Source organism: Streptomyces sp. MH60, from assembly GCF_002939385.1.
Taxonomy (GTDB): Bacteria; Actinomycetota; Actinomycetes; order Streptomycetales; family Streptomycetaceae; genus Streptomyces.
This window is the reverse complement of the sequence record NZ_MULI01000002.1, coordinates 57672-113363: the sequence shown is the minus strand read 5'-3', so window position 1 is coordinate 113363 and position 55692 is coordinate 57672. Positions and strand designations below refer to the sequence as shown.

The window sequence follows — 55692 nt, the reverse complement described above, 5'->3', positions numbered from 1 at the left end:
TCCCACGACGTCCCCGATCACCGCCACGCAGGCTCCGTCGGGCAGCAGCATGGCGTCGTACCAGTCGCCGCCCACGGCGGCCGGGGCGCTGGCCGGGCGGTAGGCGGCGCCGGCGGAAAAGGGCCGCAGGTCGGGCAGGTGCGGAAGCAGCAGCCGCTGAAACTGCTCGCTGCTGTTGCGGACCTGCTGGTAGAGGCGGGCGTTCTCGATCGCCACGCCGGCCGTACCGGCCAGGGCGCGGATGACGCCCTCGTCGTGCCGGTCGAAGGGCTGCCCGTCCTTGCGCTCGGAGAGGTACAGGTTGCCGTAGACCTGTCCGCGCACGCTGATCGCAACGCCGAGGAGGGAACGCATGGGCGGGTGCCCGGGCGGGAAGCCGGCCGACTCCGGATGGCTTGAGATGTCATTGAGCCGCAACGGCTCCGGATGGTGGATCAAGTGCCCCAGCAGGCCACGCCCCCGGGGCAGTTCCACCCCTTCCAGGTCGGCCAGCTCCTTGGCGGTGAGCCCCAGCGGGATGAACTCCTCCAGGAGCCTGCCCTCCTGGTCGAGTACACCCATGGCCCCGTAGCGGGCGCCCACCAGGTCCATCGCGGTGCGCACGATGCGGCGCAACACCATGGGCAGCTCCAGCTCACCGGTGATGTTCACCACTGCCTGAAGCAGCTCCTGCAAGGTGCTCTGGGCACGGGCCAGGGCGTGCAACTGCTCGCCGATACGGTTCAGGTCCGAGCTGAGGGGCAGGTCGAGCAGCGAGGTGTAGGACTCTTCGGGGGCTTCGTCGACCGAGTCGTCCTCCGATGGCTCCTGCCAGTCCGCCACCATCGCGCCTGCCTCTCTTCCACCGTCCGCTCCGGGCGTCCCGTGTGTCCGTCCCGCATCCCGCGCCTGCCGTACCGGATCCGCTGCTGATCGAACCGGCTCGTGTCACCATCACCCGGCAGCTGGACGCGTGCCGCCCAAGGGCAGCCGGTCGGCGTAACACCTCACCGCCTGGTGAGGATCGCTTCGGTCCGGGTGGATTCGGCCACACGAAGGAGGCGGGCGAGGAGGGACGGCATGGTGATGGCGATGAGGTGGAGGCGACGCGCACCTGTCCCAGCAGCTCGCCGTGCTGCCCGCCTCCGGCAGCGTCGGAGGGCCGGAGGGAGGAGGCCGCGTGCCCTTCGGCCGCGATCGGCTCGCCCATCCTCACTTGTGCGCGTGCTCAAGCAGCACGAACAGATCGTTCAGGCCATCGGGACCCCTCGTCCTCTCCTGCCAACACAGGCAGGCCGTGCCACTGCCTTCAGGGGATCATCACACAGTGGTTCTCGATGACCCGGCCACCGCGATCGAGGCCACCGCAGACGGCCAGCCTCGGGTACGCCCTGGTCTCCCGGTTGACGACGAACCGCCACTGCGAGACGTTCGCCTTGCTCCCCCGGTGGTCACCGACGAACGCACGCAGCGTCCCCGGCAGCCCGTCCCTGGTCGTGACGGTGATGTCATGGACGTAGTCGCGGCCCTGGTACGCGGTGGCGACGCAGATGTACCCACCGCAGGTGGACTTCACCTCGGCACTCGCAGGCGCCGCGGTCACCACCAGCAGCCCGACAGCGGTCGTGAGCGCGGCCGAGACCGTGGCGACCACCCGCCGTCGTGTCCTTCGCGCTGTACTCATGAGCCTCTCCCTGTTACCGGCTGGGTGGGCACCGGCATTCCAGCGCTTAAAGGCTTCCCGGCCATGATCCTCACGGGACTCGACCGCCACCGGCAGACGCGCGGTGGTCCCAGACAGCACAAGCGTCTCCGCCGCATGAGCGGGCATGCGGGCGGCGAGGGGCAGGACGACAGGGGGGCGGCAGTCAAGTGGCGCAGCACAGTTTTGTGCAGGCCCTGTTGATAGCCGCCTCGTTGAGGGCGCCAACAGGCGTTTTGGCGAGTGCGCCGCCCGTGTGGGTGTAATCGTCATACCGGCCGCCGGAGCCCGTCGAGAACGGCAGCGACCGGAGCGGCTCGGCTCATCTAGCCTTTGTCGACGACGAGTTCGCCGTTGAGGATCACCAGGCGGAGTGCGCGCAGGTTGCGGATGTCCGTGGTGGGATCGGCGTTGAGCACGAGCAGGTCGGCGCGCTTGCCGGGGGCCACTGTGCCGAGGTCGGATCGGACGCACTGCCGCGCCGCGCCGCTGGTGGCCGCCGTCAGCACCTGGGTGGGCGTCATCCCGGCCGCCACCATGAGTTCGGCCTCTTCGAGGGTGTTGGCTCCGAAGAGGCCCCGGCCGCTGAAGGTGTCGCTGCCGAGCGCGATGGGCACGCCGGCCGCGGCGGCCTTCCGGAGGTTGTCGCGGGCGTCGGGGTGGGCGTCGTCGATCCAGAGCGTGGGCGTGTAGGTGATGCCGCGCTCGACCATCAGGCCGATGAGCGAGTGGTCGGTGAGGGGCTCGGCGGTGACCCCGTGCTCCAGGCCGTCTGCCCCGGCTTCTATCGCCTCGCGTGCCGCGGTCTGCTGGGTGGTGTGGACGGTGACCCGAAGTCCCCGCTCGTGCCCGGCCTCGATGCCGGCCCGAAGGAGATCGAGGGGAAGCCGCTCCAGCTCGACACCATCCGGGAAGGCGGGGTTCTGCCAGAGGTAGCTCGGCCCGCCGGAATGTGCGCACGCGCCCTCTGACAGGAGCTTGATCGCGTCCACCTTGCGGTCGGCCAGGTGGTGCACCAGGTCGCGGATCTCCCGCACGCTGCCGACCTCGCCGGTGAAGCGTTTGCGTGCCCAGGGGTTGTCGCGGAAGACCGTGGCGGCGGGGTGACCATCGCGTCCGGTGATGCCGCACCCCGTCGCCAGCAGGCGCGGGCCCCTGAGCGCACCCGTGGCGATCCTGTCCCGTGTGTCCAGGATCCCGTCCGTCGGATCGCCCACCGACTTGATGGTGGTGATCCCGTGGTCCAGGAACAACCCGAGCCGTCCGGGAAGCTCGTTCTCCTCGAAGGCCCGCATCGCATCCGCGTCGGAGACCGCGCGCACGTCGTAGAAGTGGACGTGAGTGTCGATCAGCCCCGGCATGACCCACCCTCCGGCCGCGTCCACCTCCTGTCTGCCCCTGAGCGGTTCGGCCGACACGGAGGCGACCTGTGTGCCGTCGACGGCGATGTCATACAGACCGGTGAGCATCCGGCGGCCGTCGAAGACACGTGCGCGGCTGATCACGAGGTCGTGGATCTCGGGGCCACGAGCCTCCGCGCCCGTGAGCGCTGCCTCTGTCTCGTTCATCGCTCTCACTCCTGCGCGTCCTGACTGGGTGTTCGAGTCCGGGCGCGTGTAGAGGGGACTGGGCGGCTGCTGACACCGGGAGCGGGAAATCCGCCCTGGAGCACCGCATCCTGGGACATATCTGCAACCGAGTTAGTTACAGTTTGGGGATGTGTCATGACGCGGGACGCGTACGTGTCACGGCCGGATCAGCGGCCCTTCGCTTCGATGTCGGAGGCCAGGATCCGCTGCAGCAGGGCGGCGATCGTCGTCCGGCCGAGCCGCGCCTGAAGGGCTCGCTCCGCATCCTGGAACTCGACATCCAGCAAGGCGTCGATGTTGCGGCCGACCACACACGCCTCGCTGGGCGGATGGGAGTGCCCCGAGAAGATCCGCTCCCCCTCCACGGCGGCATACGCGTCGTAGAGCGTGATGTCCCGCGGGGCGCGGGCAAGGGACCAGCCACCTGCCCGGCCCTCGGTGGACCGCACGAGGTGAGCGTCCCGCAGGCGCCCGAGGACGCGCCGCACAAGAACAGGACTGCTCTCGAGACTGTCCGCGATCTCCGCGGAAGTCAGCATGCCGCCACGCCGGTGCGCCAGCATCGCAAGCGCGTGGACCGCCACCGCACTCCTGCTGCTCAGCCCCGCCATCTCCGACTCCTGCCATCGATTAACTGCCACCAAGCTAGTTGCAGTTTATCCGACGGTCAACCGACTGCCGCACTCGACGCAACCGGTCACGCCGGCGAGGACTTTGCACCCGCCCGCTCGAAGTCCCCCGGCGACACCCAGGAGCCGATCCCTCCAGCACTCCGACCGCCCAGCACGAACCGCACCACCCCTGTCCGGGACACACAGCCCTTCAGGACGAGCCCCCTTTCTTGAGCGGTCGATCCAGATAGGTTACGGTGAGGTCATGGCAAGGACCCGGGAGTTCGACACCGAGGCGGCGGTGAGCCGCGCCATGGAACTGTTCTGGACGCGTGGCTACGAGGCGACCTCGGTGCGAGACCTCACCCAGCACCTGGGGATCGGACAGGGGTCCCTGTACGCCGCGTTCGGCGACAAGGACGGCCTCTACCGGGCCGCGCTGGAGCACTACCGCACCACCCTCGCGGCGGCCGCCCTACGCAGTCTGGAGGAGGGCGCGGACGCCCGTGCGGCGATCCGCACGCTGCTGGCGGAGCGGATCCGCATCGCCACCGGGAACGACGGGCAGGGCTGCCTGGCCGTGAACGCCGCCTGCGAGCGACTGCCTCAGGACGCGGCGACCCGGCGCACCGTGCGCGAGATGCAGGAGGCGAGCCGGGAGGCATTGGTCGAGGTCCTGCGAGCCGCGACGGAGCGGGGTGAGATCGCGCCGCGACACGCCCCGGACACGGTCGCCGCGTTCCTGATCACCTTCCTCAACGGGCTACTGGTCTCCTCGAAGATCACGCCGGACGCGCGCACCCTCGAACCACTCGTAGAGGTCGCACTGACCGCTCTCGACTGAGGTTCCCGTAACCTGCCGGGCGTTCTCATGGCCCGAATATGGAACGCACGATACAGAAAATGAGTGTCCGCTCCGGCTACGACGACAGCGCCTCCGCTGTCGGTGCCGACAGGCCGGGCCGTCCGCGGACCCGCCCAACCCACCGCGCACATCCACGAAAGGAAGCACCACGTCATGATGTACGACCACACCACAACGCCCCTGCGCACCGGACGTGCCGCTGTCAACGGAACGAGCCTGCACTACCGGACGGCAGGCGACGGCCCCGCCGTGGTACTGCTGCACGGCGTACCCAAGACCGGCTACCACTGGCGCCGCCTGGTCCCGAAGCTCACCCCCCACCACACGGTCGTCGTGCCCGACCTGCGCGGTCTCGGCGACTCGTCCCGCCCCGCGGACGGCTACGACTCCGCGACGATGAGCGATGACATCGCCGAGCTGATGGCCCGCCTCGGCCACGAGACCTACGCCGTGATCGGCGAGGACTGGGGCGCCGTGATCGGCTACCAGCTCGCCGCCCGCCACCGCGATCACGCCACTGCCCTCGTCTTCGCCGAGGCATTGTTCCCCGGCTTCGGCTTCGAGGACCACACCGCCCTCACCCCTGGGAACGTCTCCAGTGGCATGCACCTGTGGCACCTGGGTTTCTACTTCCAGCCCGACGTCCCCGAGATGCTGATCGCCGGGCACGAACGCGAACTGGTCACCTACATGATCAAGAACGAACGCAGCCACCCCGACACCGCCACCCCCGACGCCGTCGAGGAGTACGTGCGCTGCTACTCCATGCCCGGCGGTATCCGCGCGATGCTCGCCGTCTACCGGGCCATGCTGACCGACGCGGAACAGAACCGGCTGGCGGCCCGGAAGAAGCTCGACATCCCGGTCCTGGCACTCGGCGGCTCCGCCTTCATCGGTGAGCGCAACGAGGAACAGGCGCGGCTCGTGGCCCACGACGTCACCGGACACGTCTTCGACGCGGGGCACGACCTCGCGGAGGAAGTACCCGACGAGATGGCCGACGTGGTCCTGCCCTTCCTGGCAACCCTCAAGTAGCCGCCCCCAGTCCACCACGGCCGCAAAGTCCGTGCGCCTTCTGCCGTTCGACGGCATCCACGGCCTGACCTCGGCGCTGATCGCGATCGCCGGCCTGCTGCCCCGCCGGAAGACCAATCTCGGTTGCGGTGGACCCAGTGGGCCCGGTGAGGTACCTCCATGGGCGGTGCCACGAAGCAGGAGCAACGGGCGAGGGCAGGAGGAGGCCGCACGATCACGGGGCACGCAGCTCCGTGGCGGAGACTGGCTGTACTCGTGGCCCTGATGCTGGCCGCTTTCACCTTCAACACCGCGGAGAACCTGCCGGTGGGTCTCCTGGAACTGATGTCCGAAAGCCTACGGGTGTCAGTGGCGGCGGTCGGTCTCCTGGTTACTGGTTATGGCGTGACGGTGGCCGTGGCGTCGGTGCCGCTCGCCCACGTCGTGCGGGCTGTGCCTCGTCGTCATGTGCTCACGGGACTGCTTGCCGCACTCGTCGTATCCAGTCTGGTCGCCGCACTGGCCACCTCCTACTGGTTGCTCCTGGTGGCGCGGCTGCTGACCGCGCTCGCCCAGGCACTGTTCTGGGCCGTGCTGGGGCCGGTGGCGGTGGGCCTGTTCCCGCCGGAGGTCAGAGGCCGTACGGTCGGGGCACTGTCCGTCGCCGGTTCACTCGCCCTGGTGGTCGGTGTTCCCGCTGGGACCTGGCTGGGCCGGCGGAGCGACTGGGAGGTGCCCGTCGCCATGCCGGCGGCTCTGGGTCTCTTCTCCTTGGTGACCATTGCCGTGCTGCTGCCGACCTCGCGCCCAGAGGAAGAGCCGGCCGCCTACGGAACACGTCCCGACACCCGTCGGTTCAGGACGGTGCTGGCGGCCGGGGCCCTGTCCGCCACCGGAGCGTTCGCGGGATACACCTACATCGCGAAGTTTCTGGGCGACGTGAGTGGGTTCTCCCCAAGCACGGTCAGCGCCCTGTTCGTGGTGTTCGGGCTTGCCTGTCTGGCCGGAGTGAGCATCACCGGGGTGCTGCTGGACCGCTTCCCCCAGTCCGCGTCGGCCACGGCCGTGGCCACGCAGGCGGTCGGCATGCTCGGCCTGTACGCGGCCGGCACCGATCCGGTGTCGGCGGTGGTCTTCCTGGTGCTGATGGGCGGTGCGCTCGGGCCGGTCTTCATGACCACCCAGAACGAGATGCTGCACTGCGCACCGGGGCGCACGGATCTCGCACTCGCGGCGAACTCCGGTGCGTACAACGCCGGCATCGCTGCGGGCGCCGCGCTGGGGGGACTTGTCGTGTCGGCCGCCGACGTACGGGGCGCCTTCCTCACCGGTGGACTGCTGACTCTCGGGTCCTGCGCGGTACTGCTAGGCGGTCGGACTCCCCACCGGCCGTGACAGAGGGCTCTGCGCACCGTGCTGCCCGCCGCACCGGCGAAGCCGTCCAAGCGGTTCCGAGCACAGCCCGGTCAGTGGCGGACCGTGCCCCGACGCCGGCTGGAACCAGCTTGCGCAGCCACGGCGATGCGGTGGTTGGGCGCCGTGGCCCACGTGGTGGGTCGGGGGCGGACGGTGGGCTCAGTCACGGGTGGTCACCGCCGTCGCGTCGGTGGTGACCAGGACCTTGCCGCGGGTGCCGCCGGCGAGAACCTCGGCGAGAGCCCGCGGGGTCTGGTCGAAGGGGAGAACCCGGTCGACGACCGGGCGCAGCACCCCGTCGTCGACCAGCCCGGCGACCTGACGCAGCGCGGCGCTGTCGGGTGTGATGAACAGGAACCGGTAGCTGGCCCCGAGCGCGCGTGCGCGGCGTCGGGTCCGGGCGCTCAGGGCCCGGATGGCGAGCCGGACGACCGGGTTGACGCCGACACGCCGTGCGAAGTCCGGGTCGGGCGGGCCGGTGATGCCGATGACGGTGCCACCGGGGCGCACTACACCGAGGGAAGCCTGCAGTGTGGCTCCGCCCTGGGTGTCGAGAACCAGGTCGACGGGCGTGCCGGAGAGGCGTTGCGCGAGGCCGTCGCGGCGGTAGTCGATGACGATGTCGGCACCGAGCTCCCGGGCAGCCGCGATGTTCGCCGTCGAGACGGTGGTGGCGACGGTGCAGCCCAGGTGCCGGGCGAGCTGGATCGCGTGCGATCCCACTCCCCCGGTGCCGCCGTGGATGAGGACGGTCTGGCCCTTCTTCACCCGGCCCATCTCGACGAGGGCCTGCCAGGCCGTGAGCGCGACGACTGGAAGTCCAGCCGCCTCGACCAGGCTCACCGACCGGGGCACGGGTGCCATCGAGGCGGCGTCGACCGCGACGTACTCGGAGAAGGTGCCCGTGGCCTCCAGGTCGACATAGCCGTACAGGTGGTCGCCGACGGCGATGTCGCGTACCGCGGAGCCTGCCTCGACGACCTCGCCGGACAGCTCGCCGCCCATGACCTTGGGCAGCCGGAACGGGAAGATCGCCTTGAACTCACCGGAGCGGACCCGTTCGTCGGCGTGGTTGACGCCCGACGCGACCATGCGCACCAGCACCTCGTGAGGGGCGGGCAGCGGTACCGGCATCTCGACCCGCCGCAGGGGGGAGCCGTACTTCTCGAGGACGAAGGCCTTCACGGAGCGCTCCTGACAAAAGCGTTTCTGGAGGTCGGGTATCTCGGCGGCGCGCGTCCGGGCTCGGCCGCCGTACTTCTCGAAGCAGTGTGTGCCGGCTTCCCGGCAGCGGCGCGGGCGCACCACAGCCGCAGCCGCTGCCGCTCGCACCCGTCAGGCCACGGGTTGGGCCGGGGCGATGACACGGTCGGCGACGCCTCCCTGGAGGCGGTCCAGGGAGGCGGCGATCGCCTCGTGGGGCGCGCCGAGTGGCACCGCGCTGACCTCGGCCAGGCGGGTGTAGTGCGCGTCGGTCAGCCGGACGCCGAGGGCGCCGAGGTAGCTGTCGAGCTGGTCGAGGCTGCGCGGGCCGATGATCGGGACGAGGGTGGCCCTGGAGCGGGCGGCGCGCTCGCACACCCAGGCCACCGCTACCTGGGCGGGTGTCACGCCGGTCTCCCGTGCGATGGCCAGGAGGGTGTCGACGACAGCGGTCTTCTGGCCGGTGCTCTCGGTGTGGATGACCGAGCCCAGGTCGCTCAGGCGCCCCTCGGTGGAGCTGCGGTACTTGCCGGTGAGCAGTCCGCCGCCGAGCGGGGACCACAGAGCGGCGCCGAGTCCGAGGCTCTCGGCCATGGGCAGGAGTTCGCGGTCGGCGGTGCGTTCGACGAGGCTGTACTCGTGCTGGATGCCGATGATCGGTGTCTGGTTCCTGAGGTCCGCGAGGGTCACGGCGCGCGAGACGCGCCAGGCGGGGAAGTTGGACAGCGCGGCATGGTGGATCTTGCCGGCGCGCACCAGGTCGTCGAGTCCGCGCAGGAGTTCCTCCATCGGAGTGAGCCCGTCGGGGAAGTGCACCCACAGCAGGTCGATGTAGTCGGTGCCCAGGCGCTTCAGGCTGGCCTCCACGGAGGCGACCATGTTCTTGCGGCCGTTTCCGGTCTGGGAGACGTCCGGCTGCGGGGCGGCGCCGAGGGTGTACTTCGTGGCCAGGACGAAATGGTCACGGTCGGCGCGGACCAGTTGTCCGGTCAGTTCCTCCGACTCGCCGAACTGGTAGCCGTCCGCGCTGTCGAGGAAGGTGCCGCCGGCCTCGGCGAACCGGTCGAAGATCCGGCGTGCCTCGTCCGGCTCGGCTCCGGCGCCCCAGCCGGTGCCGAAGTTCGCGGTGCCGAGCGCGTACTCGCAGACGCGCAGTCCGGTCCGGCGGCCGAAGGTCGTGTAACGCATGGGATGTCCTTGCTGGATGGGCGGTAAGACCGTCGCGCGGGGGTGCGAGGGGTGAGCGTCAGTCCGTGTTCGGCCGGGGTGCCGCGGCCAGGTTCTGCTTGACGTGCCGGCTGGTCTCGTCGGCGAGGATCTCGAGCAGGCCGGTCTCGATGCCGTGGAGGGCCTGGGCTGCGACGTCGGCGGCGGCGACTTTCTGGTCGGCGGGCACGGCGGCGGCCATGTCGGTGTCCATGTAGCCGACGTGCAGTGCCGAGACGGTGATCCCGCGCGGTGCCAGCTCGTCGCGGGTCGCGCCGGTCAGCGCCCAGGCGGCGGCCTTGGACGCGGCGTAGGAGCCGAGTCCTGCCGGGTGGAACCAGGACAGGGCGGACAGGACGTTGAGTACGGCGCCGCCGCCGTTGCCCTCGATGACGGGGGCGAAGGCGCGGGTCGCGGCGAGCGGGCCGAAGAAGTTGGTCTCCATCTCCCGGCGCACCTCAGCCGCGTCACCTCCGATCAGCGTCGCGCCTGTGGAGATGCCCGCGTTGTTGATCAGCAGTGTCGTGTCGGACGCCACGCGCGCGGCCTGTCGTATCGACGCCTCGTCCGTGACGTCGAGCCGCAGCGGGACAGCGCCCGGCACGTCGACCGTTTCGGGGTGTCGGGCCGCGCCGTACACCTTGGCGCCCCGCTCGACGAGCTGGGCGGCCAGGTGCCGGCCGAAACCCCGGTTGGCGCCGGTGACGACCGCGACCGCGTTCTTCAGTTCCATGTCTGCTCCTGGTCCTGGCAGGGGCCGTCGGGCCACCACTTCAATTAGATTATGTGTCCAATCTAAACACGGGGCTACGATAGATGCCAGTCGACATCCAAACGGGAGCTGATCATGGGCCGCGTATCGCAGGCGCAGGCGGAGGAGAACCGCAGGCGGGTGGTGGACACCGCGTCCCGGCTGTTCCGGGAACAGGGCACCCAGGTCAGCGTCGCCGACCTGATGAAGGCGGCCGGTCTGACCCACGGCGCCTTCTACAAGCAGTTCGCCTCCAAGGAGGCGCTCGTCGACGAGGCCACCGCCCATGCCTTCGCCGAGCTCGCCCAGCGCTACGGCGCCGGGCTCGAGCGGCACGAGGGGCAGCGTGCCGACGCCCAGCGGGCGCTGATCGACGCCTACCTCTCCGTCGAGCACCGCGACGCCCCGGCGGACGGCTGCCCGGTCGCCGCGCTCGCCACCGACATCGCGCGCGAGGGCGGGGGGCGCGAGGCCCGTCGCGTCTACGCCGAGGGGGTGGCCGACTTCGCCGTGTTCCTGGCCGGTGACGACCAGGACGGCATCGTCCGCCTCTGCACCCTGTTCGGCGCGCTGGTCCTGGCCCGGGCCACCAAGGACTCCCCGCTCTCCGAGGAGATCCTCACCGCCGCGCGCGCAGCCTTGACGGAAACAGGCTGATCAAGGGCGCGGTGGGGGAACACGTCGACCGCACGCGTGGGCGACGAGGCGGCGGCTGAAGACTGCCACGCCTGGCGCACCGGCCTCACCCCGCGCCGGGCATCGGCCGTTTCCGGACCGCATGCGGGGGGCGGGCACCGCGCAGCCGACGTCAACCTGCCAGCAGGACTGCGCTCTGCTCGCGGATGTCGCGCAGGATCTCGTCGACGCTCGCGGCGACGTTCACACTCGCCGCCATCGCCGGGACCTGTGGCCCGTCCTGATGGCGCTCGGCCAGTAGGGCGAGGCATACGCCCTCGGCTCCGATGGCCCCGTGACGTCTCCACCCGGCTGAAGACAGACGCCCGCCCACAGTCGCAAGCCGTCGACGCCACGGTCGGGGCCGGACAGCGGTAACACACCAGATGAGTGCCGCCCGCTGCCCAGCGTCGCCCTCAGCGCACGCGACCGGCACCGGCGCGCCGCCGAAGCGACTCGACGGGCTCTCCAGTCGCAGGGTTCAACCGTGACGGGCGGCGACGCCCGCGACGGCCCACCGGCCTGGCGGGTGGGCCGGGGAGCCCCACAGCGTGCTTCGCAACCCGGCGGTGACGAGCGGCACCAGGACGCAGGCCGTACGCTCCCCGGCGCGTCGTACAGGTTGCCGCTCCTCACCACACGCAGGGCGGCCCCTGACTTGCCGACCAAAGAGACACGCGCTGGACTCCCGTAGGTCCGTCCATGGCTTCTGACCGGTGGCTGGTCTGTCGGCAGGTTGGCGTGCGCTCGGCCGTCCAGGACCTGCGCCCCAGCTCTGCCTCCGTCATGCCAGAGCCGGCAGAGCCCGTGTTCCTGGGTCTGGCGTGTGGGGACTACTCGGCGGCATCGCTCCCAGGCGCGGGACGGGCGAGGATCTTGGTGACAGCCTCGTCCAGTGTGGTGGGCAGACGCCCGAGGATGCGAGGGAGGTCATTGGTCTGCCGTTCCAGGGCCCCTCTTCGGACTTGCTCCTCCAGCCAGCCCTGGGCACCGGGAGCGGGCCTGTCCCGCACGCGGTGGACGACGGTCCTTCCGCACCTGCGGGTGAGGACCTGGGCGAGCTGGGGATAGGTCCACAAGGTGCCGGTGAAGTCGTAGGCGCGGCCCAGGTGAGCGTCCTCGGTCAGGACACGTGCCGCTGCTTCGGCGAGGTCGGAGCGGGAAGCGGTGTTGATGCCGCGGCCGCCGGTCGCGTCGTCCAGTGCGCCCGAAAGGACGGCGGCGTGCAGACCGGGGTTGAGGAAAGCTTCGCTGTAGAAGGGGTGACGCACCAGCGTATGGGGCAGGCCGCTGGCCCGCAGCGCGCGCTCGGTGGCGTGGTGTGCCTCGGTGACGCCCTCGGCCCGGATGTCGGCATCCAGAAAACTCGTGTAGACGACGGCGTCGACACCGGCGTCGCGGGCCGCCTCGATGGCGCTCCGGTGCTGGCGAATACGGCGAGCGGGATCCAATTCCGGGGACGAGATCAGTAGGAGCCGGTCGGCGTTCTCGAAGGCCGTGCGCAGCGTGTCCGGGGCGTCGTAGTCGCCGTGGCGCACCTGGACTCCTCGGGCGGCGAGATCCGCGACACGATCGGGAGCACGCACCGCAACCACCACGTCTTCGGCAGGGCACCGGGTCAGCAGATGATCCACGACGAGCCGGCCAAAGGTCCCTGAAGCGGCAGACACAGCAAGCATGCGGAACTCCCTCGCCGTGCGAGAGCCGACGGCACCGCAGGACTGGCTCGTGACCGAAGCAACCCGCACACCATCGGACGACAACCGCCAATCCGTCAAAGGTTTTTCGGCATGCCGACTTGAGCGTGTCTGTTTGTGGATCGATCCGTCCGACCGCGCGTACTCCTCACGTACCATCCGCAACCACCCGCGGCGCCGGGGCATCCGCGCGGTCATCCCGCAGCCGTCCGACCAAGTCGGCCACTGCCTGCGGCGAGGCCGATTCGGTGACCGGCCGCCGCCCCGCGTCGACACCCAGGCATACAAGCAGCGCAACACCGTGGAGCGCTGCACCAACCGCCTCAAGCAGTGGCGCGGCCTGACCACACGAACCGACAAGCTCGCGATCGCCTCCCAGGCCGCACTGCACCTCGCAGGCATCCTCATCTGGAGCCGACGCTGACCACAAAGGCAAAATCTAACGGTGAACAACGGGACTTGGCGGAACGGATGGCCCCCAGCCCGGCGGCAAGAGTGCCCAGGAACCGTAGTCCAACCACTGCCCGAATTGCACGGGCTGGGCGCCGCCGACGTGATCCAAGGACAGCGGGACGATCAGGTCGCAGGTAGCCCGTCCATCCCACCAAACCGTGCCAGCCAGAAAGCCGGTCAGAGCCAACAAGGTGGAGAAGCCGCAGCCATGCTCCTGGATGACGACCGCCCCGGCCGTCTTCAGTTCCTCGGACCTGTCGGCCTCGTCGTCCCAAGCACACCGAGCCTCCAGGTACGCGGCATCGTCCCCGAACGCCTCAGGCTGTGGCTCACGCGCCATCAGCTCGTCGTCCGCCCCGACGTAGGAGTCGGGATGCGGAAAGGACGTAGCCAGCAGGTCGCGCCGCCCCTCATCGTTCCCGGCCCACCACCACCCACGTCCGGTCCTCTCAAGCCGGAAGAGGGCCCCGCCGGCGCTCACCTCGCGCAGATACACCCGGTACTCCTCGGGAAAGGAAACACCGAGTTCCCGTTCGGCCTCGACGATCTCAGCTTCGGTGAGGGGCGCCTCAGTCACGGGACGAGCTTAAGGGGTTCTTCGCGGGACGGTTGCGGCCGGAGGGACGGCAAGGTCAGGTGCCACCAGTCGGTCAGACGGTCGTTGAGGACGGTCGTACCCTCAAGGACCTCGGTGAGGGTGCACAGGCCGAAGAACGCGGGCACGAGGGCGCGGGCCGTGCGGGCGGGGCGGACGTGCTCGTCGACCTGCCCTGCCAGCCGGGCCTGCGCGAGCAGTCGCGTGGCGGCGGCGGTCCACAACGCGAAGGGGTGGGGTACGGGAGCTCTGATGACGGTGCGCTCGGCCCACAGACGAGCACCGGCACGCGTCACGGAATCCCGGGTGAGGGCGTGCGCGATGTCGTAGCTGAGGGCGACGAGCCGTTCGAGCGGGGGGAGCGTCTCGTCTCCGTAGCGTGCGGCGAGCTGAGACCAGGTGGCGAACCGGTCCTCAACGACGGCGACGGCGATTCCCTCCTTGCCGGTGTAGTGGAAGTAGACCGCGCCGCTGGTCCGCCCCGACCTCGCGCTTATGTCATTGACGCTGGTGGCCGCGTATCCCTGCTCAGCGAACAGTTGGGCAGCCGCTTCGAGCAGTGACCTGCGGGTTGCCTTCGCCCGTTCCTGCAATGTTCCATCCGCCCTCGCTCTGTTTTTACACCGCTCAAGAATTTAGTGCGCCAGCGCACGCCTGGCGTTCAAAGGGGGCACTTTCGTGCGCAGATTACATAGTTCTTTCGAACGCGAACGCCTGCGAGTGGTATGGGAAGCAAGGCACTCCGGGCCCCGCGCGATCCGGCAAGTCCGTCAACCGGCCTGCCCGGGCTTGGGGTTGATGGTCTCGGTGGCCGCGTCACGGATGTCGCCGCCCACAGCCATACACCTGCATCCGGCGGACATCGAGTCACCAAAAAGGGTTATTGCCCGATTTGCCTGGACGGAAATAACGTAGTCGTCACTATCTTTCCGTTTCCTCCGGATACGGGAATGCCCCATACATGCGAAGGCATGGGAGACCCCAGTGACCCCCAACCACGATCTGCTCGACTGGTCACCCGAAGCCGTCGTCTTCGACTGCGACGGCACCCTGATGGACAGCGAACGCCACTGGCAGGAGGCCCGCAGCCAGGCGTTCCGGGAGCACGGACTCCAGCCACCGCCCGGGTTCGCCGAGCAGGCCCTTGGCCTGCACTACGAGGACTGCGGCCGGCTCATGGCGCAGTCCGTGCACAAACCCGAACTGACCGAGGACCTGACAGCCGCGCTTCTCGACCACTTCCTGGCCCTCGTCACCGACGAACCGGTGACGATGCCAGGTGCGGTCCGGGTCGTACGGCTGCTCTCTGGCCGCCTGCCGCTGGCGGTCGCCAGCAACTGCCCGAGGGTCGTGGTCGAAGGCAGCCTGGCACGGGCCGGGCTGCTCGAGCACTTCGAGCACCTGGTCGTACCCGACACCGGGGACCGCGTGCGCCCCAAGCCGCACCCTGACGTGTACGCGGTGGCGGCCCGGCTCTGCGGTGTCCCGCCGCACCGGGCGCTGGCGGTGGAGGACTCCCTGACCGGTGTGGAAGCGGCCCGACGAGCCGGCCTGCGGGTCCTGGGCGTCGGTCCCCGGCCGAAGGGCGACGGCACCCCCGAGGCCGACAGGTGGCTGCCGACGTTGGACGCTCCCGAACTGCTGGCCTGGGTCGACGCGCTCGGCAGCCGGCAGTGAACGCGGAGGCCGTGACAGCCCGCCGGGGTCCGGCAACGCCGAGCGCTCGCGCTCCCCGGTGGACCCCGACGGCGGCACACGCTGGGGCGGCGGGAGTAGGCACCTGCACCGCAGGGGTCTGCTGGAGGTGGTCTGCCTGGTCCTGGTGAGGAGTCCGCTGGCCAGTAAGAAGTCCGCACCGGCGGTCGGCATGGAGCTGACGGAGCGGAATGCGGGCGGCGCCTGGCAGGTCGGTGAGGGCGGTGATCTGGCCCGCGACACAGCGCGGGTCGGCTTCTGACTCCGCCCCGGGGAGGAGGAGGCCACCGCTATGCGGCCGCCGGCCTCGTCCACAGGGGTCTCCACTGCCACTCTTCCCAACAGCTCCGTCACCTCGTCCTCCTGGCGGCGGATCAACCCGGCGACCGGCTCCAGCTCCCACCATGGCTCGTCCGACGCGCGCTCGGCGCACCAGGCGAGCACCTGCGGGACCGTGGGCCGGTCTGCGGGGCACCTGGCACAAGCCCGGCGGTGTCCCCCGCAAGCTGCTCGGGGGCGATGAAACCGGGCGAACCGACGGCCTCGCTGTCGGCGGTGAGGCTCTCGTCGGCAGCGCTCTTGGCGATGCCGAAGTCGATGACCTTGGGTCCATGGCGCGAGATGAGGACGTTGGACGGCTTCACGTCGCGGTGCACGAGCCCCGCGGCGTGCACCGCCGCCAGCGCCTCGGCGAGCGCGGCGGCCAGTGCGGCGAGATCGCCGGAGCCGAGCGGCCCGTGCGCGGCCACCGCCTCCGGCAGGCCTGGACCCGCGCAGAACTCGACTGCCATCCACGGCGGTTCGTCACCCGGACCGGTGTCAAGCACAGCGGCGGTGTACCCGCCGGTCACCGCCCTTGCGGCAGCCGTCTCACGACGAGACCGCTCCCGGAACTCCGGGACGGAGGCGAGGTGTCGGTGGACGGTCTTGACGGCAACCGGCCATCCAGACGCGGACCGCGCCAAATGAACACGGCCCATGCCGCCCTCACCGAGCGGCGCGATGGTCCGGTAACCAGCCGACCTCCACGCACGTTCCTTCCTTCCAGCCGCCCACCGAGAGGGCCTTGGGACGACACGACGAGCCGCCGCCCTGTGCGACGCCTGCCGGGCATCGTACGGTTGCGCCCTCCGAGGCATCACCACGCGAACAGATGCCGGGAGGAAGGCCCGCCCACCACTCCCCTCCCGAGGCCGTACGTCACGATGGCCCGCACATCACGCAGGATCAGAATTTCGAAAGGGGCCCGATGACATTCATCAGACGCTTCGACCACGTCGGCATCACCGTCGCCGACCTCGACGCCGCGACGGCGTTCTTCGTCAGCCTCGGCCTGGAGGCCGATCGGAAGACGGCCGTCGAAGGCGCGTTCCTGGACACGGTGATCGGCATGACCGACGCCCACACCGAGATCGTCATGCTGCGAACGCCCGGCGGAGGGACGACGCTGGAGCTCTCGAGCTTCACGCGACCGGACCACCTCCCGGGTTCGCCTGCCGCGCCCGCCAACGAGCTGGGCCTCCGCAACGTCGCCTTCGAGGTGCACGACCTCCACGCCGCGGTCGACCATGCCGCAGCCAACGGCTACGGCCTGGTCGGAGGCATCGGCGAATACGAGGGTGTATGGCGGATGGCCTACGTCCGCGGGCCCGAAGGCATCATCGTCTCGTTGGCCGAGCGCATCGAGAAGTAGGGAGACACCATGAGCACGACCGTGACTGACGAACGGATCCGGGCTCTGGCCGCGACCGCGAGGCCCTACAGCCTGGCGCTCCTTCAGTGGGGGCCGGAGCGGACCATGGACGGCGCAGACGCTGTCGAACTCGAACATCAGCGACGCATGGTGTCGCTGCGCGCAGACGGGGTGATCGCGATCTTGTGCCCGGTCGCCTCCGACACCGTGGCCGGCGTCGCGGTCATGACCGTGCCCGCCGAGGAAGCCGCGGAGATCATGGCCCAGGACCCCTGCGTGCGAGCCGGGATGATGCGCTGCGAGGTTCACCCGTGCCACGGCTTTCCCGGAGACGCTCTGCCCGCATGAACGATCCCGGCCAGAGCAACCAGCACCACCGCCGGACTCACATCTGACGGAACAGTCCTGACGATCCCGCACGTGACCAGGGTTGGGGCCCCGCCACGAGGGCGGGGCCCGCAGCCATGGTCCACCGGACAGAGATCAACCACTGACCGTGATGTTCGAGCTTCCACTGCTCTGATAGCCCTCGGTGGCCATGATCATGTAGTACTTGAACTGGCCCATGTTCATGCCCGCGCGCGCCCAGGCGTCGAAGTGGTTGCCGGTGGTGATGGTGCCGGAGCCGCTGGTCACCTTCGACTGCCGGACACTCCAGTACTGCTGGAAGGTCTTGGTGCCTTCCACGGAGGGGGCGTTGTACCGGGTCGTCTGGTAGATGTCATAGGTGCCGCCGTCGCTGGAGACGGAGCCCTTGTACGTACCGGTGGGCCGGTAGCTGCCCCAGTTGTCGACGATGTAGTACTCCACCAGCGGGTTCGAGGTCCAGCCGTAGAGGCAGCCGTAGCCGTTGCCCGACGGGTTGAAGTAGCCGTTGTAGCGGACCGTCCTGCGTCCGCCGGTGCTCCAGCCCTTGCCGGCCACGAAGTTGCCGCAGTTGGTCCACTGGGTGCTGTAGCTGCCGCCACCGTTGAGCGTCATGGAGACGGAGCCGCCGCCGTCGGTCCAGAACGAGTAGTACATGCCGTCGGTGCCGGTCTGGTTGGTGGTGATGGTGGTGGCGGCGTGGGCGGTGCCGGGCAGCAGCAGCCCGGACGCGGTAGCGAGCGCGAGGGTGCCGGCGCCGCCGAGGAAGCCTCGCCGGCTCACTCCGTTGAGGGGGGCGGGGTTCTGCTTGATCCGGTCCTGCTGTGTTCCGTCCTGCTGCATGCGTTCTCCCGATGAAGGCTGGTGGGGGGCGGGCGGCTTCTGCCGCCCGCGGCCTTGCCCGAACCATGGCGGGGGCCGCCCGGTCGTCGTGCCGTGACAACCGACCGCCGTACCCGGCCACATGACGCAAGCGGACCGACGGCCTGGCCTCCCTGTCGTTCAGTGGCCACAGTTTTCGTAGGACACCATGAGCCTGTCAACAGTTTCGACACCCTTTCGGAAATATTCCCTGTCACGTGCAGAGGCTTTGGTCAACGCCGTCTTGCAGGTCAGAGCAACTCTTGCTCGAATCGTCGCTAGAGATGGGATGAGAAATCAGAGAGGAAGTACGCAATCATGTGTACGTCGCCCGAAACTTTCGACCACCGGGAGACAGGCATGGCGAGCCAGGCGGTGCGCTGGGCGCAGGCGATGCCGGATTACGCAGGAAGCGAGCCGCCGCCGCAAGTGGCGGTAGACGTGTCACGATCACGCACCCCACACGGCTGCGCGTACGTTTTCACCCGCCAACCCCACCCCGCGTTGCGGCCTGTGTCCCGCACCGAGACCGAGCGCGGCAGACCCCCAGCCGGCCTCGGCGGGAGCACTACATCCGGAATCCGGCGGGACCGCGCACTGCGGCAGCAGCAAGGTCCCTTATCCGGGCGGCGGGTGCGGGGACGCCGACGGCTTGCTGGACCCAGACCACGAACTCATCGGAGCTGAGGCCGGCCGGCGGCTTCCCGACGTACGGCAGGGCGTACAGCGGCGTGTTCGGTTCGCTGCGCCAGCTCTCCGCCAGCGCGCCGAGGTCCACGGTGTCGAAGCCGAGAACGTCCAGCAGATCGGCCACCTCCTTCTTGGCGGTCCCGTCGTCCCCGGAGAGCGGTATCGCTGTACGGTCGTCGGCTCCCGCAGGGCGGAAGAGTTTCAGCTCGTTGCTGTCGAGTCGCGGAATCGAGAAGCCCGGATACAGCGCGTAGTTCATCGGGTCGATGACGGTCTTGCCGGACAGCGCCGCACGGGGCAGCCGCTCGTGCGCTGCCAGCGGTACGGCGGCGAGAACCAGATCACCGGTGGCCGCCGCTTCGACGGGAGTGGCCGCACGGGCGCGGGCACCGATTTCCGCGACCAGACCGGCCGGCGTCTCCGGACCGCGGGAGTTGCTCAGGACGACGTGCACACCCGCGTCGACCGCGCGGCGGGCCACTGCGACGCCGACCATGCCGGTGCCGATGATTCCCAGGGTCGTTCCGCTCACCTGTGTTCTCCGTTCAGGTCTTGCCGCCTTGCCGGTGCCGACTCCTGGCCGCTGCGGCGGTCTCACACCCATCACAGCGATGACGTCCCGGGCGAACAAGAATCACTACGCTCCAGCAGCGATCACACGATGTGATAGATCAGAGAGATGGAGCTCAGAGCGCTGTACTACTTCGTAACCGTTGCCGAGGAATTGCATTTTGGTCGGGCGGCACAACGGCTGAACATCGTGCAGTCGGCGGTGAGCCAGCAGATCAGCTGACTCGAACGCGAACTCGGAGTACAGCTGCTGCAGCGCACATCACGGCGGGTGCGTCTCACCCCGGCCGGTGAACGGGTGCTCGGTGCGGCCCGGCAGACCCTTGTCGCGGCGGCGCGGGTCCGGGTGGTCGCCGGAGAACCGGCCGCGGCCCTGCGGATCGGGACGGCGTCGTGTGCCATGTGGCGGCTTGACCGAGCGCTGGAGCGCCTGTGCGTGAGTGGGCGCCCTGCCGAACTGGAGCTGGTCGATCTCCCGGTGGCCGCACGACTGGCCGCGGTCCGCGACGGCGAGCTGGATGTGGCGCTGGTACGAGGAGCGATCGCCTCGACGGAGGTGACGGTGGCGCGCGCGTGGTCCGAGCCGGTACACGCGGTGCTCGCGCGCGACCACGCAGCTGCCGGCATGCCGGCGGTCGGCCTGCATCACCTTGCTCCACGGGGGCTGCGGCTTCCCGCGCGTGAGAGCGACCCGCCACTGCACGACGCCCTCCTCGCGGCCGTGCCCGTGACCCCGCTCCGCCGGCCCGCCGGAGACCTGTCCAACGTGCTCTTGGAGGTCGGCCGTGATCCCGAGGCCTGGACCCTGATGCCGTTCGATCCGCCTGCGACCGTCGACAGTCACGTCGTCACCTCGCTGGCCACACCGGATGCGTGCGTGGCGTCGTATGTGGCCGCGTTCGCGGACTGAGCTGCCGACACCGACGAACCGGTTCCCCCCAGCCGACGGCCCGGTTCGACTCCGGCCACACGGGGTTCCGCGGCCTTGGCCAGGGTGCGGATCGAGCAAGGCCGGGAGGTACGCCCGAGCGCCCGGCGCTGCGCACGGCGCGCGCCCGTCTCACCGCAGACGGTCACCTTCGTCCCGGCTCTTCGGACGGCGGCGCCGTCGAGGCGCGTACCACGAGTTCGGTGGCCAGCTCGATGTGGTGGGACTCGACCTTCTCGCCGTTGGCGAGTCGGAGCGCGGTGCGCAGGGCGGCACCGCCCATCTCCCGCAGGGGCTGACGCACCGTGGTGAGGGGCGGTGAGGACATCTGGGCGAGGCTCGTGTCGTCGAAGCCGACCACGCTCAAGTCTTCCGGGACGCGCAGGCCCCGGCCCCGGGCGGTCTCGATGACCCCGACGGCGATCTCGTCGTTGCCCGCGAAGATCGCGGTCGGTGGCTCCTGGAGGTCCAGCAGTGCCGCGGCTCCGAGCAGTCCCGTCTCGTAGGTGAATTCTCCCGGCTGGACGTACGCCTCCGGTGCCTGGGCCCCTCCCGCCTCGATGGCGGCGCGATAGCCGTGCATGCGGGCCTGGTTGCACACGGCCATGGACGGTCCGCCGAGGTAGGCGACGCGACGGTGGCCCAGGGAGAGCAGGTGCTGCGTCGCGGCCAGACCACCGGCGAAGTTGGTGGCCCCGACGCTGTTCACCCGGCTGTCCGGCAGGTGCAAGGGGTCCAACACGACCAACGGCAGCCCGGACCGGGCCAGTTCGTTCAGGTGCGCCGTGGTGTACACGCTGGTGACCGCGATGACGGCACGGCGCCCGGCGGAGACCAGGTCCCGGGCCCAGTGCGGGGCACTGGACGCCTTGCTGATCACCACGGAAGCCCCCAGTTCGGAGGCGGAGTCGATGATCCCTTCCAGGGTTTCGGCGACGTACGGCTTCAGGCCGCCCTTGAACTGCACCTCGATGGTCGGGTTTTCGACGGCCTCGGTGTGGCGGAACACGGGGGCGAGGTAGTCGTGGTGGTGCAGCAACTCCTGCACCCGGGTGCGGGTCTGCGGCGCCACGTCACCGCGACCGTTCACCACTTTGGACACGGTCGCGACGGAGACCCCGGCCGCTTGGGCGATGTCCGCCAACGTGGTGCGTCTCCCGTTCGGTCGCATCGGTTCCCTCCCGTGTCCGTCCACCGGTGTGGTGAGTCGCCGGTCGGACCGGCAACACGGGTGGAACCGGTCAACAGTACGGCACCCCCGCCACGAGCCCGTCCGGAAGGTGCCGACAGGCCCCGCGGCCCCGACCGGTCCGGAAGCAGCACCGCGCACTCCTTCGACACCATCTGACCGGCATCGACGGGGCTCAGGCAGAGATCACCGCCTCAACTACCTACCCGCAGCCAGGCAATTTCGAAACACTTTCGAAGCACGTGAGGCACTGACGGACACCACCGCGTCCCGTAACTACGGGGGTCGAAGCCAGTTCCAGAAGCGCATGCACGTCCCTTGACAGGCCATCAGCCCGAAACCTAATTTGCACGAACAGAGTTCGGGAACGACTGTTTCGAAAACCTTTCACCATGACCCACGAGAAGCCGGTGGCTCTCGAGTGCGGAGAAAAGACATGGCGCTCTCCCGACGTACCCTCCTCGGCCTGGCCGCCGCTCTACCGGCCTCAGCGGCACTGGCGGCCTGCGGCTCGTCCGGCCCCGGCAAGAGCGATGGTGGGGCCACGTACTGGTACCTGAACGGCCAGCCGCAGGAAGGCGTCCGAGCCGGCGCGGTGGACGCGTTCAACAAGGCCCATCCCGACGACCGGATCGACGACACGACGTTCCAGAACGACGCGTACAAGACGAAGATCAAGACCGCCATCGGTGCCGGACAGGCGCCCACCATCATCTGGGGCTGGGGCGGCGGGACACTACGAACCTACGCGGAAGCGGGCCAGGTCGAGGACCTCACGTCGTGGTTCGACGAGCACTCCGAGGTCAAGAAGGGGCTGTTCCCTTCCTCGTTCGGCGCGGCGACCGTCGACGGCAGGATCTACGCGATCCCGTGCGAGACCGTGCAGCCGATCATCCTCTACTACAACAAGAAGGTCTTCGACCAGGTCGGCGTGGAGCCGCCGGAGTCCTGGGACGACCTCATGGCCCTGGTGCCCAGGTTCAACGCGAAGGGCATAGCACCGCTCTCCCTCGGTGGCCAGTCCCGGTGGACGAACATGATGTGGCTGGAGTTCCTGTTCGACCGCATCGGCGGTCCCGAGGTGTTCCAGGCGGTCATCGAGGGCGAGAAGAACGCCTGGTCGAACCCGGCCGCCATCACCGCGCTGACCAAGGTGCAGGAGCTGGTCAAGGCCGGCGGGTTCATCAAGGGGTTCTCCTCCATCACAGCGGACTCCAACGCCGACCAGGCGCTGCTGTACACCGGCAAGGCGGCGATGATGCTGCACGGTGCCTGGTCGTACGGCATCCAGCAGGCCGACGGCGGAGACTTCGTCTCCAGCGGCCAACTGGGCTACATGAACTTCCCGCCCGTCGACGGCGGAAAGGGCGATCCGAGCAACGCGGTCGGCAATCCCGCCCAGTACCTGTCCATCTCCTCGAAGGCCACCGACGAGGAGAAGAAGATCGCCAAGGACTTCTTCGCGACCGGTGTCCTCCAGGACGCCGAGGTGAAGGCTTGGATCGACAACGGGTCGGTTCCGGTCCGGCTGGGCACGGAGGAGCTGCTGGCCGCCTCCAAGAGCGCCGACTTCCTCCAGGTCAACTACGGCATCGCCAGCAAGGCCAAGACGTTCGTGCAGTCCTGGGACCAGGCGCTCAGTCCGACGGCCGCCGAGACCCTCCTGGACAACATCGTCAAGTTGTTCCAGCTGTCCCTCTCCCCCGAGCAGTTCGCCGGCAACCTCAACGCGGTCATCGGCACATGAGCACACCCACCGGTCATCCACCGCACCGTCGACCGCGCAGCATCCTGCCCTGGCTGGCGGCACCGGCGCTGGTGGTCTTCGTCGGCTTCGCCGTGATTCCGCTCGTCGGTGTCTTCGCGCTGAGCTTCACCACCTGGGACGGGATCGGCACCATCCACCAGTCGGGGCTGACCAGTTGGCGTGCGGTGCTCACCGACCCCGGGCTGCCGCACGCCCTCTGGGTGACCTTCATGGTGATGGCGGTGTCGTGGGCCGTCCAGACGCCGCTGAGCATTCTGCTCGGCACGTTCCTGGCGGGCCGCCAGCGCTACCGTGCGGTGCTCGGGGTGGTGTACTTCGTCCCTCTGATGCTCAGCTCCGCGGCCATCGCCATCGCGTACAAGGCCCTGCTGGACCCCAACTTCGGGCTCGGGGCGGGGCTGAAGCTCCATGTGCTCAGCCAGGACTGGCTGGGACGGCCCGGGCTCGCCTTCGGCGTCGTCGTCTTCGTCGTCTCCTGGCAGTTCGTGCCGTTCCACTCCCTCATCTACCAGGGTGGTGTCCAGCAGATTCCGAAATCCCTCTACGAAGCGGCCCAGTTGGACGGAGCCGGACCGATCCGGCAGTTCTTCAGCATCACGCTGCCCCAGCTGAGATACACCATCATCACCTCGTCCACGCTGATGGTGGTCGGGTCGCTGACCTTCTTCGACCTCATCTTCGTCCTGACCGAGGGCGGTCCAGGAGACGCCACCCGGGTCCTGGCACTGGACATGTACAAGCGGGGATTCCAGGCCAGCCTGATGGGACCGGCCAGCGTCATCGCGGTCATCCTCGTCCTGGTGGGTCTGGCCCTCGCCCTGCTGCTGCGCCGGCTCGGGGGCCGCGACGCCGGCGCGAGCCAACTCGAGGGAGCCTGAGGTGACCACCACGCTGCCCGAGGCACCGCGACCCCGCAAGACCGCACCACGCGAACGGCGACGCCGCTCCCCCCGGGCGGCACGCCGACGCAACTGGACCGGTGGGCTGGCCGGATGGCTGTGGCTCGTCGTCGTGGCCGTACCCCTGTACTGGACCCTCATCACCAGCCTCAAGGCCCAGAGCCGCTACTACGCGAGCAACCCGCTGGTGCCTTCGGGCGACCCGACACTGGACAACTACCGGCTGGTCATCGAGTCCGACTTCCTCCGCTACTTCCTGAACAGCGTCGTGGTCACCGCGGGCGCCGTGGTGCCGGCGGTCGTGTTCTCCTTCATGGCGGCCTACGCGATCGTCCGGGGCTGGCGCATGCGCGTGCTGCGCGCGATGAACGGGCTGTTCCTCATGGGCCTGGCCATCCCACTGCAGGCGACGGTGATCCCGGTCTATCTGATCATCATCAAACTGCAGCTCTACGACACCCTGCTGGCGCTGATCCTCCCGTCGATCGCCTTCGCCATCCCGCTGTCGGTGCTGGTGCTCGCCAACTTCATCCGCGACGTGCCCAAGGAACTGTTCGACTCGATGCGGGTCGACGGCGCCACCGAATGGACGGCACTGTGGCGGCTGGCGGCACCACTCACCCGGCCGGCCATCCTCACCGTGACCATCTTCAACGCACTGACCATCTGGAACGGATTCCTGCTGCCGCTGGTGCTCACCCAGAGTCCGGAACACCGGACCCTGCCGCTCGCGCTGTGGACCTTCCAGGGCCAGTACGGGGTCAACGTCCCCGCCGTTCTCGCCGCCGTCGTCCTCACCACACTGCCCGTCCTGATCCTGTACGCGTTCGGCCGCCGCCAACTGCTGAGCGGTCTGACCGCCGGATTCAGCCGTTGACCGACGCCGACGCGGGTCCGGGACGGTGCCGGAACCCGGACGCGACCCGTCCCGCCTCGGCTCCTGCTCGTCTACTTGTCCGCCCGTCGCGCCCAGGTCGAGGGTCCGCGGGCCGTGGGAGGGAAAGTGAACGCCAACGTGGCCGCAGACAACACCGCCGGAGTCTCCCGCTGGAACGACACCACCGTTTCCGTCACCGCGAGAGTCGACGCCCTGATCGACGCGATGACCCTTCAGGAGAAGACCGCCCAGCTGTACGGCGTCTGGGTCGGCGCCTCCGATCAGGGCGGCGAAGTGGCCCCCCATCAGCACGACATGGAGGAGCCCGTCGATCTCGACGCGCTCCTGCCTGCCGGACTGGGCCAGTTGACCCGGCCCTTCGGCACGGTCCCGGTGGACCCCGCCCTGGGCGCGCTCTCCCTGGCCCGCACCCAGACCCGGATCGCCGCCACGAACCGGTTCGGCATCCCCGCCCTCGCGCACGACGAGTGTCTGGCCGGCTTCGCCGCCTGGGGTGCGACGGCCTATCCCGTCCCGCTGTCCTGGGGCGCCACCTTCGACCCCGACACGGTGCGGCGCATGGCCTGCGCCATCGGACGGGACATGCGTGCCGTCGGCGTTCACCAGGGACTCGCGCCTGTCCTGGACGTCGTGCGCGACGCCCGCTGGGGCCGGGTCGAGGAGACCATCGGCGAGGACCCGTACCTTGTCGGCACCATCGGAACGGCGTACGTGCAGGGTCTTGAGTCGGCCGGGATCGTCGCCACCCTCAAGCACTTCGCCGGCTACTCGGCCTCGCGCGCCGGACGCAACCTCGCTCCCTCGTCCATGGGCCCGCGGGAGCGCGCCGACGTCCTGCTGCCCCCCTTCGAGATGGCGATCCGTGAGGGCGGCGCGCGGTCGGTGATGAACGCCTACACCGATACCGACGGTGTCCCCTCCGCGGCCGACGAGGAGCTGCTCACCGGGCTGCTGCGCGACACATGGGGCTTCGACGGCACCGTCGTCGCCGACTACTTCGCCATCGCCTTCCTCAAGACCCTGCACGGCGTCGCAGCCGACTGGGCCGACGCCGCCGGCCTGGCACTGCGGGCGGGCATCGACGTCGAACTGCCCAACGTCAAGACATACGGCGCGCCCCTGACCGGCGCAGTCGCCGACGGCCGTGTCCCGGAGGCGTTGGTCGACCGGGCCCTTCGCCGGATACTCACCCAGAAGGCGAGACTCGGTCTGCTCGATCCGGACTGGAACCCCCTGCCGGCCGCACTCGAAGGGTCAGACCTCGACGATCCGGCCGCCCTGCGCGGCCGGATCGACCTGGACGGTCCGGAGAACCGCGCGCTGGCCCGCACGATCGCCGAGGAAGCCGTCGTGCTGTTGAGCAACGACGGCACGCTGCCCCTCGAAAGGCCACGCCGCATCGCCCTGCTCGGCCCCAACGCCGACGAGGCCGTCGCCGTCCTGGGCTGCTACTCCTTCCCTCAGCACATCGGCGTCCGTCACCCCGGGACCCCGCACGGCATCGAGTTGCCCACGCTGCGCGACACCGTCGCCGCCGAGTTCCCCGACGCGGAGATCACGGTCGTCCGCGGCACCGGCATCGACGACGGCGACCTCACCGGTCTGCGTGAGGCCGCCACGGCGGCTCGCGAGGCCGACATCGCCCTGGTGGTGCTCGGCGACCGCGCCGGGCTCTTCGGACGGGGGACCAGCGGTGAAGGATGCGACGTCGAGACGCTGGCGCTGCCCGGGGCACAGCGGCAACTGCTCGACGCCCTGCTGGACGTGGAGACGCCCTTGGTCACCGTGCTGCTCGCGGGACGACCGTACTCCCTCGGCCGCGCCGTGCGGGAGTCCGCGGCAATCGTGCAGTCCTTCTTTCCCGGTGAGGAGGGCACGCCCGCGATCGCCGGTGTGCTCAGCGGCCGCGTCAACCCGTCCGGACGGCTCCCGGTCAGCGTGCCGCGCGGGCCGGGCTCCCAGCCGGCCACCTACCTCGGAGCGAGGCTCGCCCACGCCGGCGAGGTGTCCAACATCGACCCGACACCGGCGTTCCCCTTCGGTCACGGCCTGTCCTATACGCGGTTCGACTGGACAGATCTGACCGTGGACGTCCGGGAGGCGCCGACGGACGGCGAGTTCATCCTCGCCCTCACCGTCCGCAACACCGGTGGGCGGTCCGGAACCGAGGTCGTCCAGCTCTATCTGCACGACCCGGTCGCCTCCGTCGTCCAGCCGGTGCAGCGCCTCGTCGGCTATGCCCGGGTCGACCTGGAGCCGGGTGAGGCCCGGCGCCTGCGTGCCGTGGTTCCGGCCGATCTCGCATCGTTCACCGGACGCGACGGACGGCGAGTGGTCGAACCGGGCGAGCTGGAGCTCAGGTTGGCCGCCTCCAGTGCGGATCCACGCCTGATCGCCAGGGTCACGCTGACCGGAGCCGAACGCCACCTGGACCACACGCGGCGCCTGCGCTCCGTGATCGAACAGGAGCCGGTAGCCCGGGCATGAGCCGAGCGAGCCGGGACGTCCCGCCGGTCGGTCGCCTTACTGATCGTTTCAGAATGAGGTTCGCAGACGGCGGAGGCGGAGGACACCGCGGGCCGGCTCAGCGTCGGGGCTTACAAGCCTGCTGCCTCGCATCCCGGCGCTTCGCCGGGCTCACGATCCAGGTGTTCCGACCGTCCCCGCGGCACGCGCCGCATCTGCCCGTGGCGCGGCTGGCCGGTTCCGATCGCGCATCCGAAGGCTGATCAGCGCGGTGACGGCGAAGACGGCGGCCTCGTAGATCATGGCGTGCCGAAACGCGGCGCCCGGGCCGGCGGCGGGTGCGAAGTAGACGAGCCCCGCCGCAGCCACCCCGATCGATCCGCCCAGCTGCTGAGCCGTGGGCAACAGCCCGGACACAGAACCGGCCGCGGAGCCGTCCACCCTCGCCAGCACCAGAGCGAACACCGAGGCGGTGAACGAGCCGAACGCGGCGCCGCCGAGAGCCAGGACCGGCAACGCCGCCCAGCGTCCGGCCGCGGTGCCGATGAGCGGCGCGAGAGCCAGGGCCGTCCCCGCCAATACCGACGCCGAGACCGTGAGCACGGCCGACCCGTGTCGGCGGGCCAGCGCCGGTGCGCCACGGCTGCCCAGCACGGCCGCGGCCGCGAAGGGAGCCGACGTCAGCGCGGCCGTGAGGGCGGGATACCCGATGGCCGACTGCAGATGCAGGAACAGCAGATACGTGAAGGACGGCACCCCGGCGTTGAACACGAACACCAGCAGCACCCCCGCACGCGCCCTCCGGTCGCGGAACAGCGACGGATGCACCAGGGGATCCGGCCGGTGCGGGAGAGTCAGGGCGAAGCAGCCGAGAACGGCCACCGACACGGCCAGAGTGGCCCATGCCCACCAGGGCCAGCCGGCTTCCCCTCCCAGCGCGAGCGGCAGCACCAGCGCACCGAAGCCCACGGTGGTCAGCAACACGCCCATCCCGTCCACGCGCTGTCCGGCCGCGCCTCGCGTACGAGGCAGTACGGTCGCGCCCGCGAGCGAGACGAGTGCCACCGGCACCGTGACCAGGAACACCGAGCGCCAGCCGAGACCGAAGAGGTCGGCGCCGACGAGGAGTCCGCCGATCAGCGGCCCGGCCAGCGACGCCACTCCCATCGTGGCACCGAACAGGCCGAGAGCCCGTGGGCGCCGGGCAGCGGGGACGGCGACCTGGATGATCGACAGAACCTGCGGGGCGACCAAGCCGCTGCCCGCGCCCTGGACCAGCCGGGCCGCGATGAGGAACGTGGCATCCGGAGCACACGCGGCAGCCACTGAACCGGCCGTGAAGACGACGGTGCCCAGCACGAACAGCCGGTGATAGCCGTACCGGTCGCCGAGGCGCGCGGCCGTGATGAGCAAGCAGGCGTAGGTCAGGGTGTACCCGGCCAGGATCAGCTGCACGGCGCCTGAGCCGGCACCCAGGTCGGTCCGGATCGCCGGGGCGGCGATCTGCGCGACGGTGACGTTGAGCAACTGCACGAACGTCGCGCTCAGCACGACCGGCAGTACCAGCCGCCCGCCGCCACCGGCCGCGAGCCGTCCCCCGCTCGGGGACAGGGAACCCTTCACGGGCCGATGCCAGCTCACGAGGCGAGGGCCGCGGCGAGTTCGCTCGGCCGGGCGGCGAACGGGCTGTGGCTGCCGGGCAGGGTTTGCACGGTGAATGGGTTACCGGGAAAGGCCCGATCGGCTTCCGCGATCATCAGGTCCTGCGCGGCCGGTGTCAGCGCCCGGTCCTCGGCGCAGCGCAGGAACGTGCGGGGAATTCGTCCCCACCGCGCCGCGGTCAGGGTGACCGGAGCCGTCGGGATCGCCAGGGGCAGATCAGGGCTCAGCGCGGACCGCCACCGGTCAAAGCGGTCCAGAGGGGTGTCGTGGTAGTGGGTTTCCCGCAGTTCGTCGAGGTAGGCGGGATCCGGTGAGAGCGGATTGATCCGTACGGCGCCCAGGGCCTCCGGGTCGCCGAGGTTCAGGTTCTGGCCCAGCGCGGTGGCGTTCTCGGGTGAGCCCAGATAGTCGACGAACCGCGGCCGCCCGCCCGGGACGAACGCGGACAGGTAGACGATCCGGTCCACCAGATCGGGCGCCCGCTCCGCGGCCAGGGACGCGGGACCGCCGCCCGCGCTGTGCGCGACGAGCACGACAGTGCGATGGTGACGCACCTGGCGCAGCACGCTCAGTACCGCCTCGGCGCAGTCGTCCATCGTCAGGGTGGCGAGCTGTGACTTCTCGGTCAGCAGGCCCGGCTGGCCGGGCAGCAGGTATCCGGTGGGCAGGGGTGCCTCGAAGCCGTGCCCGGGCAAGTCGACGGCCACGCTCGCGGCGCCCAGTCCGGCCAGCGCGCGCTGCGTCGCCGCCCACTGTCCGGAACTGTGCCAGGCGCCGTGCACGAAAACGAAGACGGTGCCGGTCAGAGATACGTTCGTCATGGCTCCATTCCAGACGGGAACCACAGCGTCATCCATCCATAGATCTGGTAAGTGGCATGGCGATATCTTTGAGGTATTGCCAGCAGTCGACGGGATCGATGGGACGGAGGGCGGGTCATGGAAGCGCGGCACCTGCGGTACGCGGTTGCTCTCGCCGAGCACGAACACTTCGGCCGGGCGGCCGGCGAGCTGGGCATCGCGCAGCCGCCGCTGTCCAAGCAGATCGCCGACCTGGAGCGCGAGGTCGGGGCCCGGTTGTTCGACCGCACCCGTCAGGGGGTGTTCCCGACCGCCGCCGGTGAGGCGTTCCTCGCGCGGGCGCGCCGGGCACTCGACGAGATCGCGGCGGCCACGGTCGACGCGGGCCGGGCCGCGCGCGGCGAGACGGGACGTCTGCGCCTCGGCTTCATCGCCTCGGCACTGCTCGACCCGCTGCCGGGCGTCCTGAGCCGGTTCGGCCGTGAACGGCCCGACGTGAGAATGGAACTGCACGAGATGGCAACCAGCCGAAGCAGCCCAGCTCTCGTCGCCGGGGAACTGGACGTGGCCCTCACCCTCGGCCCACCACGGGGTGCCGGAGCCGAGCATCTCGTGTCCGTCCCGGTCGGACGCGACCACGTGATCGCTGTGGTGAGTACGGCGCACCCGTACGCGGGTCAACAGTCGCTAAGTGCCGATCAGTTGCGGCGACAGCCGCTGATCGTGTCGGCCGGCGAGGACGAGCCCGCTGTGGTCGCCGGACTGCGCACCCTGCTGGGCACGGACTCCTCGGCTCTCGGCGGCGCGACCGTCGCGAGGGACGTGCACACGATCATCGGCCTCGCCGCCTCGGGCGTGGGCGTCGGCCTGGGGCCGTCCCGTATGAGGGCGGTCCCGCGCCCGGGAGTGCGGTTCTGTGAAGTGACCCCGCGTACGCCCCTGCCCGATCTCGTCCTGTCCTTCGCGGCCCGCGATCAGTCCCCGGTGCTGCGCGCCTTTCTCGACACCGTCCGGAAGAACTGCCCCGACGTCGGTGCCGCGCTCAACGACCGGATCCGGCTCCACACTTGATTCGGGCCGGTCATCCCGTCGCATACGCGCGTTCGGTCTTCCGGCACTGGGACGGCTTCGGCGTGCGGCGCACGGCGTACACGAGCGAGTCGCAGAACATTGCGTCGGCCCGCATGTGGGTGATCTCGTCCTGTTCCCTCAGCGGGTGCAGGTCACGACGCATGCGGGCCTGATCGGCGACGACGTGGGCGTCCTTGGGCGTCCGTCTTGCTCTCTCGAAGGCGATGGGTGAGCGCGGACCGAGGCGAGAGTGCCGGCGTCGGACGTTCCAGCGGTGGAGCCGTCTGAACGCGTCGAGTCGAGTCGGGGCGGGATCAGGTCAGGAGCCCTGGCCGCGGCCGCGGAGCGGGGCGGTGGTGCGGTGCCGGCGGCGCAGAGCACGGCCGGCACCTACCGGTTCACGCCCTGCCGACGAAGTCCCACTGACCGTGCGGGACGCGGAAGATCACGTAACCCGGCTCCGCCCTGACGAACGCGGCGCCCTTCGGAGCCCGTACCTCTCTCTGGTCGTTGCCCGGTACGTGTATCTCGGCCGTTGCCCCCACCGGCACCCGCACTGCCAGCCGCAGGTCGCGGTCGACGGACGACCACGCCACGGACACCTGCCCACGTACCGTGCGGAGGGCGGTGCGCGCCCAGGCCACGCCGGTACGGGCGTCGGGGCGGACGGTGAAGGTGCGGTAGCCGTCGTCGCCGGGGCGCAGGCCGGCCACGTTCTCGTACAGCCACTGCACGATCGTGCCCAGGAAGTAGTGGCCGCGGGAGCGGGAGTCGAGCTGCCAGAACTCCCACATGGTGTCGGCGCCGTTGTCGAACCAGTAGCCCCAGCCCGGATAGGTTTTCTGAGTCGCGATGGCGTGTGCCACCTCGGGGTGGCCGTTCGCGCTCAGCGCGCGCAGCAGCACGCTGGTGCCGAGGCAGCCGGTGTTGAGGTGGTTGCCGCGCTTGTCGATGTCGGCGACCAGCGAGGCGGTGACGCTCGCCCTGGCGCCGGCCGGGACGAGGCCGAACGCCAGGGGGATGCAGTTGCTGGACTGCCGGTATTCGGGGTCCTTGGCTGTGCGGTAGTGGCCGTCGGGGCCGAGGAACTCCTTGTTGAATGCCGTCTTCAGTCTGTCCGCTGCGCCGCGGAAGCGCTCGCGGACCTCGTTCTTGCCGACGAGTTCGGCCATCTCGGCGGTGTCGGTGAGCGCCCGGTAGAGGTAGGCGGTCGCGGTGAGCCGGGTGTCCTCGGGCGGGATCTCGTAGCCGGGCGACACCCAGTCGCCGAGCGCCGTGACGGCCAGGCCGTCCTTCAGGCGTCCGAGCTCCCAGTCCAGGTATCGGGCCAGGGTGGGCAGGTGGTCGCGGACGACGCGTTCGTCGCCGTAGACCCGGTACATCTCCCGTACCAGGAACGGGTAGACCGTGGTCCACTCGGGAGACGGGCCCAGCTCGTTGTAGCCCCAGCCGCCGCTCGGCACGATCACCGGCAGCTGGCCCTCGGCGTTCTGGCTGTCCCGCAGATCGTCCAGCCACTTGCTCCAGAAGCGGTGCATCCCGAAGGCGTAGTTCATGGAGGGCGCGCCGACCTGTGCGTCGCCGGTCCAGCCGTTCTTCTCGAACATCGGGGTGTCGGTCGGGATGCCGTGCAGGTTGTTGACGATCGTGCGGCGCATGGCGGTGTCCAGGCGCTCGTAGAACGGCTCGGAGCAGCGGAAGTCGCTGACCTCGTCGACGCGGGTGTGCACGAGCCGGCCCAGGACGTCCTTGGGTTCGGGGCGCTGGGGAAGGCCGTGGATCTGGACGTATCGGAAGCCTTTGTAGGAGAACTTGGGCTCCCACTCCTCCCGGCGGCCGCCCGCGCAGATGTACTCGTCCGTCTGGAAGCGGCCGGGTACGTGCCCGGTCTCGGCGTGCACGCTGCCGTCGGACTTCAGCTTCTCGCCGTGGACGAGACGGATGGTGGTGCCGGCGGGAGCAGAGACCGCCAGCCGGGTCCAGCCGGCCATCGTGCGGCCCATGTCGACGAGGTACACACCGGGGCGCAGCTCACTGATCTTCGTGGGGCGGACCGTCTCGATGACCTCGATGGGGTCGTGCGGCTGCGCGCGCAGCGTGCCCTTGGGGGCCTCCTGTACGGCGGGGCGATGCCACCCGCCGTCGTCGAAGCCCGCCCGGGTCCAGCTGCGGGGCGCCTTGCGGGCGTCGTACGTCTCGCCCGCGTAGAGGGAGTTGGTGAGGGTCGGCCCGTCGGCGATGCGCCAATCGGAGTCGGAGACCACGGTCGCGCGGGAACCGTCGCGGTAGACGATCTCAAGCTGGGCGAGGAGCCGGGGCTCGTCGTGCCACGGCGGGGTGTGCCAGTTCCACACGTTGGGGGTGGTCATGCCGTAGAAGCCGCGGCCAAGGGTGACGCCGATGGCGTTGGCGCCGCGTCTCAGGTGCTTGGTGACGTCGTGGACGGCGTAGAGGACCGTCTCGTCGTAGTCCGTGAAACCGGGGTCGAGGACTTGGCGGCCGACTCGCTCGCCGTTGATCTCCGCCTCGTAGTAGGCCAGTCCGCAGATGTACAGCCGGGCGCTCCTGATCTCCTTCCGCAGGGCGAACTCCCGCCGCAGCAGCGGCGCGGGCTGCTCCGGCGCGGCCACCGACACTCCGTTGCCCCACGGGCCCTGGCCGTACGGCGCGAGGACGGCGGCCTGGGCCCAGGCGCTGTCGTCGAAGGCCGGATGCCGCCAGCCCTCCTCCTCGGTGTCCGCCGTCCGCCAGCCCTGGCCGGTGGCGAGTTCATGCAGACCGCCGTCCTCCGTCTCGACGACCAGCCGCGCCAGCAGTCCAGCGGGATTGACGGACACGCCACCGCGGTTGGTGGCGAGGACGGCCAGGACGATGCGTTCGCCCGCAGCGCGCACCTGGTTGGTGACGTCCGCGTACCGTCCGGTCCGCCAGCCGTCGACCTGTTCGGGTTCGTGGAGCACCTGGCTGCCGGCCAGGTGGAGCGTGAAGTCGTCGTCGGCCGTGGCCACCACCGTGGCCCGCGCCACCCGGGCCCCGGACGGAAGGGTGAGTGCGGCACGGAACCACCGGGGTCCTTCGGGCGCGTCGGACGAGGTGGCCCCCGGGGACCAGATCCAGGAGGCGCCCGCGAAACCCGGCGGCTGCGGGGCGGGCTCGGCACCGATCCACCGTGCCCGCCACTGCTCTGCCGTGAGTGCCGTCTCCCACCAGCGAATCGGACTCCACCGGGTGGGCCGGTCCTGGCCGTCCCACACGCGGACCTGCCAGTGGTAGCGGGTGCGGGGGCGCAGTGCCGGGCCGCCGTAGGGCACGCCGACGCTCCGGTCGGACGCGACCTTGCCGGAGTCCCAGACGAGTTCGCGGCCGGCCTCGAGGTTACGCGGATCGTCGGCGACCCGGATCTGGTAGGCGCTCTGCCGCGCACCCCGGCCGCCGGCCGACAGCTCCCAGGACAGGCGGGGCTCGGCGACGTCGGTGCCGAGCACGGTCTCGGCGTGCTCGACGGTGGTCCTCGCGATGCGCATCCGTCCCGCCGCCCCTCCTTCGGCGGCGACCGCGGTGGAGTCGTCGGCTGCGGCCGTGGACGCGGTTGCGAGGCCGACGAGGCCCGCCCCCGCGCCGGCGGCGGCCGCCGAGCTCAGGAAGACCCGGCGGTTCCAGTTCTTACCCATGTTTGTTCCTTGGTGTCTAGTGACCGGGGTAGCGGCGAAGCCGCGCTAGCGGTAGTGCTTGAAACGTTCAAATTGGGAGCATCCTAAGGAGGGGTACGGGCGGCCACAAGGGGTGTGACGGAAGGTCCCACAAGGCCGAGGTTGGGTGCCGTGAGGGGCACGCCGAGGGCGCTTCGCACGTGGACCTGGCGTGCAGGGCCGCCGGTAGCAGCTGCCGTTCTCCCGATGGGCGGCACTTGACGGAAGGGTCGCTTCGTCACCTGAAACCTTTCATTACGCCGCCGGTCCTCGACCCCTGCGACCGTCGTCCTGGCCGCACCGGGCCCGAGCACGTCGGCACGCACGGTGCCGCAGCGACCGATGTGTCCATGGAGCGGTACGCCAGCGAGGTGACGCGCCACCGGCTCCACGGGGTCCCGTTGGACCGCCACGCGCCACCGGGGACCCCAAGTCGTCCGGAACAAGACCAGTACGCGCCCGGACACCCTGCCGACCAAGACCGGCGCGCGTAAGAGCTGCGGCTCAACCCATTCTGAAACGATCAGTTGGGCGCGCCGCCGGGCGCGGCGGCGCCAGGCCGCCGGCCGGGGCCTGGTGGTCCTCGGTGTCTCAGAGGACGCCGCGCCGGGCCAGGTTGCGTGTCAGCGCTCGTACGCCGAACGTCCAGGGCGCGGCCTGCTCGCTCGGGACGACGGTGTTGACCAGAGCGCCGAGTCGCGGGCTGGAGATCCGCACGACGTCGCCGTACTCGTGGGTGAAGCCCGCGCCGGGTGCCTTTCGGTCCTCCGTGGGGGCGAACAGCGTTCCGGTGAACAGCACGAACCCGTCCGGGTACTGGTGGTGCGGCCCGTGCGTGGCGGCCACCAGGTCCAGCACGTCGCGGCTGATCGCCCGCAGCGTGCTGTTGCCGTGCAGCACGTACCCGTCCGTGCCGTCGACCCGCAGGCCGACGTCGAGCCCGCGGACGGTGTCGAGGTCGAAGTCCTCGTCGAACAGGCGGATGAACGGGCCGATCGCGCACGAGGCGTTGTTGTCCTTCGCACGGCCCAGCAGCAGGGCGCTGCGTCCCTCGATGTCACGGAGGTTGACGTCGTTGCCGAGCGTCGCGCCGCGTACCCGGCCGCGCGAGTCCACGACGAGGACGACCTCGGGCTCGGGATTGTTCCACACGGAGGCGCCCAGCACCCCGATGTCGGCGCCTACGCCGACCGCGGACAGTACCGGCGCCTTGGTGAACACCTCCGGGTCCGGCCCGATGCCGACCTCCAGGTACTGCGACCACAGTCCCTCGGCGACCAGCAGTTCTCTGACCCTGTCCGCCTCGGGCGATCCCGGACGGATGCCGTCGAGCGCGCCGCCCACCGCCTGCCCCACGCGGGCCCGCACCCGGGCGGCCTGCGCCGGGTCGCCGCCGGCGCGCTCCTCGATGACGCGTTCCAGCAGGCTCCCGGCGAAGGTGACGCCGGCGGCCTTGATCACTTGCAGGTCGACGGGGGCGAGGAGATGGGCGACGTCACGGCGGCCGACGGGCGCTTCGAGCAGTTCGTCCAGGCGCCAGACGTGTCCCGCGTCGGCCTCGCGGACGACTGCCGCCGCGTCGTCGCGTTCCATGAGGTCGGAGACGGTGGGAACGACGGCCGTCAGGTCGACGACCCGCTCGCCTCGCACCGCGGCCACACACGGCCCGTCGTACTCCGGGGCGTGGACGCGTGCGACGAGGGTCGCGCGGTCGGCGTCCTCGGGCAGGACGGAGCCGGTGGTGAGGACCGGACGAGGGTGCGCTGCTCCGGGTTCCACGATCGCTGCTCCTGGGTTCGAGGGGTGCGGTGGTCCGGGCCCGGCCTCAGTGGGAGTCGCGGGGGACCTCGTGTCCGCGGGTTCCGCGCAGGAACCCGAAGTCTGCGCCCTGGTCGGCCTGTTCCACGTGCTGGGTGTACAGCCAGGTGTAGCCGCTGTCGTACCGCTCGGCGGGGGTCCGCCACGTCTGCCGGCGCCGGGCGAGCTCGGCGTCGTCCACGTCCAGGCGCAGGGTGCGGTTCGGGACGTCGAGGACGACGGGGTCCCCGTCGCGCACCAGGGCGAGGGGCCCTCCGACGGCTGCCTCGGGCGCCACGTGCAGGACCACCGTCCCGTACCCGGTGCCGCTCATCCGGCCGTCGCAGACGCGCACCATGTCGGTGACGCCGGCCTTGAGCAGCTTGGCGGGGAGCGGGACGTTGGAGACCTCGGGCATGCCGGGGTAGCCCTTGGGGCCCGCGTTGCGGATGACGATGACGGTGTGCTCGTCGATGTCGAGTTCCGGGTCGTCGGCCACCTCGTGGTAGGCCTCCGGGGAGTCGAAGACGCGCGCGGGACCGCGGTGGGTGAGCAGGTGCGGTGACGCGGCGGACTGCTTGATCACGGCCCCGTCGGGGCACAGGTTGCCGCGGAGCACGGCGATACCGCTTCCGGCCGGCTGGAAGGGGGCGTCGAGGCGGGTGATGACGTCGGAGTCGATGCGTTCGGCGTGCTCGGTGTTCTCGGCGACGGTGCGTCCGGTGACGGTGATCTGCCCGCCGTGCAGCAGACCGCCGCCGAGCAGCTCGGCCAGGACGGCCGGGAGGCCGCCCGCGTAGCAGAAGTCCTCCATGAGGTACTTCCCGCTGGGCATCAGGTTGACCAGCGTCGGCACCGCGCGGGCCAGGTCGTCGAAGTCCGACAGGCTCAACTCGACGCCGACACGTCCGGCGAGGGCGGTGAGGTGGATGACGGCGTTCGTGGAGCCGCCGATGGCCGCGTTGACCCGGACGGCGTTCTCGAACGCCTCCCGGGTCAGGATCCGCGAGGGGCGCAGCTCCTCCTCCACCATCCCCACGATGCGCTGCCCGGCCGCCTGCGCGGTCTCCATCCGGCGGGAGTCGACGGCGGGCCAGGCCGCCGAGCCGGGCAGCTGCATGCCGAGCGCCTCGGCCACGCAGGCCATGGTGGAGGCGGTCCCCATCGTCATGCAGTGCCCGTTGGAGCGGGCCATGCAGCCCTCGGCGAAGAAGCACTCCTCCTCGGTCATCCGGCCGGTCTTCAGGTCTTCCTCGAACTTCCACACGTGGGTGCCGGAACCCACGTCCTGGCCCCGGTACTTGCCGTTGAGCATCGGGCCGCCGGTGACCATGACGGCGGGCAGGTCGACACTGGCGGCGCCCATGAGCATGGCCGGGGTCGTCTTGTCACAGCCGGACAGCAGCACGACGCCGTCGAGCGGGTTGGCCCGGATCAGCTCCTCGACCTCCATGGCCATCAGGTTGCGGTACAGCATGGCGGTGGGGCGCATCAGGGTCTCGCCGGTGGCCATGGTGGGGAACTGCAGGGGCAGGCCGCCCGCCTGCCACACACCGCGCTTGACGGCTTCGGCGACGCGGGTCAGGTGGGCGTTGCACGGGGCGAGTTCGGAGGCGCTGGTCGCGATGCCGATGACGGGACGCCCGTCGAACACCTCATGTCCGAAGCCCTGGTTGCGCATCCAGGAGCGGTACACCATCCCGCTGCGGCCCCGGGCGCCGAACCACGCCTGGCTGCGGCGACTCGTCTGCTGACCGTCCGTCATGTAGGCACTCCCGTGGCTCTGGCGTCGTCCGCTCGGCGATGGGGCGTGGTCGGGTGGGGCCCGCGGGCCGTACCCTGTCACACAATCATTGAATGATTCGATGAATGGCGTCCAGAGGGAAGCGGAGATCGTGGAGAATTTCCCGACCACGCACCAGCGCGTGGTCCACGAACTCGGACGGCGCATCGTGGCGGGAGTGTGGGAGCCGGGGGCTCCGTTGCCGGTCGAGGACGCCCTCGCGGCCGAGATCGGCGTCAGCCGAGGGGTGCTGCGGGAGGCAGTGAAGTCACTGGTCGCCAAGGGCATGCTGCACGTACGGCCCCGTACCGGCACGCGTGTGCTGCCTCCGGAGCACTGGAACCACCTGGACCGTGACGTACTGCGATGGAAACAGGCCGGGGACGCCACCGCTCTGCTGCGCGACACGGGTGAACTGCGCCGGATCGTCGAGCCGGAGGCGGCCCGGCTCGCCGCCGACCGGGCAGGACCCGACGACGTACGGGTCCTCTACGATTCCCTGGCGGCCATGGAGGCCGCGGCGGCGGCTCCCGGCCGCAGCGGGTACGTCGAGGCCGACATCGCCTTCCACCGGGCCCTGCTCGACGCGGGCCGCAACCGTCTCCTCGGCTCACTGGGCCGCGCTGTCGAGATCGCGCTGGAACACAGTTTTCTCATCAGCACGCAGACCCCCGGCGCGGTGGAAGCCTCATTGCCGGGTCACCGCGCCGTCGTGCGGGCCATCGAGGCCCGTGACCCCGTGGCCGCGGCGCATGCCGTGCTGGCCCTGATCGAAGCCGCCGAACAGGAAATCGCCCAGTCACCCGGAATGCCGAGCGCCACCCCGGGCGATGCCGTCTGACCTGTCACCACGGCTACCTGCAGGTGCCACGGGGAGGACCGCCAACCCGCTCGGCCGGCCCGGGTCCGCGAGTGGGTGTTCCGCCGGCACGTCGTCCGAGCAAGCCCGCGGGAGGAACCGGTGCCATACCCGCGACCGCTCAGCCCGGAGCAGAAGCTCGCCGACGCGAAGAAGCTGTCGAGCCTCCCGCGCATCGTCGCGACCTACGGCTCCACCCGCTTCATGACCGAGATGACCGAGACCGAGCTGCGGGAGACCAAAGCCGGAAAGACCGTCGTCAAATCGGGCTGCGACATGAAGCCACCGCACGCATTTCGGTCCGATCCTGCCGGAGCCGAGACGCTGAAGGTTCGACTCGATGAACTGCACCGGGCGACGATCCGGCTCTCTGATGAGGTGCTCGTGATCGGCGACTACATCGGAGACGGCGCCCGGGACGAGATCGCCTACGCCCGGTCGCCGAGCAAGCCCGTGCGATTCACCCACCCCGAAATCGACCCAGGCACCTGACCGCCCGCCGCCACCTCGACAACGTTCAGACGGCCGTCGGCTGCGCCGGCAGCACGTGGTCTCCGACCTTGTTGGTGCTCAGTCAGAGTGAGCAGATGGTGGTGAAGGCCGAGAAGCCGGACGAAGGCGCCGCCCCCGAGGACTTCGCCGCGACCCAGCTCTCCCACATCCGTCCACGCGGCGCATCCCGACGGCGTCGGCTCGGTCCCGCGCTGGGCTGGCGGCCGGCCGGCTGACGGCCACGGCGCCGTGCGGGCGGCGCAGCGGTTCCCGGCGTGTCCCGACCGCGCGTCTCAGTCGGTGGTGAAGGCGGCCACCACCAGGTCGGTCAGGAGAATGCCCGCGCTGCCGTCGGGGTCCAGGTCGGGGTCGTAGATGGTGACGTTGAGCCCCGCACAGCGCGGGGACCGGACGAGCGGGCGCAGCAGGGCGGTGAGTTCGCCCGGCAGCAGGCCGTCGGCGTCCGGGCTGTCGACCGCGGGCATCACCGAGGGGTCGAGGACGTCGGCGTCCAGGTGGACCCAGAAGCCGTCGAGGGCCGCCGCTGCGAGGTTCTCGGCGGTCGCGGTGCCGAGGTCGGCGGGGTCGGAGCCGCGCAGGTCGGAGACGGTGGTGACGGGGACCTTCAGCCCGCGCAGTTCGGCGACGTCCTCGTCGTCCGCGAACGCGTCCCGGGTGCCGAAGATCCTGACGTCCTCGTCCCGGAGGTAGGGCCGCAGTCCTTCGAGGTCGGTCAGGTCCGTCTGCCCGCGTCCGGTCGCGAGGGCGAGTTCCTCGCCGCCGGCGGCGCCGATCCGGTCGGAGGTGCCCGGATGACGGAAGTCGGGTGAGGCGTCGATCGACACCAGGCCGTACCGGCCGAGGCGGCGCAGGGCCAGCGCGGCGCCGAGTTGGATGGAGCAGTCCCCGCCGAGGACCAGGGCGAAGTGACCGGCGGAGACGTGCGCCTCGATGCGGTTGGCGAGGGTGCGCGTGTAGGCGGCGATGGCGCGTGCGTTGAAGACGCCGTCGCCCTCCTGCCAGTCGCCCCGGTCGTAGCGTGGCGGCACGACCACGCCCCCTTCGAGGGCGCCGAGCCTGCGTACGATCCCCTTGTCCCGCAGCGCCCCGGCCAGCTTGTAGCAGCCGGGGACGGTGCCGGGGGCCGGCGGACGCAGGCCCAGGTTGGAGGGTGCGTCCATGACCATGATGCTTCGCATGCCGTCATCCTTGCCGTCGGGCGGATGACGTTCAACCGGTCCATCGCGAAAGGGTGGTTGCTCTTCGGCCGAGGGCTCAACCGGACGGAGTGGCTCCGGGCGCCGCGCCGGTGACCGCCTCGACCAACTGCGGGCCGTTGTTGCGGACGTTGTTGACCGCCGTGGAGACGGGGCGGGCGTCGAGCCGGCCGCCGGCGGGCTGCTGGAGGAGGTCACGCAGCGCGCCGGTGTCCTGGCGAGAGGGGTCGAGCCAGGCATCGTAGTGGTCGTCGGCGACGGTCAGCGGCATGCGGGGATGGACGCGTCCGGCGGCGTCGGTGGCCTCGGTGGTGATGATGGTGCAGGTCGTCAGCCAGGCCGACGGGTCGTCGTCGTGCCCGGCGTCCGGGTCGCGCCAGTACTCGTACAGCCCGGCCAGGGCCAGCACCCGGTCGTCCGCGGCGTGGATGAAGTAGGGCTGCTTCCGGGCCCTTCCCGTCTCCCGGTCCTTGATGCGCTGCCACTCGTAGAAGCCGTCGGCCGGCAGGAGGCAGCGGCGTCGGGCGAACGCGGTGCGGAAGGCCGGTTTCTCGTGGACCGTCTCCACCCGGGCGTTGATCAGCCGGGCGCCGATCTTCGTGTCGCCGGCCCAGGACGGCACCAGGCCCCAGCGCAGCGTCCGCAGGTGCCGCGTCGCCGGAGCGCCGGCGGAGGCGTCGCGCGGGGTGCGTTCGAGGACGGCCCACACCTCATCGGTCGGCGCGACGTTCCAGCTCGGCGCCAGGGGATCGCCGAGGTCCCGGTCGGCGATCTGGAACTGCCGGGCGAGGTCTTCGGGACCGCGGGTGGAAACGTACCGGCCGCACATGAACCAACTGTCGCGCACCCTTGGCGTTCGCCGCGACCGCACGGCCCACCGCGTCGCGTGCCCGGGGCGCCTGTGACCCGTGGCGCACACCGCTTCCGCGCGAGGCGCCCGTGGCCCTCCGACCGGGTGACGCGCGCCGACGCCGCCTGCCGGGCATGGCGGTCGACAGCCCCTGGGAAGGGAGTACCTTCGACGGAGGGGCGGCCGGTCCGGCGACGGCACCGGCTGCGACCGGAGCTGACCGGCGGGCCAGGTGCTGTGGCGCGGGTGTGGTCTCGGCGGGAGGTGCGTTTCGGTCCGGGACCGCTTAACCTCTGCTGGTCCGCCCGCCCGGGGCGGTTTCTGGGGAGGGGCGCGTTCATGCAGCAGCGGGGAGTGGGCGGTCGGCTGAGAGCCGCGGGCTGGGTGTTGGTCCCGCTCGGGCTGGTCCTGGTGCTGGGAAGCACCGGTTACTTCTTCGCGCGTCACCAAGGGGTCACCGTCCAGGGCGAGTCGATGGAGCCCACGTACAGCCAGGGCGAGCACCTGGTCGTCGAGCACATCGGTGCGTCCGAGATACGCCGAGGCGACGTCGTACTCGTCCGTGTGCCCGGCCGATACCAGGGCGCCCCGGTCCTGCGACGGGTCATCGGGACAGGCGGTGATCACGTGGCGAGCGACGGGGCCCGGGTCACGGTGAACGGAGAGCCGGTCGACGAACCCTATGTGCGGCGCGACGAGTTGGCCTCCGCAACCGCACCGTACGACGTGCGGGTGCCGAACGGGCGGTTGTTCCTGCTGGGTGACAACCGGGGGAACTCGAACGACTCACGCTTCTCCCTCGACGAGCAGTCGGGCAGCGTCGCGGCCTCCGGGGTACTCGGGCGCGTACGGGAGGGGTTCGTCGTCCCGCCACTGTTGCTGACGACCGGAGGGCTCGGGCTCGTGCTGACCCCGGTCGGGGCCGCGCTGGGGATCAGCGGATACGCGACCCGGCGCGCGGCCCGGCGACCGATCGCGGCCGCGCCGCCATGGCCGGCGGCGTGAGAATGCACCGCACCGCACCGCGGCGGCGCGGCCCTGCCTCGGCAGACGGCCTTGGACGGTGACGCGCCGGCTGCCGTCCGGGGGTGAACCTGCCGAGGTCCGGAACTGCGCTCACCTCCTCGATCTGCCACGGAGCCCCAGGAATGGTCGCTGCCGGGGCCTCAGGCGGCCGGGGCGACGGGGCCGCACATCGCGTTGCCGTGCTCGGTCGGGTCGTCGCTGATCCAGAGCCGTGTCCACGCGCCACAGATGCCGGGTCGTGCTGGCCCTGCTGTCCGCCGACACGGTCTGCTACGGGCTGTACGCCGCTCCCAAGAGCGGCAACCAGGGCAGCATCGCGCCTCACAGGGCCTTCGAGAACTGGGACCTGCATCCCGGCGACGGGCCGCACGAGAACGACACCGCCGAGGAGGTCCTGGCCTCATACCTCTACCACTACAACGCCGTGGCGTACTCCTGCGCCTTCGCCGGACTGTCCCCGACCGACAGCCGTGCCGTGGTCGGACCCCCGTGTGGGTGGAACTGCCGCGTCGCGACTACTGGGGTCGCTGACCCCGCCGGATGTCACGCTCCTCGAAGTCCCGGCGCACGGCGCCGCCCTGGTCCTCCGTCAGCCCGGCGTCGTCCGGGAGTTCCAGAACGGAACCACAGCGCTCGCACAGTGGTCCGTCTCCGGCGGGCGTGCCGCATGCCTTGCAGAAGCGGTTGTGGCTGTTGTCCTCGGGTGTCGTCGTCATCGTCTCTTCCGCACGTCGGGGCAGGACGGCGGGCGGGTTCCCGCAACGTGCTCACCCATGAACAGGCCCTGTCCGACACCACGGTGGTCCCGCGCCGGAGGAAACCGCCTCAGTCCGTCGGCACGCCCCGACGGGCCTCCTCATCCGGCGATCGGTACGGCGTGGCCGGAGACGTAGACGCGTGTGCCATTCGGGTCCGCGCGCACGGTGAGCTCGCTGGGCCGGCCGTACGCAGGTAGCCGCCGAACACGACCGCGGCCGCTCCGGTCGCCGGGTCCTCCACGACGCCGCCCACCGGGAACGGGTCCCGCGCGTGGTACCGCCGCTCGTCCTCGCGCCAGACCAGGTGCGCGGTCGTCCAGCCGTGCGCGCGCATGAGGGCGGCGAGTGCGTCGAAGTCGTAGTCGAGGTCGGCCAGCCGGGCCCGCGAGCCGACCGCGAGGATCAAGTGATCGTTGCCGGCGAAGGCGACGTGCGGCGGCAGCTCGGGATCGAGGTCGGCGCCGTCCCAGCGCAGGGCGCCACGGCACCGCGCGTTGGGCATCTTCCGCTGCGCCATCGAGCGCACGACCGCCTGGCTCCACGGCTTCCACCGCCTGCGGTGCTGTCTGATGCGTCGCTAGATCGCGGTGAAACCGCCGTCAGCGGCGACCACGGCTCCCGTGACGAAGCTGGAGCGGGGCGAGACGAGGAAGCACAGGACTTCGGCGATCTCCTCGGGCTGCGCCACACGTCCCAGTGGCTGCGCGGCGGCGAAGGACGCCAGGTAGGCGCGGCTGTCGGGGCGGATCGTGTCGAGGAAGTCCGTCTCGATGACGCCCGCGGCTACGAGGTTGGCGCGGATGCCCAGCGGGCCGCCCTCGACGGCGAGCACCTTGGTCAGTTGGGCCAGAGCGCCCTTCGACGCACTGTAGGCGACGCCTTCGGGCAGGGCGACGGTGGAGGCGTACGAGCCGGTGCTGACGATGGCGCCGCCGCCGCGGTTCTTCATGGTCCGGAATGCCTCGCGGGCGCAGAAGAAGGAGCCGCGGGCGTTGACCGCCATCACGGTGTCCCAGTCCTCGGCCGTGGTTTCGGTGATGGGTTTGTTCTGGGTGCGCCCGGCATTGTTCACGAGGATGTCCAGTCCGCCGAAGGCGTCCAGGGCCGTTGCCACCGCGCGGTGGGCGGTCTCCTCCTGGGTGATGTCACCGTTTGTCGCGACGACGCCGGGAAACTCCCCCGCCAGGTTCGTGACGTCGGGGCGGAGGTCGAGGGCGACGACCCGGGCACCGCGGGCGTGGAGGAGGGCCACGGTCTCCCGGCCCACCCCTCTCGCGGCTCCCGTGACGAGGGCGATCTTCCCGGCGAACTCGGTGGATGCGGACGGTGCGGCGGATGCGCTTGCAGGTGTCATGGTGCGGTCCCTGGAGAAGGTGAGTGCGGGCGCCGGTGGTGCAGGGCACCTGACGTGCTGTGCGGTGGGTGCGGTGCGCGGACCGGGTGGGCCGCGCCGTTGACGCCTTCACGGCAGGCCCGCGTGAACGTCGTACGACTGGGCTGTTCAGTGCGCGGTGAGCCCGCCGTCGACCACCAACTCCGTGCCGGTGACGAACGAGGAGTCGTCGCAGGCCAGGAAAAGGATCGCAGATGCGATCTCGTCGGCGCGGCCGGCTCGGCGCATGGGGGTGCGTTGGATGTCCGGCTGCTGGTCGCCCTGGTCGTCGAGGAGTTCCTGGATCATGGGCGTGGCGATCACGCCCGGATGCACCGAGTTGATCCGTACTCCCTGCCGGGCGTACTCGACCGCGGCGGTCTTGCTCAACAGGCGCACGGCCCCCTTGGACGCCTGGTAGGCCGCAGCGGCACCACTTCCTACCAGACCGAGTACTGACGACGTATTGATCACCGAAGCGTTGCCGGTCGCGCGCAGGAGCGGCATCGCCGCCTTCATGCCGAGCCATGTGCCTTTCTGGTTCACGTCGATGACGCGGTCCCACACCTCTTCCCGCGTGTCCTCGATACCTGGCCAGTCCAGGATGCCGGCGAGGTTCACGAGCACGTCCAGCGTTCCGAATCGGTCGCGTACGACGGTGATCACTTCGTCCCACTCCCGCGCGGAGGAGACATCGAGGCGAGCAGTGACGACCTCCGCGCCCTGTGCCCGGATCCGGCGGGACAGGTCCCGCAGGGGGCCTTCGGCGATATCGGTGATCACTAGCCGGGCGCCTTCGCGGGCGAAGAGTTCGGCGGTCGCTGTGCCGAGGCCGCCGGTCGCGCCCGTGATCAGCGCGACCTTGCCGTCAAGTCGTTGTCCTGTCATGGATGTGGTCCTTGGTTCTCGTTGCTGCTGCTGACTGACCGGCTGACCGCCGTGTCAGGACTTCTCGGTCCGCCGACGGCGGATTCGCCCCCGGTGCCCGGGACGGCCGTGGCCCGGCCTCCTCTACGGCTGCTACCGCTCCCGGTAGAGCACGAGGTGCTCGTGATGGAGCACCCCGTCCCGGATGTCGCCCGTGGCGGTGAACCCGGTGTCGTCGATGTAGTCCAGGTGGCTGCCGGTCACCGTGTACCGGCCGGTGTACGCGCTGCGCCGCTCGCCGCGGGCTTCGTCGTAGCGGCCGTCCGGCAGCAACTCCTGACGGATGTGACCATCCGCGGTCACCCACATCCCGACCACATCGACGTGGTCGCCCTCAACAGTCCCGCGCATGGCGGACTCCTCTCCTCGACTGGTGCGGTCCTTCCTGCACCCCCGAGTCTGGGCAGGTCAACGGCCATCAACCAGGACGCGTGCTGTCTGGGTGTGGCACACCCAGACAGCACACCGGGCCACCGCCTAGGCCGTTTCGTTCGGGTTACCGAACCTTGGTATGTGAGCGCGGCTCATCCGGCGGGGCGCCTCCGACGGCCTCTGTAGCCTGGCGTCGCCGGACGCCGGGGGGAGCTGGATCCAGCGGGTCAGTCACTGCCACCATTTTGTGGTCGGGGAGGGCGTGTTCGACGGTGATGCGGTCGAAAGAGTGGCCGTGGCGGTCGCGTTCCCACTGTTCGACTGTGGCGGGCAGTACTCCCGGCCGGGGCCGGCTCGGCGGTGTGATCGCTTACCCGCCGTGGTCGCGGCTCAGGCTCACAGAGCCGTCGTCCAGGAAGACCTGGACGTCGGGGAAGTGCTGGAAGCAGACGGCCATGCCTTCGTTGCGGGCAGCCGGGGCGTCGTGTACACGCTCAGGCCGCAGGGCATCGATCCAATACCGTGCGGCCTTGGTCGTCGGCGATGACGCCGGCCTTCATGGGGTGTTCTGCTTCTTCTTGCCCGACACGGACGCGCGCCGGCCGCCGCGGCCGACCGGTGGCCGGCGGACCTGGATGCCAACTCCCACCACCGCAGCCACCCCCGCGCAGACCCAGGCACCGCACCGCTACCTGCGCTGACGCGGACGCCCCCTCAGCACCGCAGCCTGGCCATCTGCGAAACGCAGCCTCCGAACGCCGACGGGGCAAGTGTAGGAGTAGGACAGCGACGGAAGGATGCTTAGGAGGCGGACGCCTCGGGCTCCCCCGCAAAGACGATGACCTGGTCGATGAGGCTCCGCCGCAGATGGACGACGTCCGTTCCCGTCAGGCGGGGGCCTCCACCCGGCGTGGTGAAGACCCACTGGTACCGGGCCCACTCATCAGGCATGTCCACCGCTGAGGAGCGCACCATCGTGCCGGTCCCCGCCGGGTGGCGCCGGATGTCCAGCACGAACCGCTCGACCGCGGCGATTCCTTCGCTGCGGCCCAACGGCCCCCAGAAGACTACGTCTGAGGTCAGGGCCTGGGAGAGCAGGGCAGTCACATAGCTGTCCTCGGAGGCGTTGAACGCGGAGATGAACGTGTCGATCGCGGAGCGTGCGGTCTCTTCCTGCATGCCCCAGTAATACCAGCCGTTTCGCGTGCGCTCGTCCCACGAGCCGCCTTCCGATCACGGTGAACCCTCCCGGTCACGGAACTAGGCCCTGTCTCGTGGACTGCCGGAGTGGTTCGGCCGGAACACGGAAGCCTGGCGGGACACCATCCAGGCGCGGGGTGTCTCCGAGGTCTACGACGTCCTGGTCGTGCGCGTGGACAAGCGAGGAGTCGAATGCCTCGCCGCCGGAGAGGGCTGCGGATCGCGCGGGAAGAACAGGCGCGGTCCGCGAGAACGTCCGAGTGTCTGATCGTCGGGTTCTGACCGTCGCGCAACCCCTTCGCACAACCCAGCCGCGTGCTGATGAGCTCGGCAGACAGCGGAGTCCACCGAGACCGTCCACTCCACGTCGTCATATCCGGCTCGAAATCAGCAGCTGGGCCGGTCGTATCGGGTAGATACCTTGGCACTTCCGGACTGGCTCGCCCTCGGGGACCGGGCACGGGTGAGGCCCGCAGCCGGGCGGCTGCAGGCCGGTGCCGGGAGGGGAGACGGGCCGCATGGCGTCGGAGAGCCCCTGATGTCAGAAACTGCAGGTCCGGTAGTTGTAGCCCGCGAACCACCAGTTGCCGGTCCCGTCCCCGAAGCGATATTTCCCGGTTTCGTCGCGCCCCAGGGTGAAGCTGTGGGACGTGCCGTTGTACGCCACCACCAGGGACTGGCCGGAAGCTTCGCTGCCCGACATGTAGGAGAGCCGGTTGTCTGCATTCCCCCAGGTGTTCTTGCCGGCGCTTCCGTCGGCAGACGCGGCCCCCAGGAAGTGGCGCTGCCAGTTCGCGGTCGCGGTCGAGGTTTCTTTTCCGAAGACGCCGTCGATCTGTGTGGTGGACGCAAGGTAGCCGTCCGCCCATAGGACTTGCTGCCACATGCAGGTGGCGTTGGAGTTGGTGTTGTGGGTGGTGTCCGTGACGCCTTCGTCACCCCAGTCGTCGGTGTAGGTGCCGGCGCCGTAGATGTAGGCGAGGCCGCTGTAGGTCCCGGATGCGGAGGCGGGCGCGGTGCTCAGTGCGAGGGTGGCGGCGGTCAGCACGCCGACCGCGGCTGCGGCGAGTTTGATCCGCTTGGTGCGTGAACGCATGAATCCCCAGACCCGGACTCCCCGTTGGGAGCCGTGTAGATGAGTGGGACAGCCTGCGATGGACCAGCCGTGGAAGGGTTGGAACAGGCTCTGTGACGGTCCGCCGGGCCTCACGACCGGGGCTCGGCGGGCGGTCCGCCCTCACGAGTGCACCCCCTCGCCGAGGCAGGCGGTACCGCTGTGCGGACGTCGGCCATGGGTGCCGGGTGCCTGGCACGTGTCGCCGCTGGCATCCAGCGGGTTCAATGCCACGTTCCTTCACACTCGACGATCTCGCCCTTCGGGTCGGCGTGACAGGCCCGTGCCGCGACCTTGCGGGTGGGGTATCGCGCCATCCAGTTCGCGCTGTACTGCGGGATGGATTCGCCAAGGGCGCAGTCGAGTGCGCCACCGACGGGCCGGTAGTGCCAGTGGCCTGCCCACTGGCCGGGGCTCTCAGAGATCTCGTAGCGGATCTGGACAGTCGCGCAGTAGCCGTCGGTCGACCTGTCCCACACCCTGCTCTGGACCCAGACCTCACCGTTGTCCTGCCAGTAGATGTCCGTCTCCTGCTGGACACCACCGACGTAGCTCTTCGCGGTCCTGTGCGCCCATCCTGCGGGCGCGCCCTGGGTGGTCTTCACCCAGTCGTTTGTGCTGTGTGCCGAGGCCGGTGTGGTGGCGATCAACACCGCGCTGAAGGCCACGGCCAGCATCCCGAGTACGCGTCGCTTCACTGACTCCCCCTTGAATGTCGTTGCCGCGGTAGCGTCGGTCCCCGCCAGATTCTGTCGTGGACAGGCCATGCCGGCGTCAACCCCGGGTTGGGCTCTGGGTAAACCTCCGCGGTAGCCCGGCGAAGGCAGGCCCTGGTCGTCCACGACGTGGACGTGGCCCCCTCTCCCCGTTCGTCCGCCGTCACATCAACATGCTCGGCCGGTATTCCTTCCATCTCCCCGACCTGCCCGGGTGCTTGCGTCCGCTGCGCGAGCCGGACGCCGCCGACGAGGAATGACACTCGGTGAGGGGTGGTCAGCGACGCGGGACGCCGACCACCCCTCACACCGGGCTCAAGGCTTGAGGCGAATCAGGAAACCTGACCAGCGGCTGCCGCCGTGTCGACGGCCCCAGGGACGGTTGGCTTCGCGCGAGCAGGCGGTGTGCGGTAGGCGCGAAGAGGCGCGTTGGTCGCGGCCACGGCGGCGATCGCCAGGATGGCGGACAGGCCGCCGAAGACCAGGGAGAAGGAGGCGGAGGTGGCCGACGCCAACAGACCGCCACGGAAGTTGCCGAGTTCGGGGCCCGCGACACCGATGACGTGCTCCACCGAGGAGACCCGCCCCCGGTACGCGTCCGGGGTCTCCAGCTGGACCAGGGCACTGCGGGTGACGACCGACACGGTGTCGGCAGCGCCCGCCACGGCCAGGCATCCGAGCGCCAGCCACAACGGCCCCGCCAGACCGAAACAGGCCAGGGCCAGGCCCCAGACACCGGCTGCGGACAGCTGCACCAGGCCGCCACGGCGCCAGCGCGTCACCGTCCCGGAGAGCAGACCGGCCGTGATCCCCCCGATCGCGACGGCCGAGAGGAACAGGCCGAGGGTCTGCGGGTCTCCCCCGAAGCGAATCTCGTTGACCAGCGGGAAGAGCGCGATGGGCATGGCGAGCAGCGTTGCGGACAGGTCGGTGGCCATCGAGCCCCACAGTGCCGGGCGACGCAGGACGATCCGCCAACCGCCACGCTTCGGCCGCCGCCTGCCGCCCGCCGCGTCGGCACCTTCAGGCCGCATGGCAGGCAGGCGGATCACCGCGAGCATCGAGACGACCATGGCCGCGGCCTGGGCTGCGTATGCGGCAGGGAGATCCCAGCGGGCGATGATCAGCCCAGCCATCGCGGGCCCGGCCAGCATCGCTGCCTGGAAGGAGACGTTGGTCAACGCAAGACCGGCCGCGACCTGGTCGTCCGGCAGCAGCCGGACCGGGAAGGTACGCCGGGCAGGAGCTCCGAGAGCGCTGCAGCTCGTCCCCACGGCGACCAGGGCGAGCAGCAGCAGCACGTTCCGGTTGTCCGCCAGGGCCTGGGCACACAGCGCGGCGGCGGCCAGCAGTTGGCCTGCGGTGGTGGCCCGCACCACCGCACGGCGGTCGACGGTATCGGCCAACGTGCCGCCGAGCAGCCCGAACACCACCATCGGCAGGCCGGTGGCGAGCCCGATGGCACCGGTGCCCACCGGGCTGCCGGTCAGGTCCCAGACCTGGGCCAGCACCGCCACGTTTGCTATCTGCCCACCGACTTGAGAGACCGAGGTGCTGATCCACAGGTCGCGAAACCGCTGACTGCCACGCAGCGGGCGGGTGTCAAGGAACCGGAGACGGACACGCCCCGTCATCGCGGTGGCTCGACAAGGTGGTGGAGGATCCGCTGCCGCATCGACCGGCGTTCCAGCGCCCGCCGGACCTCTTCGACGACGGTGGTCATCGCGTAAGGGATCTCGCTGTCCAATTCGGCGACCGTCTCGTGGGTGGCGCGCCACTCCGCCTCCAGGAATGGCACCAGCGATCGGCCGCGCGCCGTCAGGTCGATCCGCCGGGTGCGGGCGTCAGGCCCCGGCTCGGAGGTGACCAGATCCTCCTTGCGCATGGCGGCGATGGTCTGGCTGATCGCGGAGTGCGAGCGGTCCAGCGACTTCGCAAGCTCGCGAATGGTCAGTGGTCCGGAGTGGGCGAGCCGGATCAACGGATAGGCGAACCGCGGGCGCACCCCCTCGATGCCACGCTCGACGTATACCTGCTCGATCTCGGCATCCATGACGGCCAGAAGCTCGTGCAGGGAGTGCCATGGGTCGGGTAGCGCTGTGGGATCTGAAGATGTCACAGCGCTAATATAACAGCGCTGCGACAATCGGTGGCTCTTGATCGACCGCTTGGCGCCGACGGCAGCGTCAGCGTGGTCACGTACGTCGAATCGGGCACGGTGGACGCCCGGCCGGGAAGCATCTGCAGGCTCGCCCCTCCCTCGCCGAGGTGGGTCGGGAACGCCGACCGACGCGTGCGTCGAACGCGTTCGTTACGATCGGTGCCATGAGTGCGAGAAAAGAGCCGGTCAGCCGGCGGGAGCGTCCGGCGAAGCCCGCTCTGTCCCGGCGTTGGATCGTGGACACGGCTGTGCAGATCATGCGGACGGAGGGGCTGGAGAAGGTCACGATGCGCCGCCTGGCGCAGGAGCTGGACACCGGGCCGGCCTCCCTGTACGTCTACGTCGCCAACACCGCCGCATTGCACGCGGCGGTGCTTGACGCGCTGCTGGGCGAGGTGGACCTGAGCGGCCGGGGCGGCGGTGACGGCTGGCGGGACCAGCTCAGCGCGGTCCTGACGTCGTACACCCTGGTGCTGTTCGAGCACCCGCAGCTCGCCCGGTCCGCACTCGTGGCCAGGCCGAGCGGTGAGAACTACCTGCGGCTGGTGGAACGGATCCTCGACCTGCTCGCGCACAGCGGCGCGCCCCGGACTCAGGTCGCCTGGGGGGTGGACAAGCTGCTCCTGGACGCCACGGCCACCGCCGCAGAGCAGTCGACGCACGAACACGACCCCACCTCCGGGGAAGACTGGGACGCCACCGTGCGTGCGCTGCGCTCCGTCGACGAGGCCACGCACCCGGCGATCGCCGCCCACATGCCGGATCTCATCGACGGTGCGGTCCGGGACCGGATGCGCTGGAGTTTCGACGTCCTCGTGAACGGCATCACGCAGACCCCCGTACCTGACCGGGCCGACTGAACCCTCCTGTCCGGGTCCGGCGGCGGGCGACGCGCGTCGGGCCGGGGAAGCCGTGGCGACGCACGCCCCTTGACGAACTTGTTCGCTACGAACGTGTTCGCTACGGTAGAAGTGATCCGAGAGACCACTGCGACGCCACTACGCAGCAGCGCGCCGTCCCGCCCCGGCGGCGGAGCCGTCTCCCCGGCCGTACACACGCCCTACTTCCGCGAAGAGGTTCACGATGAGCACCACCCACTTCCCCGTCGCGATCATCGGCGGCGGTCTCGGCGGTCTGACCGCCGCCCGCGTCCTCCACGTCAACGGCATCGAGTCCGCCGTCTTCGACCTGGAGACGGGCCCTGAGGCCCGCACCCAGGGCGGCATGCTCGACATCCACGCCGAGAACGGCCAGAAAGCCCTGCACGCCGCCGGCCTGCACGACGACTTCCTCCGCCTCGTCCACGAGGGCGGCCAGGCCATGCGCCTGCTCGGCCCCGACGGCACCGTCCGCGTCGCCGAAGAGGACGACGGCACCGGCGACCGCCCCGAGGTCGACCGTGGTGAACTGCGTGACGTGCTGCTGAGCTCCCTGCCGGGCGGCACGGTCCACTGGGGCCGCAAGGTCACCGGCGCTCGGCCGCTGGGTGACGGCCGCCACGAAGTGACGTTCGCCGACGGATCGGACGTCACCACCGACCTCCTCGTCGGCGCTGATGGCGCCTGGTCGCGTGTCCGGCCGCTGCTCTCGGACGCCAAACCCGCCTACACCGGCATCTCGTTCGTGGAGACGGACCTGTACGAGGCCGACACCCAGCACCCGCGCAGCGCCGCGGTCGTCGGCGGCGGCTTCTTCATGGCGCTGGGGCACGAGAGGGGTTTCCTCGCGCACCGCGAGCCCGACGGCAGCCTGCACGTCTACACCGCGCTGAGGACGGACGAGGGCTGGATCGACACCGTCGACTTCAGTGACCACGCCGCCGCCAAGGCCGCCGTCCTCACCCGCTTCGACGGTTGGAACGAGGACCTGCGCGGCCTGGTCGCCGATGCGGACACGATCACCCCGCGCCGCATCCACGCCCTGCCCGTCGGCCACCGCTGGGACCGCGTCCCCGGCGTCACCCTGCTCGGCGACGCCGCCCACGTCATGTCTCCGTTCGCGGGCGAGGGCGCCAACCTCGCCATGTACGACGGCGCCGAACTCGCGCTCGCCCTCGCCGCCCACCCCGGCGACACCGAGACCGCCCTGACCTCCTACGAGGAAGCGCTCTTCCCGCGCAGCGAAGCCTCCGCCGCCGAGTCCGCCGCCAGCCTGGACACCATGTTCAGCCCCGACAGCCTGGAGCAGATGACCGAGTTCTTCACCGCCGGCCCCGCCCACCAGTGACAGCCCGACCCGTCTTCGCGACGCCCGCCGCATCCGGGAGAACCTCATGACCTCACCGCCCCCGCCCACCCGCCACATCGTCCAGGTCCGGGCCGGTCTCGACCTGCGACTGCACGAGGCCGGCCAGGGCAGCCCCGTCCTCGTCCTGCACGGCGGCCCCGGCCCCGGCAGCCTCAACCCCCTGGTCGACCACCTGGCGGCACGCCACCGGGTGCTGGCGCCCACCCATCCGGGCTGGGACGGCACCGCACGCTCCGACGATCTGGACAGCGTCCCGGCGCTCGCCGCCGTCTACTTGAATCTGCTCGACCACCTCGGGGTGGACGACGTGGCGGTGATCGGCACGTCCTTCGGCGGCTGGGTCGCCGCCCAGACGGTCCTGGACGACCGCGCAGGCCGCGTCTCCCGGCTCGTTCTGATGGACGCCATCGGCCCGGTCGTGCCCGGCCAGCAGGTCACCGCACCCACCGGACCACCGCCCCAGGATCCCGTCCCGGCCGGCGGACCCACCCCGCGCGGCGGACCGTCCCCGCAGTCGATGGCCGCCCTGCGTACCTACGCCGGGCCGGCCATGTCGGACGTCGACCTGCTGCCCCGCTTGTCCACCGTGGCCTGTCCGGTGCTGGTGATCTGGGGCGGCGACGACACGGTCGTCACGCCCGACTTCGGCCGCGCCTATGCGGCCGCCTTCCCCCATGTGCGATTCGAGCTCGTCGAGGGCGCCGGGCACCTGCCCCTGCGCGAGCAGCCGGAGGCGGTCTTCACCCTCCTCGATTCCTTCCTCACGCCCGGGGACGCGACCGCACGCCGCTGATCAACTCCCAGGAAAGCAGCGACTGCAACAGGAGGCAGCCATGGCAGCCGTCGATCACCACGGCCAGGCCACACTGATCACCGATGCCAGCGCCGTCACACAACTACGGACGGCAGGGCGTGGGGTACTGGTCAACCTGGCAAGCATGGCGGCGTACCGGCCCAACCCGCGCATCCATCACCCACCGGCATGCCCAACGCCTTTGTTAGGGCCCCTCAGGCGGCCAACCGCTCGTCGTCCTGGGAAACGCTCGTACGGTCGGTGTACCGCGCGAGCAGGGCGTTCGCCGCGATCAGGGCGTCCTCGGCGGTGCGGGATCCGGTCATCACGCAGAGCGTGTAGGTGGCGTCGTCGAGCGCCCTGCTGGTGTGGCCGGTGGGACATACGTCGTGCTCCATGCGCGCGTGGGCGAACCGAGCCAGTACCGCACGCAGTTCCTTCTCCGCCGGAAGGATCATCGTCTTACCTCTCCCCTGGTGAATCCCGCCTGCGCGACGGCCGACCGCCGCACCGCGAGGCGGTGTCTGTCTCCCTCTCCACGGTCCCCGCAACTCGGGCAGGGCCGCGTCAAACAGAACCCCGAATGCCCCGTGCCGAAAGGTCCAATCCGACCTCCTGGCCAGGACTGCGGGGCCTAGCAGGTGGCGGCTTCCTCCACTGTCGCCCGCACCTTGAGGAGCGTGTCGACCCCGGTGATGTCGAGAAGGCGGCGCAACTGCTGTGTCGGCGCGGCCACTCGGAGGTCGACGGATCGCTGGGTGAGGATCAGCAGGTTCAGGAGAGCCGAGTCGGCGAAGGCGATGCCGGAAGCATCCAGAACCACCTTCGAATGCTTTTTCGCCGCCGCGTCCAACGCCTCCGACAGCGGGGTGATCGAGTACAGATCGTACGGGCCACGCGCACCGACAACGCAGACACCGCAACACTCGTACTGCGCCACCGAGGCCTGGTCGAGCCCCTGCGGCCGGGCCACGTCAGCGTCCGTGCACCCCGTGGCCGCCTCATGC

Annotated in this window: 52 protein-coding genes and 6 pseudogenes (2 of these 58 running past the window's edge); 23 read left to right on the top strand and 35 right to left on the bottom strand. The window is 70.2% G+C overall.

The features are described 5' to 3' along the window. The 4 genes from BZZ08_RS02455 to BZZ08_RS02440 all read right to left on the bottom strand — a co-directional run. Positions 1 to 825, bottom strand: partial view of a PP2C family protein-serine/threonine phosphatase gene (locus BZZ08_RS02455; protein ID WP_104630451.1) — the 5' portion only. Its footprint begins 555 nt before the window's first position; the window shows 825 of its 1380 coding nt (coding positions 1-825); its start codon is at positions 823 to 825; its stop codon lies beyond the left edge, outside the window. Between the two features lie 463 nt (positions 826 to 1288). Then, positions 1289 to 1663, bottom strand: coding sequence for a hypothetical protein (locus tag BZZ08_RS02450; RefSeq protein WP_104630450.1), 375 nt, complete (start codon positions 1661 to 1663; stop codon positions 1289 to 1291). A 344-nt stretch (positions 1664 to 2007) separates the two neighbouring features. Continuing rightward, positions 2008 to 3249, bottom strand: coding sequence for an amidohydrolase family protein (locus tag BZZ08_RS02445; protein WP_104630449.1), 1242 nt, complete (start codon positions 3247 to 3249; stop codon positions 2008 to 2010). Between the two features lie 188 nt (positions 3250 to 3437). Next, entirely contained in the window at positions 3438 to 3881 is a 444-nt protein-coding gene (locus BZZ08_RS02440) for an Rrf2 family transcriptional regulator (RefSeq protein WP_104630448.1), read from the bottom strand. 265 nt (positions 3882 to 4146) lie between these two features. Between BZZ08_RS02440 and BZZ08_RS02435 the strand changes: the two genes are divergently transcribed. The 3 genes from BZZ08_RS02435 (at position 4147) to BZZ08_RS02425 (ending at position 7155) form a co-directional block, all read left to right on the top strand. Next, the gene (locus BZZ08_RS02435; RefSeq protein WP_104630447.1) at positions 4147 to 4725 is read left to right on the top strand and encodes a TetR/AcrR family transcriptional regulator; all 579 of its coding nucleotides are present in this window, start codon (positions 4147 to 4149) and stop codon (positions 4723 to 4725) included. Between the two features lie 174 nt (positions 4726 to 4899). Beyond that, a complete protein-coding gene (locus tag BZZ08_RS02430; protein ID WP_198601237.1) occupies positions 4900 to 5781 on the top strand; it encodes an alpha/beta fold hydrolase in 882 nt (293 codons plus the stop codon). Between the two features lie 264 nt (positions 5782 to 6045). Further along, positions 6046 to 7155 carry an MFS transporter gene (locus tag BZZ08_RS02425; RefSeq protein WP_104630599.1) on the top strand — a complete coding sequence of 370 codons (1110 nt, stop codon included), beginning with the start codon at positions 6046 to 6048 and terminating at the stop codon, positions 7153 to 7155. 180 nt (positions 7156 to 7335) lie between these two features. Here the strand turns inward: BZZ08_RS02425 and BZZ08_RS02420 are convergent, their stop codons facing one another. The 3 genes from BZZ08_RS02420 to BZZ08_RS02410 form a co-directional block, all read right to left on the bottom strand. Beyond that, a complete protein-coding gene (locus BZZ08_RS02420) occupies positions 7336 to 8361 on the bottom strand; it encodes an NADP-dependent oxidoreductase (RefSeq protein ID WP_104630446.1) in 1026 nt (341 codons plus the stop codon). A gap of 150 nt (positions 8362 to 8511) precedes the next feature. Then, positions 8512 to 9567 (bottom strand): aldo/keto reductase, encoded by a 1056-nt coding sequence (locus BZZ08_RS02415; protein ID WP_104630445.1) that lies wholly within the window; start codon positions 9565 to 9567, stop codon positions 8512 to 8514. A 58-nt stretch (positions 9568 to 9625) separates the two neighbouring features. Beyond that, a complete protein-coding gene (locus BZZ08_RS02410; protein ID WP_104630444.1) occupies positions 9626 to 10318 on the bottom strand; it encodes an SDR family oxidoreductase in 693 nt (230 codons plus the stop codon). 114 nt (positions 10319 to 10432) lie between these two features. Between BZZ08_RS02410 and BZZ08_RS02405 the strand changes: the two genes are divergently transcribed. After that, on the top strand, positions 10433 to 10993 hold the full coding sequence (locus BZZ08_RS02405) for a TetR/AcrR family transcriptional regulator (RefSeq protein ID WP_104630443.1): 561 nt from the start codon (positions 10433 to 10435) through the stop codon (positions 10991 to 10993). A gap of 851 nt (positions 10994 to 11844) precedes the next feature. On the opposite strand, the gene BZZ08_RS02400 is transcribed toward BZZ08_RS02405, so the two are convergent. Beyond that, entirely contained in the window at positions 11845 to 12690 is an 846-nt protein-coding gene (locus tag BZZ08_RS02400; protein ID WP_198601235.1) for an NAD(P)H-binding protein, read from the bottom strand. 148 nt (positions 12691 to 12838) lie between these two features. On the opposite strand from BZZ08_RS02400, the pseudogene BZZ08_RS02395 reads away from it, so the two are divergent. Beyond that, positions 12839 to 13132: pseudogene (locus BZZ08_RS02395) on the top strand (transposase); the annotation flags it as partial. A gap of 15 nt (positions 13133 to 13147) precedes the next feature. On the opposite strand, the gene BZZ08_RS02390 reads toward BZZ08_RS02395, so the two are convergent. Together BZZ08_RS02390 and BZZ08_RS02385 are read right to left on the bottom strand one after the other, a co-directional pair. After that, the gene (locus tag BZZ08_RS02390) at positions 13148 to 13738 is read right to left on the bottom strand and encodes an SMI1/KNR4 family protein (RefSeq protein ID WP_104630442.1); all 591 of its coding nucleotides are present in this window, start codon (positions 13736 to 13738) and stop codon (positions 13148 to 13150) included. After that, entirely contained in the window at positions 13735 to 14349 is a 615-nt protein-coding gene (locus BZZ08_RS02385) for a ScbR family autoregulator-binding transcription factor (protein WP_104630441.1), read from the bottom strand. Before BZZ08_RS02385 ends, BZZ08_RS02390 begins: the two co-directional genes overlap by 4 nt. 391 nt (positions 14350 to 14740) lie before the next feature. Between BZZ08_RS02385 and BZZ08_RS02380 the strand changes: the two genes are divergently transcribed. Next, positions 14741 to 15433, top strand: a complete 693-nt coding sequence (locus tag BZZ08_RS02380) for an HAD family hydrolase (RefSeq protein ID WP_104630440.1) — start codon at positions 14741 to 14743, stop codon at positions 15431 to 15433. A 58-nt stretch (positions 15434 to 15491) separates the two neighbouring features. Further along, complete coding sequence (locus tag BZZ08_RS02375; protein WP_104630439.1) at positions 15492 to 15713, top strand: hypothetical protein; 222 nt, start codon at positions 15492 to 15494, stop codon at positions 15711 to 15713. 112 nt (positions 15714 to 15825) lie between these two features. Here the strand turns inward: BZZ08_RS02375 and BZZ08_RS02370 are convergent, their stop codons facing one another. Next, entirely contained in the window at positions 15826 to 16431 is a 606-nt protein-coding gene (locus tag BZZ08_RS02370) for a protein kinase domain-containing protein (RefSeq protein WP_241965336.1), read from the bottom strand. Positions 16432 to 16700: 269 nt separating this feature from the next. Here BZZ08_RS02370 and BZZ08_RS02365 point away from each other — a divergent pair, with 269 nt between their 5' ends. Then, positions 16701 to 17144, top strand: coding sequence for a VOC family protein (locus BZZ08_RS02365; protein ID WP_104630438.1), 444 nt, complete (start codon positions 16701 to 16703; stop codon positions 17142 to 17144). A 9-nt stretch (positions 17145 to 17153) separates the two neighbouring features. Next, positions 17154 to 17492, top strand: a complete 339-nt coding sequence (locus tag BZZ08_RS02360; RefSeq protein WP_104630437.1) for a hypothetical protein — start codon at positions 17154 to 17156, stop codon at positions 17490 to 17492. A gap of 135 nt (positions 17493 to 17627) precedes the next feature. On the opposite strand, the gene BZZ08_RS02355 is transcribed toward BZZ08_RS02360, so the two are convergent. Further along, positions 17628 to 18353, bottom strand: a complete 726-nt coding sequence (locus tag BZZ08_RS02355) for a glycoside hydrolase family 11 protein (RefSeq protein ID WP_104630436.1) — start codon at positions 18351 to 18353, stop codon at positions 17628 to 17630. A gap of 586 nt (positions 18354 to 18939) precedes the next feature. Continuing rightward, on the bottom strand, positions 18940 to 19665 hold the full coding sequence (locus tag BZZ08_RS02350) for an NADPH-dependent F420 reductase (RefSeq protein WP_104630597.1): 726 nt from the start codon (positions 19663 to 19665) through the stop codon (positions 18940 to 18942). A 75-nt stretch (positions 19666 to 19740) separates the two neighbouring features. On the opposite strand from BZZ08_RS02350, the pseudogene BZZ08_RS39790 reads away from it, so the two are divergent. Next, positions 19741 to 19914 (top strand): annotated as a pseudogene (locus BZZ08_RS39790) (LysR family transcriptional regulator); the annotation flags it as partial. Further along, positions 19903 to 20541 carry a LysR substrate-binding domain-containing protein gene (locus tag BZZ08_RS39265; RefSeq protein WP_274543243.1) on the top strand — a complete coding sequence of 213 codons (639 nt, stop codon included), beginning with the start codon at positions 19903 to 19905 and terminating at the stop codon, positions 20539 to 20541. The pseudogene BZZ08_RS39790 and the gene BZZ08_RS39265, both read left to right, overlap by 12 nt. 163 nt (positions 20542 to 20704) lie before the next feature. On the opposite strand, the gene BZZ08_RS02340 is transcribed toward BZZ08_RS39265, so the two are convergent. Further along, the gene (locus BZZ08_RS02340) at positions 20705 to 21730 is read right to left on the bottom strand and encodes a LacI family DNA-binding transcriptional regulator (protein ID WP_104630435.1); all 1026 of its coding nucleotides are present in this window, start codon (positions 21728 to 21730) and stop codon (positions 20705 to 20707) included. Positions 21731 to 22184: 454 nt separating this feature from the next. Here BZZ08_RS02340 and BZZ08_RS02335 point away from each other — a divergent pair, with 454 nt between their 5' ends. From BZZ08_RS02335 to BZZ08_RS02320, 4 genes are all read left to right on the top strand, one after another. Then, entirely contained in the window at positions 22185 to 23495 is a 1311-nt protein-coding gene (locus BZZ08_RS02335; protein ID WP_104630434.1) for an extracellular solute-binding protein, read from the top strand. Continuing rightward, positions 23492 to 24394 (top strand): carbohydrate ABC transporter permease, encoded by a 903-nt coding sequence (locus BZZ08_RS02330; RefSeq protein ID WP_104630433.1) that lies wholly within the window; start codon positions 23492 to 23494, stop codon positions 24392 to 24394. The genes BZZ08_RS02335 and BZZ08_RS02330 overlap by 4 nt, the downstream gene beginning before the upstream one ends. Before the next feature lies 1 nt (position 24395). Continuing rightward, the gene (locus BZZ08_RS02325) at positions 24396 to 25292 is read left to right on the top strand and encodes a carbohydrate ABC transporter permease (RefSeq protein WP_104630432.1); all 897 of its coding nucleotides are present in this window, start codon (positions 24396 to 24398) and stop codon (positions 25290 to 25292) included. Between the two features lie 126 nt (positions 25293 to 25418). Then, a complete protein-coding gene (locus BZZ08_RS02320; protein WP_104630431.1) occupies positions 25419 to 27800 on the top strand; it encodes a beta-xylosidase/alpha-l-arabinosidase in 2382 nt (793 codons plus the stop codon). A 150-nt stretch (positions 27801 to 27950) separates the two neighbouring features. On the opposite strand, the gene BZZ08_RS02315 is transcribed toward BZZ08_RS02320, so the two are convergent. After that, positions 27951 to 29402: an MFS transporter gene (locus BZZ08_RS02315; RefSeq protein WP_104630430.1), complete on the bottom strand. Its 1452-nt coding sequence runs from the start codon at positions 29400 to 29402 to the stop codon at positions 27951 to 27953. A gap of 14 nt (positions 29403 to 29416) precedes the next feature. Next, positions 29417 to 30262 carry an alpha/beta hydrolase gene (locus BZZ08_RS02310; RefSeq protein ID WP_104630429.1) on the bottom strand — a complete coding sequence of 282 codons (846 nt, stop codon included), beginning with the start codon at positions 30260 to 30262 and terminating at the stop codon, positions 29417 to 29419. A 117-nt stretch (positions 30263 to 30379) separates the two neighbouring features. Here BZZ08_RS02310 and BZZ08_RS02305 point away from each other — a divergent pair, with 117 nt between their 5' ends. Continuing rightward, positions 30380 to 31312 (top strand): LysR family transcriptional regulator, encoded by a 933-nt coding sequence (locus BZZ08_RS02305; RefSeq protein ID WP_104630428.1) that lies wholly within the window; start codon positions 30380 to 30382, stop codon positions 31310 to 31312. Between the two features lie 118 nt (positions 31313 to 31430). Here the strand turns inward: BZZ08_RS02305 and BZZ08_RS40015 are convergent. The 4 genes and pseudogenes from BZZ08_RS40015 to BZZ08_RS02290 all read right to left on the bottom strand — a co-directional run. Next, a pseudogene (locus tag BZZ08_RS40015) lies at positions 31431 to 31527 on the bottom strand (IS110 family transposase); the annotation flags it as partial. A gap of 183 nt (positions 31528 to 31710) precedes the next feature. Next, positions 31711 to 34983: a family 78 glycoside hydrolase catalytic domain gene (locus BZZ08_RS02300; RefSeq protein WP_104630427.1), complete on the bottom strand. Its 3273-nt coding sequence runs from the start codon at positions 34981 to 34983 to the stop codon at positions 31711 to 31713. Positions 34984 to 35592: 609 nt separating this feature from the next. Next, the gene (locus tag BZZ08_RS02295) at positions 35593 to 36780 is read right to left on the bottom strand and encodes a fumarylacetoacetate hydrolase family protein (protein ID WP_104630426.1); all 1188 of its coding nucleotides are present in this window, start codon (positions 36778 to 36780) and stop codon (positions 35593 to 35595) included. Between the two features lie 46 nt (positions 36781 to 36826). After that, on the bottom strand, positions 36827 to 38563 hold the full coding sequence (locus tag BZZ08_RS02290; protein ID WP_104630425.1) for an IlvD/Edd family dehydratase: 1737 nt from the start codon (positions 38561 to 38563) through the stop codon (positions 36827 to 36829). A gap of 104 nt (positions 38564 to 38667) precedes the next feature. On the opposite strand from BZZ08_RS02290, the pseudogene BZZ08_RS02285 reads away from it, so the two are divergent. The 3 genes and pseudogenes from BZZ08_RS02285 to BZZ08_RS38710 all read left to right on the top strand — a co-directional run bounded on the left by BZZ08_RS02285 (position 38668) and on the right by BZZ08_RS38710 (position 40168). After that, positions 38668 to 39422 (top strand): annotated as a pseudogene (locus BZZ08_RS02285) (FadR/GntR family transcriptional regulator). A 120-nt stretch (positions 39423 to 39542) separates the two neighbouring features. Then, entirely contained in the window at positions 39543 to 39932 is a 390-nt protein-coding gene (locus BZZ08_RS02280; protein ID WP_104630423.1) for a hypothetical protein, read from the top strand. Positions 39933 to 40027: 95 nt separating this feature from the next. Then, on the top strand, positions 40028 to 40168 hold the full coding sequence (locus BZZ08_RS38710) for a hypothetical protein (protein ID WP_157953304.1): 141 nt from the start codon (positions 40028 to 40030) through the stop codon (positions 40166 to 40168). 57 nt (positions 40169 to 40225) lie between these two features. On the opposite strand, the gene BZZ08_RS02275 is transcribed toward BZZ08_RS38710, so the two are convergent. Continuing rightward, on the bottom strand, positions 40226 to 41131 hold the full coding sequence (locus tag BZZ08_RS02275) for an arginase family protein (RefSeq protein ID WP_104630422.1): 906 nt from the start codon (positions 41129 to 41131) through the stop codon (positions 40226 to 40228). A 76-nt stretch (positions 41132 to 41207) separates the two neighbouring features. Beyond that, a complete protein-coding gene (locus tag BZZ08_RS02270) occupies positions 41208 to 41978 on the bottom strand; it encodes an SOS response-associated peptidase (RefSeq protein WP_104630421.1) in 771 nt (256 codons plus the stop codon). 360 nt (positions 41979 to 42338) lie between these two features. Between BZZ08_RS02270 and lepB the strand changes: the two genes are divergently transcribed. Next, a complete protein-coding gene (lepB, locus tag BZZ08_RS02265; RefSeq protein WP_104630420.1) occupies positions 42339 to 43004 on the top strand; it encodes a signal peptidase I in 666 nt (221 codons plus the stop codon). Positions 43005 to 43540: 536 nt separating this feature from the next. Here the strand turns inward: lepB and BZZ08_RS02255 are convergent. From BZZ08_RS02255 to BZZ08_RS02205, 11 genes and pseudogenes are all read right to left on the bottom strand, one after another. Next, positions 43541 to 43741 carry a hypothetical protein gene (locus BZZ08_RS02255; RefSeq protein ID WP_104630419.1) on the bottom strand — a complete coding sequence of 67 codons (201 nt, stop codon included), beginning with the start codon at positions 43739 to 43741 and terminating at the stop codon, positions 43541 to 43543. 140 nt (positions 43742 to 43881) lie between these two features. Beyond that, a pseudogene (locus BZZ08_RS02250) lies at positions 43882 to 44261 on the bottom strand (PhzF family phenazine biosynthesis protein); the annotation flags it as partial. A 99-nt stretch (positions 44262 to 44360) separates the two neighbouring features. Beyond that, positions 44361 to 45137 carry an SDR family NAD(P)-dependent oxidoreductase gene (locus tag BZZ08_RS02245; RefSeq protein WP_104630418.1) on the bottom strand — a complete coding sequence of 259 codons (777 nt, stop codon included), beginning with the start codon at positions 45135 to 45137 and terminating at the stop codon, positions 44361 to 44363. A gap of 147 nt (positions 45138 to 45284) precedes the next feature. Beyond that, a complete protein-coding gene (locus tag BZZ08_RS02240) occupies positions 45285 to 46043 on the bottom strand; it encodes an SDR family NAD(P)-dependent oxidoreductase (protein ID WP_104630417.1) in 759 nt (252 codons plus the stop codon). Between the two features lie 132 nt (positions 46044 to 46175). Next, positions 46176 to 46433, bottom strand: a complete 258-nt coding sequence (locus BZZ08_RS02235; RefSeq protein WP_104630416.1) for an Atu4866 domain-containing protein — start codon at positions 46431 to 46433, stop codon at positions 46176 to 46178. Between the two features lie 265 nt (positions 46434 to 46698). Beyond that, positions 46699 to 47094 (bottom strand): annotated as a pseudogene (locus tag BZZ08_RS40010) (transposase family protein); the annotation flags it as partial. 161 nt (positions 47095 to 47255) lie between these two features. Then, positions 47256 to 47633 (bottom strand): hypothetical protein, encoded by a 378-nt coding sequence (locus tag BZZ08_RS02225; RefSeq protein WP_104630415.1) that lies wholly within the window; start codon positions 47631 to 47633, stop codon positions 47256 to 47258. A gap of 562 nt (positions 47634 to 48195) precedes the next feature. Then, positions 48196 to 48750, bottom strand: coding sequence for a peptidoglycan-binding domain-containing protein (locus BZZ08_RS02220; protein ID WP_104630414.1), 555 nt, complete (start codon positions 48748 to 48750; stop codon positions 48196 to 48198). 242 nt (positions 48751 to 48992) lie between these two features. After that, positions 48993 to 49466 carry a hypothetical protein gene (locus tag BZZ08_RS02215; RefSeq protein ID WP_133169136.1) on the bottom strand — a complete coding sequence of 158 codons (474 nt, stop codon included), beginning with the start codon at positions 49464 to 49466 and terminating at the stop codon, positions 48993 to 48995. 350 nt (positions 49467 to 49816) lie between these two features. Next, positions 49817 to 51118: an MFS transporter gene (locus BZZ08_RS02210; protein WP_104630412.1), complete on the bottom strand. Its 1302-nt coding sequence runs from the start codon at positions 51116 to 51118 to the stop codon at positions 49817 to 49819. Continuing rightward, positions 51115 to 51537, bottom strand: a complete 423-nt coding sequence (locus tag BZZ08_RS02205) for a MarR family winged helix-turn-helix transcriptional regulator (RefSeq protein WP_198601234.1) — start codon at positions 51535 to 51537, stop codon at positions 51115 to 51117. Before BZZ08_RS02205 ends, BZZ08_RS02210 begins: the two co-directional genes overlap by 4 nt. A 272-nt stretch (positions 51538 to 51809) precedes the next feature. Here BZZ08_RS02205 and BZZ08_RS02200 point away from each other — a divergent pair, with 272 nt between their 5' ends. The 3 genes from BZZ08_RS02200 to BZZ08_RS02190 all read left to right on the top strand — a co-directional run bounded on the left by BZZ08_RS02200 (position 51810) and on the right by BZZ08_RS02190 (position 54685). Beyond that, positions 51810 to 52505, top strand: coding sequence for a TetR/AcrR family transcriptional regulator (locus BZZ08_RS02200; RefSeq protein WP_104630410.1), 696 nt, complete (start codon positions 51810 to 51812; stop codon positions 52503 to 52505). 223 nt (positions 52506 to 52728) lie between these two features. After that, positions 52729 to 53871, top strand: coding sequence for an FAD-dependent oxidoreductase (locus BZZ08_RS02195; RefSeq protein ID WP_104630409.1), 1143 nt, complete (start codon positions 52729 to 52731; stop codon positions 53869 to 53871). A gap of 46 nt (positions 53872 to 53917) precedes the next feature. Continuing rightward, positions 53918 to 54685: an alpha/beta fold hydrolase gene (locus BZZ08_RS02190; protein WP_104630408.1), complete on the top strand. Its 768-nt coding sequence runs from the start codon at positions 53918 to 53920 to the stop codon at positions 54683 to 54685. A 215-nt stretch (positions 54686 to 54900) separates the two neighbouring features. Here the strand turns inward: BZZ08_RS02190 and BZZ08_RS02180 are convergent, their stop codons facing one another. Both BZZ08_RS02180 and BZZ08_RS02175 read right to left on the bottom strand, forming a co-directional pair. After that, positions 54901 to 55143, bottom strand: a complete 243-nt coding sequence (locus BZZ08_RS02180; protein WP_104630407.1) for a DUF5133 domain-containing protein — start codon at positions 55141 to 55143, stop codon at positions 54901 to 54903. 176 nt (positions 55144 to 55319) lie between these two features. Then, positions 55320 to 55692, bottom strand: the 3' portion of a protein-coding gene (locus BZZ08_RS02175; protein WP_198601258.1) for an STAS domain-containing protein. 29 nt of this gene lie beyond the right edge of the window; 373 of the gene's 402 nt are visible here — the last part of the coding sequence; its start codon lies off the right edge, out of view — the gene reads right to left on this strand; the stop codon is at positions 55320 to 55322.

Bases quoted from the DNA above. Each gene is read 5' to 3' on its own strand.
- BZZ08_RS02195 (WP_104630409.1), top strand. From the start codon at position 52,729: ATGAGCACCACCCACTTCCCCGTCGCGATCATCGGCGGCGGTCTCGGC.
- BZZ08_RS02370 (WP_241965336.1), bottom strand. From the start codon at position 16,431: ATGGGCCGTGTTCATTTGGCGCGGTCCGCGTCTGGATGGCCGGTTGCC.
- BZZ08_RS02355 (WP_104630436.1), bottom strand. From the start codon at position 18,353: ATGCAGCAGGACGGAACACAGCAGGACCGGATCAAGCAGAACCCCGCC.
- BZZ08_RS02400 (WP_198601235.1), bottom strand. From the start codon at position 12,690: ATGCTTGCTGTGTCTGCCGCTTCAGGGACCTTTGGCCGGCTCGTCGTG.
- lepB (WP_104630420.1), top strand. From the start codon at position 42,339: ATGCAGCAGCGGGGAGTGGGCGGTCGGCTGAGAGCCGCGGGCTGGGTG.
- BZZ08_RS02275 (WP_104630422.1), bottom strand. From the start codon at position 41,131: ATGCGAAGCATCATGGTCATGGACGCACCCTCCAACCTGGGCCTGCGT.
- BZZ08_RS02270 (WP_104630421.1), bottom strand. From the start codon at position 41,978: ATGTGCGGCCGGTACGTTTCCACCCGCGGTCCCGAAGACCTCGCCCGG.
- BZZ08_RS02205 (WP_198601234.1), bottom strand. From the start codon at position 51,537: ATGGATGCCGAGATCGAGCAGGTATACGTCGAGCGTGGCATCGAGGGG.
- BZZ08_RS02340 (WP_104630435.1), bottom strand. From the start codon at position 21,730: ATGCGACCGAACGGGAGACGCACCACGTTGGCGGACATCGCCCAAGCG.
- BZZ08_RS02210 (WP_104630412.1), bottom strand. From the start codon at position 51,118: ATGACGGGGCGTGTCCGTCTCCGGTTCCTTGACACCCGCCCGCTGCGT.
- BZZ08_RS02245 (WP_104630418.1), bottom strand. From the start codon at position 45,137: ATGACACCTGCAAGCGCATCCGCCGCACCGTCCGCATCCACCGAGTTC.
- BZZ08_RS02445 (WP_104630449.1), bottom strand. From the start codon at position 3,249: ATGAACGAGACAGAGGCAGCGCTCACGGGCGCGGAGGCTCGTGGCCCC.
- BZZ08_RS02300 (WP_104630427.1), bottom strand. From the start codon at position 34,983: ATGGGTAAGAACTGGAACCGCCGGGTCTTCCTGAGCTCGGCGGCCGCC.
- BZZ08_RS02450 (WP_104630450.1), bottom strand. From the start codon at position 1,663: ATGAGTACAGCGCGAAGGACACGACGGCGGGTGGTCGCCACGGTCTCG.
- BZZ08_RS02430 (WP_198601237.1), top strand. From the start codon at position 4,900: ATGATGTACGACCACACCACAACGCCCCTGCGCACCGGACGTGCCGCT.
- BZZ08_RS02225 (WP_104630415.1), bottom strand. From the start codon at position 47,633: ATGCAGGAAGAGACCGCACGCTCCGCGATCGACACGTTCATCTCCGCG.
- BZZ08_RS02305 (WP_104630428.1), top strand. From the start codon at position 30,380: ATGGAAGCGCGGCACCTGCGGTACGCGGTTGCTCTCGCCGAGCACGAA.
- BZZ08_RS02365 (WP_104630438.1), top strand. From the start codon at position 16,701: ATGACATTCATCAGACGCTTCGACCACGTCGGCATCACCGTCGCCGAC.
- BZZ08_RS02360 (WP_104630437.1), top strand. From the start codon at position 17,154: ATGAGCACGACCGTGACTGACGAACGGATCCGGGCTCTGGCCGCGACC.
- BZZ08_RS02405 (WP_104630443.1), top strand. From the start codon at position 10,433: ATGGGCCGCGTATCGCAGGCGCAGGCGGAGGAGAACCGCAGGCGGGTG.
- BZZ08_RS02440 (WP_104630448.1), bottom strand. From the start codon at position 3,881: ATGGCGGGGCTGAGCAGCAGGAGTGCGGTGGCGGTCCACGCGCTTGCG.
- BZZ08_RS02415 (WP_104630445.1), bottom strand. From the start codon at position 9,567: ATGCGTTACACGACCTTCGGCCGCCGGACCGGACTGCGCGTCTGCGAG.
- BZZ08_RS02310 (WP_104630429.1), bottom strand. From the start codon at position 30,262: ATGACGAACGTATCTCTGACCGGCACCGTCTTCGTTTTCGTGCACGGC.
- BZZ08_RS02335 (WP_104630434.1), top strand. From the start codon at position 22,185: ATGGCGCTCTCCCGACGTACCCTCCTCGGCCTGGCCGCCGCTCTACCG.
- BZZ08_RS02190 (WP_104630408.1), top strand. From the start codon at position 53,918: ATGACCTCACCGCCCCCGCCCACCCGCCACATCGTCCAGGTCCGGGCC.
- BZZ08_RS38710 (WP_157953304.1), top strand. From the start codon at position 40,028: ATGGTGGTGAAGGCCGAGAAGCCGGACGAAGGCGCCGCCCCCGAGGAC.
- BZZ08_RS02350 (WP_104630597.1), bottom strand. From the start codon at position 19,665: ATGGGTGTGAGACCGCCGCAGCGGCCAGGAGTCGGCACCGGCAAGGCG.
- BZZ08_RS02180 (WP_104630407.1), bottom strand. From the start codon at position 55,143: ATGATCCTTCCGGCGGAGAAGGAACTGCGTGCGGTACTGGCTCGGTTC.
- BZZ08_RS02235 (WP_104630416.1), bottom strand. From the start codon at position 46,433: ATGCGCGGGACTGTTGAGGGCGACCACGTCGATGTGGTCGGGATGTGG.
- BZZ08_RS02290 (WP_104630425.1), bottom strand. From the start codon at position 38,563: ATGACGGACGGTCAGCAGACGAGTCGCCGCAGCCAGGCGTGGTTCGGC.
- BZZ08_RS02410 (WP_104630444.1), bottom strand. From the start codon at position 10,318: ATGGAACTGAAGAACGCGGTCGCGGTCGTCACCGGCGCCAACCGGGGT.
- BZZ08_RS02255 (WP_104630419.1), bottom strand. From the start codon at position 43,741: ATGACGACGACACCCGAGGACAACAGCCACAACCGCTTCTGCAAGGCA.
- BZZ08_RS02220 (WP_104630414.1), bottom strand. From the start codon at position 48,750: ATGCGTTCACGCACCAAGCGGATCAAACTCGCCGCAGCCGCGGTCGGC.
- BZZ08_RS02330 (WP_104630433.1), top strand. From the start codon at position 23,492: ATGAGCACACCCACCGGTCATCCACCGCACCGTCGACCGCGCAGCATC.
- BZZ08_RS02200 (WP_104630410.1), top strand. From the start codon at position 51,810: ATGAGTGCGAGAAAAGAGCCGGTCAGCCGGCGGGAGCGTCCGGCGAAG.
- BZZ08_RS02240 (WP_104630417.1), bottom strand. From the start codon at position 46,043: ATGACAGGACAACGACTTGACGGCAAGGTCGCGCTGATCACGGGCGCG.
- BZZ08_RS02425 (WP_104630599.1), top strand. From the start codon at position 6,046: ATGCTGGCCGCTTTCACCTTCAACACCGCGGAGAACCTGCCGGTGGGT.
- BZZ08_RS02435 (WP_104630447.1), top strand. From the start codon at position 4,147: ATGGCAAGGACCCGGGAGTTCGACACCGAGGCGGCGGTGAGCCGCGCC.